The organism is Streptomyces sp. NPDC001858, from assembly GCF_053594615.1.
This window is the reverse complement of sequence record NZ_JBSFEV010000051.1, coordinates 1-54,488: the sequence shown is the minus strand read 5'-3', so window position 1 is coordinate 54,488 and position 54,488 is coordinate 1. Positions and strand designations below refer to the sequence as shown.

The 54,488-nt window shown below is 71.2% G+C and carries 43 protein-coding genes and 8 pseudogenes; 28 read left to right on the top strand and 23 right to left on the bottom strand.

What is annotated here, in order from left to right; all coding sequences use genetic code 11:
* Positions 1 to 96: 96 nt before the first annotated feature.
* Positions 97 to 387: pseudogene (locus ACWCPF_RS40795) on the bottom strand (DUF5994 family protein); the annotation flags it as partial.
* A 284-nt stretch (positions 388 to 671) separates the two neighbouring features.
* Here ACWCPF_RS40795 and ACWCPF_RS40790 point away from each other — a divergent pair.
* The 6 genes and pseudogenes from ACWCPF_RS40790 (at position 672) to ACWCPF_RS40765 (ending at position 3,073) form a co-directional block, all read left to right on the top strand.
* Positions 672 to 1,247, top strand: a complete 576-nt coding sequence (locus tag ACWCPF_RS40790; RefSeq protein WP_451050193.1) for a DUF5994 family protein — start codon at positions 672 to 674, stop codon at positions 1,245 to 1,247.
* Positions 1,248 to 1,252: 5 nt separating this feature from the next.
* Positions 1,253 to 1,438: a hypothetical protein gene (locus ACWCPF_RS40785; protein ID WP_451050192.1), complete on the top strand. Its 186-nt coding sequence runs from the start codon at positions 1,253 to 1,255 to the stop codon at positions 1,436 to 1,438.
* A 105-nt stretch (positions 1,439 to 1,543) separates the two neighbouring features.
* Positions 1,544 to 1,810 (top strand): hypothetical protein, encoded by a 267-nt coding sequence (locus ACWCPF_RS40780; RefSeq protein WP_451050191.1) that lies wholly within the window; start codon positions 1,544 to 1,546, stop codon positions 1,808 to 1,810.
* A gap of 22 nt (positions 1,811 to 1,832) precedes the next feature.
* Complete coding sequence (locus tag ACWCPF_RS40775) at positions 1,833 to 2,096, top strand: hypothetical protein (RefSeq protein ID WP_451050190.1); 264 nt, start codon at positions 1,833 to 1,835, stop codon at positions 2,094 to 2,096.
* A 108-nt stretch (positions 2,097 to 2,204) separates the two neighbouring features.
* Positions 2,205 to 2,312 (top strand): annotated as a pseudogene (locus tag ACWCPF_RS40770) (hypothetical protein); the annotation flags it as partial.
* 119 nt (positions 2,313 to 2,431) lie between these two features.
* Positions 2,432 to 3,073 (top strand): LuxR C-terminal-related transcriptional regulator, encoded by a 642-nt coding sequence (locus ACWCPF_RS40765; RefSeq protein ID WP_451050194.1) that lies wholly within the window; start codon positions 2,432 to 2,434, stop codon positions 3,071 to 3,073.
* Here ACWCPF_RS40765 and ACWCPF_RS40760 read toward each other — a convergent pair.
* Complete coding sequence (locus tag ACWCPF_RS40760) at positions 3,049 to 3,240, bottom strand: imine reductase family protein (RefSeq protein WP_451050189.1); 192 nt, start codon at positions 3,238 to 3,240, stop codon at positions 3,049 to 3,051. The genes ACWCPF_RS40765 and ACWCPF_RS40760 overlap by 25 nt on opposite strands.
* A 172-nt stretch (positions 3,241 to 3,412) precedes the next feature.
* Positions 3,413 to 3,697 (bottom strand): annotated as a pseudogene (locus ACWCPF_RS40755) (NAD(P)-dependent oxidoreductase); the annotation flags it as partial.
* Here ACWCPF_RS40755 and ACWCPF_RS40750 point away from each other — a divergent pair.
* The gene (locus ACWCPF_RS40750; protein ID WP_451050188.1) at positions 3,602 to 4,132 is read left to right on the top strand and encodes a MerR family DNA-binding protein; all 531 of its coding nucleotides are present in this window, start codon (positions 3,602 to 3,604) and stop codon (positions 4,130 to 4,132) included. The pseudogene ACWCPF_RS40755 and the gene ACWCPF_RS40750 sit on opposite strands and share 96 nt — an antisense overlap.
* On the opposite strand, the gene ACWCPF_RS40745 is transcribed toward ACWCPF_RS40750, so the two are convergent.
* Positions 4,092 to 4,769, bottom strand: a complete 678-nt coding sequence (locus ACWCPF_RS40745) for an ROK family protein (protein WP_451050187.1) — start codon at positions 4,767 to 4,769, stop codon at positions 4,092 to 4,094. The genes ACWCPF_RS40750 and ACWCPF_RS40745 overlap by 41 nt on opposite strands.
* A gap of 770 nt (positions 4,770 to 5,539) precedes the next feature.
* On the opposite strand from ACWCPF_RS40745, the gene ACWCPF_RS40740 reads away from it, so the two are divergent.
* Entirely contained in the window at positions 5,540 to 7,774 is a 2,235-nt protein-coding gene (locus ACWCPF_RS40740; RefSeq protein WP_451050186.1) for an MMPL family transporter, read from the top strand.
* A gap of 183 nt (positions 7,775 to 7,957) precedes the next feature.
* On the opposite strand, the pseudogene ACWCPF_RS40735 reads toward ACWCPF_RS40740, so the two are convergent.
* Together ACWCPF_RS40735 and ACWCPF_RS40730 are read right to left on the bottom strand one after the other, a co-directional pair.
* Positions 7,958 to 8,253 (bottom strand): annotated as a pseudogene (locus tag ACWCPF_RS40735) (MMPL family transporter); the annotation flags it as partial.
* Between the two features lie 736 nt (positions 8,254 to 8,989).
* Positions 8,990 to 9,538 (bottom strand): annotated as a pseudogene (locus tag ACWCPF_RS40730) (hypothetical protein); the annotation flags it as partial.
* A gap of 170 nt (positions 9,539 to 9,708) precedes the next feature.
* Between ACWCPF_RS40730 and ACWCPF_RS40725 the strand changes: the two are divergent.
* Positions 9,709 to 10,550: pseudogene (locus ACWCPF_RS40725) on the top strand (histidine kinase); the annotation flags it as partial.
* A gap of 101 nt (positions 10,551 to 10,651) precedes the next feature.
* Here ACWCPF_RS40725 and ACWCPF_RS40720 read toward each other — a convergent pair.
* Positions 10,652 to 11,602, bottom strand: coding sequence for an NADP-dependent oxidoreductase (locus tag ACWCPF_RS40720; RefSeq protein WP_451050185.1), 951 nt, complete (start codon positions 11,600 to 11,602; stop codon positions 10,652 to 10,654).
* Positions 11,603 to 11,732: 130 nt separating this feature from the next.
* Here ACWCPF_RS40720 and ACWCPF_RS40715 point away from each other — a divergent pair, with 130 nt between their 5' ends.
* Positions 11,733 to 12,596: a helix-turn-helix transcriptional regulator gene (locus ACWCPF_RS40715; RefSeq protein ID WP_451050184.1), complete on the top strand. Its 864-nt coding sequence runs from the start codon at positions 11,733 to 11,735 to the stop codon at positions 12,594 to 12,596.
* A 237-nt stretch (positions 12,597 to 12,833) separates the two neighbouring features.
* Here ACWCPF_RS40715 and ACWCPF_RS40710 read toward each other — a convergent pair whose 3' ends face one another.
* Complete coding sequence (locus ACWCPF_RS40710; RefSeq protein WP_451050183.1) at positions 12,834 to 14,528, bottom strand: carboxylesterase/lipase family protein; 1,695 nt, start codon at positions 14,526 to 14,528, stop codon at positions 12,834 to 12,836.
* A gap of 200 nt (positions 14,529 to 14,728) precedes the next feature.
* Between ACWCPF_RS40710 and ACWCPF_RS40705 the strand changes: the two genes are divergently transcribed.
* Both ACWCPF_RS40705 and ACWCPF_RS40700 read left to right on the top strand, forming a co-directional pair.
* A complete protein-coding gene (locus ACWCPF_RS40705; protein ID WP_451050182.1) occupies positions 14,729 to 16,165 on the top strand; it encodes a hypothetical protein in 1,437 nt (478 codons plus the stop codon).
* 57 nt (positions 16,166 to 16,222) lie between these two features.
* Positions 16,223 to 17,590 carry a peptidase M23 gene (locus tag ACWCPF_RS40700; protein WP_451050181.1) on the top strand — a complete coding sequence of 456 codons (1,368 nt, stop codon included), beginning with the start codon at positions 16,223 to 16,225 and terminating at the stop codon, positions 17,588 to 17,590.
* A gap of 73 nt (positions 17,591 to 17,663) precedes the next feature.
* Here ACWCPF_RS40700 and ACWCPF_RS40695 read toward each other — a convergent pair whose 3' ends face one another.
* Both ACWCPF_RS40695 and ACWCPF_RS40690 read right to left on the bottom strand, forming a co-directional pair.
* A complete protein-coding gene (locus tag ACWCPF_RS40695; protein WP_451050180.1) occupies positions 17,664 to 20,885 on the bottom strand; it encodes an AAA family ATPase in 3,222 nt (1,073 codons plus the stop codon).
* Between the two features lie 217 nt (positions 20,886 to 21,102).
* Positions 21,103 to 21,211 (bottom strand): annotated as a pseudogene (locus ACWCPF_RS40690) (chitinase); the annotation flags it as partial.
* Between the two features lie 172 nt (positions 21,212 to 21,383).
* Between ACWCPF_RS40690 and ACWCPF_RS40685 the strand changes: the two are divergent.
* The 3 genes from ACWCPF_RS40685 (at position 21,384) to ACWCPF_RS40675 (ending at position 24,558) form a co-directional block, all read left to right on the top strand.
* Positions 21,384 to 22,910, top strand: coding sequence for a glycoside hydrolase family 43 protein (locus ACWCPF_RS40685; RefSeq protein ID WP_451050179.1), 1,527 nt, complete (start codon positions 21,384 to 21,386; stop codon positions 22,908 to 22,910).
* 179 nt (positions 22,911 to 23,089) lie between these two features.
* Positions 23,090 to 23,653: a dihydrofolate reductase family protein gene (locus ACWCPF_RS40680; RefSeq protein ID WP_451050178.1), complete on the top strand. Its 564-nt coding sequence runs from the start codon at positions 23,090 to 23,092 to the stop codon at positions 23,651 to 23,653.
* A 53-nt stretch (positions 23,654 to 23,706) separates the two neighbouring features.
* Complete coding sequence (locus ACWCPF_RS40675) at positions 23,707 to 24,558, top strand: phosphotransferase enzyme family protein (protein WP_451050177.1); 852 nt, start codon at positions 23,707 to 23,709, stop codon at positions 24,556 to 24,558.
* Between the two features lie 21 nt (positions 24,559 to 24,579).
* Here the strand turns inward: ACWCPF_RS40675 and ACWCPF_RS40670 are convergent, their stop codons facing one another.
* From ACWCPF_RS40670 to ACWCPF_RS40660, 3 genes are all read right to left on the bottom strand, one after another.
* Positions 24,580 to 25,563, bottom strand: a complete 984-nt coding sequence (locus ACWCPF_RS40670) for a threonine ammonia-lyase (protein WP_451050176.1) — start codon at positions 25,561 to 25,563, stop codon at positions 24,580 to 24,582.
* Positions 25,564 to 25,569: 6 nt separating this feature from the next.
* Positions 25,570 to 26,385, bottom strand: a complete 816-nt coding sequence (locus tag ACWCPF_RS40665) for a hypothetical protein (RefSeq protein WP_451050175.1) — start codon at positions 26,383 to 26,385, stop codon at positions 25,570 to 25,572.
* 260 nt (positions 26,386 to 26,645) lie between these two features.
* Entirely contained in the window at positions 26,646 to 27,554 is a 909-nt protein-coding gene (locus tag ACWCPF_RS40660) for a LysR family transcriptional regulator (RefSeq protein WP_451050174.1), read from the bottom strand.
* 104 nt (positions 27,555 to 27,658) lie between these two features.
* On the opposite strand from ACWCPF_RS40660, the pseudogene ACWCPF_RS40655 reads away from it, so the two are divergent.
* The 9 genes and pseudogenes from ACWCPF_RS40655 to ACWCPF_RS40615 all read left to right on the top strand — a co-directional run bounded on the left by ACWCPF_RS40655 (position 27,659) and on the right by ACWCPF_RS40615 (position 37,544).
* Positions 27,659 to 28,023: pseudogene (locus ACWCPF_RS40655) on the top strand (YybH family protein).
* On the top strand, positions 27,983 to 28,126 hold the full coding sequence (locus ACWCPF_RS40650; RefSeq protein WP_451050195.1) for a hypothetical protein: 144 nt from the start codon (positions 27,983 to 27,985) through the stop codon (positions 28,124 to 28,126). The pseudogene ACWCPF_RS40655 and the gene ACWCPF_RS40650 overlap by 41 nt, the downstream one beginning before the upstream one ends.
* A 39-nt stretch (positions 28,127 to 28,165) precedes the next feature.
* A complete protein-coding gene (locus ACWCPF_RS40645; protein ID WP_451050173.1) occupies positions 28,166 to 29,716 on the top strand; it encodes a hypothetical protein in 1,551 nt (516 codons plus the stop codon).
* 107 nt (positions 29,717 to 29,823) lie between these two features.
* Complete coding sequence (locus tag ACWCPF_RS40640) at positions 29,824 to 30,693, top strand: NmrA/HSCARG family protein (protein WP_451050172.1); 870 nt, start codon at positions 29,824 to 29,826, stop codon at positions 30,691 to 30,693.
* 95 nt (positions 30,694 to 30,788) lie between these two features.
* The gene (locus tag ACWCPF_RS40635) at positions 30,789 to 32,171 is read left to right on the top strand and encodes an SMI1/KNR4 family protein (protein WP_451050171.1); all 1,383 of its coding nucleotides are present in this window, start codon (positions 30,789 to 30,791) and stop codon (positions 32,169 to 32,171) included.
* A 135-nt stretch (positions 32,172 to 32,306) separates the two neighbouring features.
* Positions 32,307 to 33,155 (top strand): ABC transporter ATP-binding protein, encoded by an 849-nt coding sequence (locus ACWCPF_RS40630; RefSeq protein WP_451050170.1) that lies wholly within the window; start codon positions 32,307 to 32,309, stop codon positions 33,153 to 33,155.
* A complete protein-coding gene (locus ACWCPF_RS40625; RefSeq protein WP_451050169.1) occupies positions 33,155 to 35,605 on the top strand; it encodes an ABC transporter permease in 2,451 nt (816 codons plus the stop codon). Before ACWCPF_RS40630 ends, ACWCPF_RS40625 begins: the two co-directional genes overlap by 1 nt.
* Before the next feature lie 52 nt (positions 35,606 to 35,657).
* Complete coding sequence (locus tag ACWCPF_RS40620; RefSeq protein ID WP_451050168.1) at positions 35,658 to 36,143, top strand: hypothetical protein; 486 nt, start codon at positions 35,658 to 35,660, stop codon at positions 36,141 to 36,143.
* A 129-nt stretch (positions 36,144 to 36,272) separates the two neighbouring features.
* Positions 36,273 to 37,544, top strand: a complete 1,272-nt coding sequence (locus ACWCPF_RS40615) for a hypothetical protein (protein ID WP_451050167.1) — start codon at positions 36,273 to 36,275, stop codon at positions 37,542 to 37,544.
* 2 nt (positions 37,545 to 37,546) lie between these two features.
* Here the strand turns inward: ACWCPF_RS40615 and ACWCPF_RS40610 are convergent, their stop codons facing one another.
* The 3 genes from ACWCPF_RS40610 to ACWCPF_RS40600 form a co-directional block, all read right to left on the bottom strand.
* On the bottom strand, positions 37,547 to 38,413 hold the full coding sequence (locus ACWCPF_RS40610; protein WP_451050166.1) for an effector binding domain-containing protein: 867 nt from the start codon (positions 38,411 to 38,413) through the stop codon (positions 37,547 to 37,549).
* 95 nt (positions 38,414 to 38,508) lie between these two features.
* Positions 38,509 to 39,573 carry a hypothetical protein gene (locus ACWCPF_RS40605; RefSeq protein WP_451050165.1) on the bottom strand — a complete coding sequence of 355 codons (1,065 nt, stop codon included), beginning with the start codon at positions 39,571 to 39,573 and terminating at the stop codon, positions 38,509 to 38,511.
* 70 nt (positions 39,574 to 39,643) lie between these two features.
* Positions 39,644 to 40,018, bottom strand: coding sequence for a winged helix-turn-helix transcriptional regulator (locus ACWCPF_RS40600; protein ID WP_451050164.1), 375 nt, complete (start codon positions 40,016 to 40,018; stop codon positions 39,644 to 39,646).
* A gap of 97 nt (positions 40,019 to 40,115) precedes the next feature.
* Between ACWCPF_RS40600 and ACWCPF_RS40595 the strand changes: the two genes are divergently transcribed.
* Positions 40,116 to 40,997, top strand: a complete 882-nt coding sequence (locus tag ACWCPF_RS40595; RefSeq protein WP_451050163.1) for an NAD(P)-dependent oxidoreductase — start codon at positions 40,116 to 40,118, stop codon at positions 40,995 to 40,997.
* Between the two features lie 88 nt (positions 40,998 to 41,085).
* On the opposite strand, the gene ACWCPF_RS40590 is transcribed toward ACWCPF_RS40595, so the two are convergent.
* Positions 41,086 to 41,535 (bottom strand): carboxymuconolactone decarboxylase family protein, encoded by a 450-nt coding sequence (locus tag ACWCPF_RS40590; RefSeq protein WP_451050162.1) that lies wholly within the window; start codon positions 41,533 to 41,535, stop codon positions 41,086 to 41,088.
* Positions 41,536 to 41,618: 83 nt separating this feature from the next.
* On the opposite strand from ACWCPF_RS40590, the gene ACWCPF_RS40585 reads away from it, so the two are divergent.
* Positions 41,619 to 42,497, top strand: coding sequence for a sigma-70 family RNA polymerase sigma factor (locus ACWCPF_RS40585; RefSeq protein ID WP_451050161.1), 879 nt, complete (start codon positions 41,619 to 41,621; stop codon positions 42,495 to 42,497).
* 28 nt (positions 42,498 to 42,525) lie between these two features.
* Here ACWCPF_RS40585 and ACWCPF_RS40580 read toward each other — a convergent pair whose 3' ends face one another.
* Complete coding sequence (locus ACWCPF_RS40580) at positions 42,526 to 43,305, bottom strand: SDR family oxidoreductase (RefSeq protein ID WP_451050160.1); 780 nt, start codon at positions 43,303 to 43,305, stop codon at positions 42,526 to 42,528.
* A 207-nt stretch (positions 43,306 to 43,512) separates the two neighbouring features.
* Between ACWCPF_RS40580 and ACWCPF_RS40575 the strand changes: the two genes are divergently transcribed.
* Positions 43,513 to 43,971 (top strand): MarR family winged helix-turn-helix transcriptional regulator, encoded by a 459-nt coding sequence (locus tag ACWCPF_RS40575; RefSeq protein WP_451050159.1) that lies wholly within the window; start codon positions 43,513 to 43,515, stop codon positions 43,969 to 43,971.
* Between the two features lie 3 nt (positions 43,972 to 43,974).
* Here the strand turns inward: ACWCPF_RS40575 and ACWCPF_RS40570 are convergent, their stop codons facing one another.
* From ACWCPF_RS40570 to ACWCPF_RS40550, 5 genes are all read right to left on the bottom strand, one after another.
* Complete coding sequence (locus ACWCPF_RS40570; RefSeq protein WP_451050158.1) at positions 43,975 to 45,714, bottom strand: amylo-alpha-1,6-glucosidase; 1,740 nt, start codon at positions 45,712 to 45,714, stop codon at positions 43,975 to 43,977.
* Between the two features lie 71 nt (positions 45,715 to 45,785).
* On the bottom strand, positions 45,786 to 46,607 hold the full coding sequence (locus tag ACWCPF_RS40565) for a carbohydrate ABC transporter permease (RefSeq protein ID WP_451050157.1): 822 nt from the start codon (positions 46,605 to 46,607) through the stop codon (positions 45,786 to 45,788).
* A complete protein-coding gene (locus ACWCPF_RS40560; protein WP_451050156.1) occupies positions 46,604 to 47,575 on the bottom strand; it encodes a carbohydrate ABC transporter permease in 972 nt (323 codons plus the stop codon). The genes ACWCPF_RS40565 and ACWCPF_RS40560 overlap by 4 nt, the downstream gene beginning before the upstream one ends.
* Positions 47,576 to 47,603: 28 nt before the next feature.
* Positions 47,604 to 48,851: a sugar ABC transporter substrate-binding protein gene (locus tag ACWCPF_RS40555; protein ID WP_451050155.1), complete on the bottom strand. Its 1,248-nt coding sequence runs from the start codon at positions 48,849 to 48,851 to the stop codon at positions 47,604 to 47,606.
* Between the two features lie 317 nt (positions 48,852 to 49,168).
* A complete protein-coding gene (locus tag ACWCPF_RS40550; RefSeq protein WP_451050154.1) occupies positions 49,169 to 50,215 on the bottom strand; it encodes a LacI family DNA-binding transcriptional regulator in 1,047 nt (348 codons plus the stop codon).
* Positions 50,216 to 50,626: 411 nt separating this feature from the next.
* Here ACWCPF_RS40550 and ACWCPF_RS40545 point away from each other — a divergent pair, with 411 nt between their 5' ends.
* Entirely contained in the window at positions 50,627 to 54,304 is a 3,678-nt protein-coding gene (locus ACWCPF_RS40545; RefSeq protein ID WP_451050153.1) for a LamG-like jellyroll fold domain-containing protein, read from the top strand.
* Positions 54,305 to 54,488: the final 184 nt, after the last annotated feature.

The window sequence follows — 54,488 nt, the reverse complement described above, 5'->3', positions numbered from 1 at the left end:
CGCGCTACGAGAAACGCGCCTACATCTACCTCGGAACCGTCACCCTCGCGGCCCTCATGACCTGGCTCCGCACATGATCCGAGAAACAGCGCCTAAGTCGAGGTGCACGACCTGGTCGTCGATGACCAGGCGGGTCGGGAGGCCGTTCCAGGCGGCCGCGTCCACGCCCACGCGAGTGATCGGCCCGAGATGCCCGGTCAACACGCTGATCAACGCGGGCAGTTCGGTCTCGATGCCGCGGGTGCGGGCCCACCACGCGCCGTCCAGGAACCCCTCCCGGGCCCGCGTGGTCTCCAGCCGCAGCAGGGCTGCACCCGGTTTGACCGCCTGGTGGATCGCATCCGGCAGCAGCAGTCGGGGCGTGTGCGGGAGGCCGGTGTCAGCCATGTGGGTCCGCCCGTCTACGGGGTGCGGCCGTGCGCCGTCGCAGTTCGCGGCCGACGCCGGTACCCGCCCGGCGACGTGCACGAGCCCGCCGTCGTTTCACGATACTCCCGCCGGCCGATGCGGCGTCCGCCGGAAAATACCTGGTCACGGCGGTCATAGTCCGTCGAACAGGCGTACAGTGAAAGCACCGGAGGTACTTCGCACACCGGCTTTCACGCGGGTGTCATTTCCGGCGAACACGAAAAACCGGGCTGTCGACGGGCAGCCCGGGGGCAGGTCGCACCATGACCACGACCCTCGACCGGACCGCGCCCCGCGACCTCGCCACAGAGCTTCCGGCACGCTTGTCCCTCACCCCGAAGACCACGCTCGCCGGCCAGCTGGACGGGGCCTGGTGGCCCTGCTCCCGCGACCTCGAAGCCGAGCTCCCACCGCTCGCCGCCGCCCTGGAAGAAACCTGGGGCCGCATCACACGCGTCACCGTGAACCCCTCCCGCTGGCCCGTCGTCCCGCACACGGTTGCCGTGGACGGGCGCATGCTGCACGTGGGCTGGTTCACAGAGCAGGACCCCGACAAGCTCATCCTGCTCTCCTACACCGTCGGGCGCTGGGACCTCCTCGTCGTCCCGCCCGAGACCGCACCCGCAGCAGCGGCCCGTCTGATGGCCGCCGCAGCGATCCCGGGCAGCGTCCTCACCGCGGGCGTCCTGATGAGCGACGAAGCCGTCATCGGGCGCGGCATCCGTGACGCCGTGCGCCGGGAAGCCACCTGGGAGAACGAAGGCGGGGCCTGCATGTCCCCCTTCGGGAACCCGATGAGACGAAGCGCCCGCCCGCTGCCCGGAAACGGCTGGAGGTGAGTTCCGTGGAGACCCTCGTCACCATCGCGGTGATCGTCCTCGCGATCGGCATCGGGATGCGCCTGATCCACCTGCTCAATGCCCAGCACGACGCACGGATCGCGGCCTACCACTTCAGCGACCCCCTGCCGAGACCTCCCGGCCTGCCGGACGACACCAATCGCCGCACCCACCGCACGAATGACCGGTGAGGAACGGAGAGGAACCGACCTTCCCCCGACCGAAGGCAGCGGGCGGGGCGCCACAGCGCCCCCACCCCGCCGGCTTCTCGCCCACTCCGAAGGGAACACGCCCACGTGAAGTACATCGAGACCCAGACACTGGCTTCGCTCGGGCACGCCGAGGTACGGATCATCGCGCACACGCCCCAAGCCGCCCGAGCGGTCGCGGAGGCGCTTCGCCACTGCTTCGCCGGAGCGGAACAGCGCAGCTATCCCGGCCTGGACGGCGCCACCCGCCTCCACCTCACCGTGGACACTGCAACACCCGCCGGCCCCGCCCGCTCCTGGCTGGCCGCCAGCCGAAGCCCTGTCGGCACCGGCGCCCACGCCGACGAGACCTGAGAGGTTCTGTCGTCGCCTGTTGGTGTGCCGCAACGACCTGCGGCGCGAAGTTGCAGACGCCCAGAGCCATCTGCAGGCGTCCCGTGCCCGTGCGGTACTCGATGCTGCCGCCTGGGTGCTCAGCGCCCGCACACTGCTCCCCGACGTCGAGTCACGACTCGCGGAAGCCCGCGCCACCGACCAAGGGCTGCGCGGGCAACTCGACACCAATAACAACGCCAAGGGGCTCGAGGAGGCCGAGAAGGCCGCAGCCATCGGCTGCAGCGTGCGCACCTGGCGCAGCTAAGTCGCCACGGCCGACGAACGAGCCGAGCGCGCCGAAGCGACCCTGGAGGCGGAGGCCCGCCGCCGGGTCGCCGAGGAACGCCTGCGCATCGCCCGCGAACTCCACGACGTGATCGCCCACCACATCGCGCTGATCAATGTCCAGGCCGGTGTCGCCGGCCACCTGGCGCGCACCCAGCCGGGCGAGGTCGAGATCGCCCTCGGCCACATCCACGAGGCAGGAGTTGCGGTCCTGGACGAACTGGCCCAACTCCTTTACGTGCTGCGCCAGTCCGAGGACGAGACCCTGCCGACCGAGCCACTCCCCGGCCTGTCCCGCCTCGGGCACCTGGTCGAATCGTTCACCGCGGCCGGTCTCGCCGTCCGGCAGCAGGTCGCCGGCGAGCCCCGGCCGCTGCCGGCCGCCACCGATCTGGCCGCCTACCGGATCCCTGGCCCGCGACACCCAGGGCAACCGCCCCCGATGTCGTCCTCATGGACATCCGCATGCCCGACATGGACGGCCTCGAAGCCACCCTGACCATCAGCGCCGACGCCGAACTCTCCGACGTCAAGGTGCTGATCCTCACCACCTTCGAGGCCGACGAGTACGTCTTCGAGGCGCTGCGCGGCGGCGCGAGCGGATTCCTCGGCAAGGGCGTACAGCCGGCCGCCCTGCTCGACGGGATCCGTACTGTGGCCCGCGGCGAGGAACTCCTGTCACCGAAGGCGACCAGGACGCTCATCGCCCACTATCTGACTGGGCCCGAGGCCGCACCGCGCCCGGCGCCGCCCGGGATGGACCGCCTCACCGAACGCGAACGCGAGGTACTCGCCCTGGTCGCCGCCGGCCTGTCCAACGACGGCATCGCGAAACGGCTCTACCTGTCGCCGTACACCGCCAAGACGCACGTCAACCGCACCATGGTCAAGCTGGGGGTGCGCGACCGAGCCCAACTCGTCGTCCTCGCCTATCAGACGGGCTTCACCGCCGTCTGAGGGCCCGGCGTCGGGATCGGTCGGTCATGGCGGGGTTTGCCGAACTCTTCGATCAGCACGGGATACTGCTCCCCACCGTGTCCGGCGGCGATCGCGCGGTCGGCCATCGACTCGAACAGCCTTGGCAGTTCGGCGTTGACACCCACCGCCTCGCTCTCCTCGATCAAGTGTGCCATCGCCCGCGCGTCGGTCTCCAGGGAGCCAGGCGTTCAGGACGCTCCACATCATGGCCAGGCCGGCTACGTCGTACAGGGACGCCAGCCCATGGTCCGCGCCAAGGTAGGTGACGGTGCCGAGCGCGTCGAGTGTCGACTTGTGCGCCTCGAAGTCCGGCTGTGACCCGCTGTGCAGAATCACCGCCTCTGCGGTGCCGATCGCCGAGGGAACGGCCATGATGGCGTCGTCCAGGTGATGGGCACCGCGCTGTTCGGCCCATCGAGCGGCCTCCCGGGCGTGGGCCGAGTCGCCCGAGGTCAGGTTGACCAACATCGTGCCGTCCAGTGCGATATCGCCGGCGACGAACAGCTCGTGCAGGGCCTGGTAGTCGGTGAGGCAGATGATCGTCAAGGAACCTGCGTTGAGCGCGACGTCAACCGTCGGTGCCGGCCGAGCGCCCTGGGCCACCAACTGCTCGGCCTTGGAGGCCGTACGGTTCCACACGGCGAATACGACGAGGACGCCGTGCTGCGGGTGAAGCAGATCCGGCACCTGCTTGGCGCCGGTCTGTCCTCCGAGGACATCGCGTACCTGCTGCCCTGCGCGGTCGGAGAGGCCCCGGAACTGCTCGGATGTCCCGAGTTGCTGGCCGCGATGCGGTCACGGCTGCAGCGGCTGGACGATCGGATGGACAGGCTCGCTCAATCTCGCGACGCTCTTGCCGACTACATCGATGCAGCCGAGCGAATGGGCAACGAGAACAATCCGGCGGAGCTGGCCCGGGGCGTCGTCGAATCGGCGCGGGACGGGGATCGGGTTGGCCCGCCACAGGCTCAGGGGGCGGAGCCGGCAACGGGGAGACTCAGGTCAAAGCTCTCGGTGAATCCCTCGCCGCGCGCATGAGCCCCGCGTGGGTCGCCTGCGGGAGCCACCGGCCGAGCAGGTCGGGGTGCGACAGTTCGTCCATGGCGAGCGTGGCCGCTCCGATGACTCCCTCGGAGCAGTCGGGCGACATGTCGGCGAAGACGAGTCGGTCCACGGCCAGCGGCAGGGACCGTCTCGCCACGACCTCCGCGACGGGGCCGCGGAAGACGTCGCCGGCCCTCGCCAGCGATCCGGCCAGGTAGACAGTCGACGGATTGAACCCACTGACAAGTGTTGCCAGTTGACCACCCACCAACTGGCCTGCCCTGGTGACGAGTTCAGTGCTCACCGGATCGCCGGCCTGGCAGCCGTCGAGCACGTCGGTGACGGCCAGGGCCGCGGTACGCGCGTCCCTGGCGGGAGCCCACCCGCCCGCGAACGCTTCGAGACAGCCGAACTTCCCGCACCGGCACCGGTGGCGGGACTCCTCGGCGACGATGGTGTGCCCGAGCTCGCCCGCGGCCCCCCGTGCTCCCCGTGCTCCCCGGTGGACGTTGTCGCCGGCGGATTCCGGCTGTACGGGGGCGCCGCGAGCGAAGTCGGCCGGACCCGGGAGTCCCGCACACCCACCCCGCAGACGGTCCCGCAGGTCCTGGGTCAGGAACTGAGCGGACACCTCGATCAGGGTGGCCAGGGATGCCTCAGGACCGCTCTCGTGTCCCATTCCACCCGGCCCCGTCGAGGTCGAGCACTGCGACCTGCAGCTGGCTGGCTCCGCACACCGCACCCAGGACGACACCGCGACCGGACGCGATCCGCAGGAAGCGCGACGGGCGCCCCCTCGACCACGAGCCTGGCCCTGATCGCATGGTCCACCCGCTGCGTGATGATCGTGCGGCCCAGCCCCGTCCGCCGACTGAGGTCGGGCCGGACCACCGCCGCTCCACTCCTGATCATGCTCAGGACCAACGAGAAGGTCTGCGTGTGGTCGGTCATACGGTGCTGTCTGCACCGGCCAGGCCGAGACGCCACCGGCCCCTGTCACGTTCAAGTGACATCGTGCCAGGTCGGCGCCTCCCGAGCGGATGACTCGGCAGGACGGGCCTACGGTCTGCGGACCGAAGGCCAACGCCGCCCGACTTCAGGTTGTTGAGTCGATGGGACTGGACGCAGCCGTCGGCGAATGTCGCCGGTCACGGTACCGGCATGCCCGTCGGCCACGCGGTGGCGATCGCACCCGTCGCGGAATCGTGGTGTAGCTGGCTACACCACGGCTTCGGGAGGTTGCTCCCTCGTGGCTGAGCCCGCCGGACGGGATCGTAGAGATCACTGAGGCACGCCGTCCCGCTCGCCGCCAGATCGCGGACGGAGCGAGCCTCCTCTTCTTCCGCTCATGTCTTGCACTGCTTTGTCCTGCACCGCCGATATGGAGGCTTCCTCACCGCCATGGCAACTTTCCTCTACCACGTGGGCCGTATCACCTTCAGGTGGCGATGGTTCGTCACCTTCCTGTGGATAGCCGTCCTCGGCAGCGTCGGTTTCGCCGCCACGAAGGCTCCCGCCGCTCCCGAAGACGGTTTCGCCATGCCGGGCATCGAGTCCCAGAAAGCGTTCGATCTCCTGGACGAGCGATTCCCGGGCTCGGCGGCTGACGGAGCCAGCGCCCGCATCGTGTTCATCGCGCCGAGCGGAGAGAAGGTCACCGCCGCCGAGAACAAGGCCGTGATCGAGGATCTGGTCGACGAGTCCGCCGCCGGCCCGCAGGTGGCCGCCGCGATGAACCCCTTCCAGGCGAAGGCAGTCAGCAAGGACGGCACCACGGCCTACGCCACCGTCTCCTTCAGGACGCCCGCCGACGACCTGACCGATGCGAGCAAGACCCACCTCGAGCGCGCCGTCGAGCAGGCCCGGGACGCTGGTCTGACCGTCGAGATCGGCGGCGACGCCCTGGCGACGAAGCCGGCTGCGGGCGGATCCGCCGAGGCGATCGGCATCGCGGTCGCGGCGGTGGTCCTGCTGATCACCTTCGGGTCGATGGCCGCCGCCGGTCTGCCGCTGCTGACCGCGATCATCGGCGTCGCCGTCAGCATGACCGCCATCATCGCCCTCGGCAGCACCTTCGGACTCTCCCTGACCAGCGGGACCCTGGCCTCCATGCTGGGCCTGGCCTGCGGCATCGACTACGCCCTGTTCGTCGTCTCCCGCTACCGCGAGGAGCGCGGAAAGGGCCGGGCGCCGAGGGAGGCCGCGGGAATGGCCGTCGGCACGGCCGGGTCCGCAGTCGTCTTCGCCGGTCTGACGGTCGTCATCGCGCTGGCCGGACTGTCCGTGGTGGGCATTCCGATGCTCACCAAGATGGGCCTCACCGCGGCCGGCGCCGTTCTCGTCGCCGTCCTCATCTGCCTGACCCTGGTGCCCGCTCTTCTCGGCTTCTGGCCCAACGCCGTGCTCGCCCGCCGCGTCCGCAAGGGCAAGAAGCCCCGCCGCACCATGAAGGACGCCGCCGGAAACGTGGAGAACGGCGGCAGCCGTTGGGCACGCCTGGTGATCCGTCACCCCCTGCCCGTGCTGCTGCTCGGCGTCGTGGGCCTGGGCGCACTCGCGGTCCCCGCCGCCGACCTCCAGCTGGGCATGCCCGGCGACGAGGCCAAGCCCACCTCCACCACCGAACGCCGCGCCTACGACGCCCTCGCCGACGGCTTCGGCCCCGGCTTCAACGGGCCCCTGACCATCGTCGTAGACGCCAGGGGCGCGGCCGACCCCAAGGAGGCCGTCTCCAAGGTCAGCCAGCGGATCAGCGACACCAAGGGAGTCGTCTCCGTCTCCCCGGCACGGTTCAACCAGTCCGGCGACACCGCCGTGCTCTCCGCCACCCCGTCCACCAGCCCGACCGACGCCAGGACGATCGACCTGGTGAAGACCATCCGCGCCGAGCGTTCCGGCATCGAGAAGCAGGCCGACGCCACCTACGAAGTCACCGGCAGCACCGCGATGAACATCGACGTCGCGAAGCGGTTCCAGGACACGCTGGTGCCCTACCTCATCGTCGTCGTCGGCCTGGCCATCGTGCTCCTGCTGCTGGTCTTCCGGTCCCTCCTGGTACCGCTCAAGGCCGCCCTGGGCTACCTGCTCTCCGTACTGGCCTCGCTCGGCGTGGTCGTCACGGTGTTCCAGCACGGCCACGGCGCCGAACTGCTCGGGGTCGAGACAACCGGCCCGATCATGAGCATGATGCCGATCTTCCTGGTGGGCATCGTGTTCGGCCTTGCCATGGACTACGAGGTCTTCCTGGTCTCCCGTATCCGCGAGGCCTACGTCCACGGTGACCGGCCCGGGCAGGCGATCGTCTCCGGGTTCCGCACCAGCGCCCGAGTGGTCGTCGCCGCCGCGCTGATCATGATGGCGGTCTTCGCCGGCTTCGTCGGCGCCAGCGAGTCCATGATCAAAATGATCGGGTTCGGGCTGGCGACCGCTGTCCTCTTCGACGCGTTCGTCGTCCGGATGGCCATCGTGCCCGCCGTCCTCGCCCTCCTCGGCGACCGCGCCTGGCGCCTGCCGCGCTGGCTCGACCGACTGCTGCCCAGCATCGACGTCGAGGGAGAGGCGATCACCCGCAAACACCCCGCTCCTACCGCACCGGTCGTCGACCAGCACGATCCCGAACTCGTGCACAGCCGCTAGATCCCCGCACCACCCGGTGGCCGCCCCCTACGGGCGGCCGCCCCGAGACCGGGGCCGCCATGGCGGTATCGGCCCCGCACTCGCCGCGCCCGTGGGGACGGGGGACGGCGAGCACCCCAGCCCGGCGGCGAGCACCTGCTCGCCGCCGGGCATACTGACGTTTCCCCTGTTCAGCCGGGGCACCCTGGCCGGATCGGGGGACTCGTCCGGATCCGGGTGAGTGGAGTGCCGTCGGCTGAGCACCTCGCCGCCCATGTCGATGCGGGGCAGGCTCAGCTCCAGCCAGGAAGCCGCCGGACCCTGTCGCCGAGGAGGGCGAGGACGGCGGGCACGATGGCCGTCCGGACGACGAACGCGTCGAACAGGACGGCGATGGCGAGTCCGAAGCCGATCATCTTGATCACCGATTCACCCACGGTGATGAAGCCGGCGAACACAGCGATCATGATGAGTGCAGCCGTCGTCACAACACGGGCGCTGCAGCCGGACCGGGCGTTCGCCCCGTCGGCCTGCGCTCGCTGGACTCGACGCTCGGTGTGGAGAACGCGCTGTGGGGGGCGGAGGGAGCGGTGACGGCGCCGGCACCCAGGCCGATCCGCAACCGCCCGCAGCAGGGTTACGTACCAGCGTCGCCGGAAGACCAGACGACCCGGACGCTAGAGGAAAGCGGCCACGGCAGGCCTTCTCGTCGGAAGGCGGTTCCCCAGACGCTCCGACCATGGGCCACCCGTCCTTCACCCGCCCTCCGGGACAGTGATGGCGCACATCTGCCACCAAGCACGGCCGCGCGCCAAGGCCCCTATCGTCGTGAGGCGCACGAGACCGTCTTACCGACGAGCCGCCCCCACCTCATGCCTGGTTGGCCATGGCAACGAGGTCGCCGGCCTTCGGACCTGGCATACCGTCGCGGCGGGCCGACCGAGATCGGGTTCGGGCCCCGGCATATCCCGGCTCCTTGCGCGGCGCCCCGGTGCCCCGCTCACTCGCGGAAGGCAGGTGACAGGCTTCCGGCCGACCGAGCTCCTCCGCCGGTGCACCCGGGTTCCCGGCTCCGGCTGAAGCCGATCGGCGCGCTTGCCGGTGACCGGTCGCCATACGACGCCCGACAGTCCGGCATCCAGAGCTACCTCGAAAGGCCGACGCCGCGCTGTCCGCCGTCGCGATCGGCAGCAGCAGCTCCCCTGCCAAGGCCGGGGCGGGGATTGACGCGGACCCCGTCGCGATCGTCGTCCGAAGCGGTGCCGGGCTCTTCGTCGGCTCCGTCGCCTTGTTCCGGCCGACGGCGAAGACGTACAGGCGCAGCACCAGGAAACGTCCTGTGCCGGCGAGCGCGGAGGCGCTGAGGTAGACGGCTTGCTCGGTCGGCATCCCGGCCGACGGCTGCACCATGTGCAGTATCAGCATCGCGGCAGTCGTCGCCGCGTAGGCGGCCGAGGCCGACCCGGCCGACTGCGCATGCTGACGCCATCCGGCACGCCGCCCGCTCCCGAAGGTGAAACGTGCGTGGAGCTCCGTGCACAGGATGGTGGAGGCGACGGTGATCAGCGCGTTCGCCAGCGCCCAGGGCATCAGCCCGCCGAGCAGGGCGACGGCGGCGCTGGAGGCGATCCCAACGCCGCCGCCGAGCAGGACAAACCGGGCGAAGGAGGCGAGTGGGCCGGGGCAGGCCGGGGCCTGGCGTGCGTCGTCCCGTTCGGTCTCCGTCCGCTCCACGTGCCGCGCCCCACAATCCGTTCCCGGATTCGACGAGAGGAGCGACTTCATGGCGATTTCCTTCCGGACGGGGAGCTGTGAACAGCTGGGATCAACGATGCCGCCGCCCGCTCGCCAGCACGATGAGGTGGGCTCCCGAACTCCTGGTGTAGCCAGCTACACCAGGAGCAGGGGGCCCGCTCCCCCGGGCCCGGGTAACGCGGGTCAGTAGCCTGATCGACATGCGAGCAACAGGGCGTCAGGCAGCTCGGGCCACAGTGCAGTTGGTGGGAGCCCTGGCGCTGGGCTTCTGCTCCTATGTGTTCATCACCGTGCTGCTGGTCGCGGCCACCGTCACGCTCATGCTGGTCGGTGCCGGGCTGCTGCCGGAGACGGTGTTTTTGGTACGCAGACTGGCGGGGGCCAAGCGACGCCGGGTGGTGAGGTGGACCGAGAGGGAGATCCCCGAGGCGTACCCGGCCTTGACGGGCCCGCTCCGAAAGAGGCTGCGTACGGCGGCCCGTGCCCCCGGTACGCACACCGATCTGCGATGGATGGCTGCCTACTACGCCTACGGCTTGCTGGCCGTGCTGGCGGTGCCGCTGTGGGGGGGTGGGACTGCCCGTCGACGGCGTTCGGTGCGGACTGCTACGCCGCAAGGCAGTCGTCCTGCCGCTGATCAGCCATCTCGCGAACCTCGACGCCACGTGGTCGGCCGCCCTGCTCAAGCCCTCGCCGAAGGCACGGCTCGCCGAGCGCGTCGAGGAGTTGACCGCCACCAGAGCCGGCGCGATCGCCGCACATGGTGCCGAACTGCGGCGGATCGAGCGGGACTTGCACGACGGCACGCAGGCGCGGCTGGTGTCGCTGTCCATGCGGATCGGCCTGGCGCAACGCGCGCCAGGACCTCGATCCGGAGACCGCGCGCAAACTGCTCGCCGACGCCCAGGACCAAGCACAAGAAGCGCTGACCGAGCTGAGGCACGTCGTACGGGGCATCCACCCGCCGATCCTCACCGACCGCGGTCTCGCCGGAGCAGCAAGGGTGTGGCTCGCCCAAACCCCCACAGGGCTGCGGGTGCGGTATTCCCCCGACAAGATCATTCGTCGGCTTCACGAGTCACCCGATCGACCGTCAAACCGGATGCTCACGAGTGCTCACGAGTGCTCACGACAACGACGGAGCTACGCGGACACCGCGACGACCTGTTTGCCCACGACGCCGCCGCGCTCGAACGCCTCGTGCGCGGCGGCGATGTCTGCCAGCGGGTAAACGCTGTGGACCACCGGGCGCAGCGCACCCGAGGTGACGCGGTCGGCCACGTCGCTCAGCACCGTGGTGTCCGGGTCGGCGCTGAAGGTACGGATGCGGCGGGACCCGTACACGCTGGACGCGGCGATGGCGGCCAGGGCGCCGGCCGACAGGCCGACGGTGACCATCCGGCCGCCCTTGGCCAACCGGCCTCGATAGCAGTGCAGTTCCGAGCCGACGGTGTCGACGATGACGTCGAACGTTCCGATCTGGTCCGAGGTGGTGGAGCCGTAGTCGAGGACTACGTCGGCACCGAGGTCGGTGAGCAGTCGTGCGTGGCGGTCGCGGGCCAGCGCGGTGACGTGGCCGCCCAGCGCGTGTGCCAGTTGCACGGCGGCGGTGCCGACTCCGCCGGCCGCGCCCCGCACCAGGACCCGCTCCCCGCCCACGAGGTGCACACTGTCGCGCAGCGCGATCAGCGCCGTGGCGCCCGCCACGACCAGGGAGGCCGCGTCGACCGGCGAGATGCCCGCCGGGGCGGGCGCGATCCGGTCCGCGGGGACCACGACGTACTCGGCCGCCCCCGCGGTGGTGTGCCGCTGACGGGGATGCACCATGCCCCACACCCGGTCCCCGACCCGGTAGCCCTCGACGTCGGCGCCGGCCTCGGCGACGACACCCGCGAAGTCCAGCCCCGCACCGATCGGGAAGCGGCGCCCCGACACCATCTTCAACTCCCCGGCGCGGACGATCACGTCGTGTCCGTTCACGCTGGACGCCTCGACCGACACCAGGACCTCGCCGGCAGCGGGGGCGGGGCGGTCGACATCGTTGATCCGCAGAACGTCCGGTGCACCGTAACTCGCGATCTGAGCGGCCTTCATGTCGCTGTCCTTCCGTGGTCGGCTGGTGTGGATCCGATACTGGTCCCTGCTCGCGGCATCACGGTCGTTCGCCCTTTCCTGGGACTGGCAGACCCACCCTCCCCAGCGGCCACCGAGGCATAATGGCGCCGTGACCGACGCCCCCATCGCGTTGACCGACGATCCCCGACGCGAACTCGCCGAATTCCTACGGACCCGCCGGACCCGGCTGCGGCCGGAGGACGTCGGCCTCGAACCCGGCCCGAGGCGGCGTGTCGCCGGGCTGCGGCGTGAGGAACTGGCCCTGCTGGCGGGGGTGAGTTCGGACTACTACCAGCGCATGGAGCAGGGACGCGACGTCCGGCCTTCCGAACAGGTCCTTGACGCCCTCGCGCGCGCCCTCGACTTCACCGCCGAGGAGTGCCGGCACCTGCACAGCCTCGCCGCCGCCACGCGCACACCCGCCCGCGCCCCGCGCCGGTACGAACCTGAGCAAGTACCGCAGACCACACAGCGGTTGCTGCGCACAATGCCCTCGCCGGGGCTGGTCGTGGGCCGCTACCTGGACGTGCTGGCCTGGAGCCCGCTGGCCGGCGCACTGCTGGGCGAGTTCACCGGACTCCCGGTGACGGAGCGGAACCTGCTCAAGCTTCTGCTGCACCCCGAGGCCGGCCAGACCTGCCCGGAGCGGGCCGCCACCGTCGCCGAGCTGACCGCGATGCTGCGCGCACAGGTCGCCGCCGATCCGGGGCACCCGCGCGCCGTGGAACTGGTCGGCGAACTCGCGGTGCGCAGCGACGAGTTCGCAACGCTGTGGGCCCGCCACGACGTGGGGGAAACGACGCGCGGCCGGATGCGCGTCAACCACCCTCTGGTCGGCGAGCTGAACCTGGACTGGGACGCCTACCCGTTGCCGGGCGCTCCCGGCCCGATGATGATCGTCTGCACCGCCGTCGAGGGCGGCCCCGACGCCGAGCGGCTCCACCTGCTCGCGAGCCTGCTCAACGCCCGCTAATCCAGGGCGGGCAGTCCTTGTGGGCGAAGATCAGCTCGGGCCGGTTGCCGTTGGCGCGCGCCAAGTCGCCGACCCGGCCACGCACGCAGCCAGGCCGGCCGACCGGGACGGCGCCACAGCCCCACTTCAGGCAGACCCGGCTCGGGCGGTGGAGTCAGGGGCGATGCCGCCGAAACCGCCCGGGTCCGCGAAGAGCGGCATGGCGTCAGGGCGTCAGGGCGTCAGGGCGTCAGGGCGTCAGGGCAGACGGCTCCAGAACCCGAGGTTGTGTTCGCGGTGGTAGTCGACGGGACCGATCCGCTCCGGTGACAGCGACTGTGTGTACGGACGGCCGTTTGCCGCCGGTCCATGGGGGAGCCAGGGCGGCAGGCCCGCGCCGCGGGGCTCGCCGGTTCGCGCGAACGCCGCCCAGTATCCCGCCATCGTGTCCGACAGGCGGCGCTGCGCCGGGGTGAACAGCGGCTCGGCCGCCTCGTCCTCGAACAGGTACGGGGTGTCGCCCGCGTGGAACGCGCCGAAGTCGAAGTCGCCCGGCAGCGGCAGGAACATCGGTGCGTCGCGGTCGGCGAACTCGTAGGCGTACAGCGGCACATGCCGTGCCAGCGCGGTGTGCTGGGCCTGTGTGCCGCGTGCCCACATCCGGTCGGTGATCACGGTCGCCCACGCCAGGCCGGGAGAGGGGAACGCGGTCGACGGATACTCGGCCCGCACGCGCGCCGCCCGGCTCGCCCCGAACGCGGTGCGCAGCGCGTCGTCGTAGTCCGCCTCGGTGAACGGTTCGCCCACCGCGTCGTACGTCATCCCGACGAACACGCGGTGCTCGTCGCGCGTCGCGCCGGACAGGACCGGAACGCGGTGGAAGCGCCCTGCGCGCAGTGCCGTGGGCGGCAGTTCGGGCAGGGTGGCGTTGCCGTATCCGAACGCCTGGAAGGCGTTCATGATGTACGGCACCTTGAGGATCGTCTTCACGGGCAGGGCGCGCAGGCAGGCGAGAGTGCGTTCGGGACGGTCGCTGCGGCAGCCGAGGGACGAGGTCATCTCGGTGGTGATGTCCTCCATCTCGCGGCCCGTCCGCCAGACGTACCAGGGGTATCCCGGTACGCCCGGGCCCATGGCGCCGGCCGGCATGTCCATCACGGCCTCACCGCTCGCCATGACGGCGCGGTGGAACAGGCCTCTGGAACCGGGCGAGGTCAGATGCCCGGCGACCGCTGACGCGCCGAACGACACCCCGGCCACCGTGACGTTGCCGGGATCACCGCCGAAGGCCCGCGCGTTGTTCCTTACCCAGGCCAGCGCCGCCTGCTGGTCCTGGAGGCCGAAGGCGCCGGCCCCCTCCAGACCCGGCAGGGCGAGGCCGCCGAAGACGCCGAGACGGTAGTTGACGGTGACGACCACCAGACCCCGTTCGGCCAGCCGGCGACCGTCGAAAAGGGCGCCGCCACCCACGGATCCGTCCCCGTGGATCCACACCAGCACGGGCGCGGGCGCGGCCTGCCGCAGGGCCGAAGGGGGCGGTGTCGTGACGTTCAGGACCAGGCAGTCCTCCTCCGTGCTGGACACCTGCGCGTACGGCGAAGGCACCTGCGGGCACAGCGGCCCCGGCTTGGTGGCGTCCCTGACCGCCTTCCACAGCCGTACCGGCCGGGGTGGCGCCCACCGGTGCCGTCCCGTCGGGGCGCCCGCGTAGGGGATGCCGTGGAAGATCCGGTACGCGCCCGACCGGGTGCCGCGGACCGGCCCCGCGTCCGTGCGTACCGTGTCACCGGCGACGACGACGGCGGCGCGCCGGGTCCCCGTGGCTGCCCGCCCGGCATCGGTGTCCGCGGTGGTGCTCAGCCCGATCAGCCCGATCAGCACGAGCGCGGTGAGCGCCAGGGCGATGACCGTCGTCAACACGGCCGCCCGGCGAGGAATTCTGAGGTGCGTCACAGCGCGAGCCTTCCTCGTGGTCGTCGGCACCGGTGCGTGGACGCACCGGAGGCGGCCCGATCGGACGCACCTTCGGGCACGGAGGGCCCTGCCGCAAGGAAGGCGCGTGATCGCATCCGGCGGTGGCCAGTTCCGATCACGCGCACTTACGGGTACAGCACCCTCGCATCGGGCGGGGGGACAGACTGAAGGAGCCCGGTATGGCGCCCACCGCACCCGATTTCGGTCCGGACATCGACCCCTACGCGCTCTACGATCCGCAGCAAGGCTGCGATCCCGCCGCCAAACCCGGCCTGCTCGGCTTCCGTGACCTGGTGCTCGCGGCGTATCCCGAGACGACCAGCCTGGGGATCAGCCGGGAATGCGGCAGCGGAGGCCAGAGCGAGCACAAGGAAGGCCGCGCCTGGGACTGGGGCGTGAACGTCCAGGGCCAGGGCCATCTGGCGGACGACCTGATCGACTGGCTCCACGCCACCGACCGGCACGGCAACACCCATGCCCTGGCCCGCCGATTCGGCATCATGTACATGATCTGGAACCGGCGTATCTGGATGGCCAACCGGCACAGCGCCGGCTGGCAGCCCTACCGGGGCGCCAACCCCCACACCAACCACATCCACTTCAGCTTCTCCTGGGCGGGAGCCCGCCAGGAGACAAGCTGGTGGAACGCCCCCGTGGTGCCGGACCGGCGGCAACGACTGGCGGTGGGGATGTCCGGGGACGGCCGACTGGAGATCTTCCACGGGGCGATCGACCAGATCTACCACACCTACCAGCACCAGGCCGGCGGGGCCTGGTCCGGATGGCAGGCGTTCGGCGGACCGGGCAACGCGACGGTCACGTTGTCGGCGTCGCCGGACGGGCGGCTGGAACTGTTCGCGATGAACGGCGAGACCTTCATGCACCGGTACCAGGTCAAGGTCTCCGCCGACTGGAGCGACTGGAACACCTCCGGCGGAGGCGGCGATCACCTGGCCGTCGCCAGGAACCACGACGGACGTCTGGAGGTCTTCGCCAGCAACGCCGCCGGAGTGCATCACCGCTGGCATGACACCCCCGGCGGCACGTGGCACGACTGGCGGCCGTTGGGCGGTCCGCCGAGTGCCCGGCTGGCGGCCGCCCCCGCGTCGGACGGACGGATCGAGCTGTTCGCCCTGACCGACGACGTCTTCCGCCACACCTGCCAGACCGACCTGAGCGGCACATGGCGCCAGTGGGTCGACTTCGGCGCCGGGGGCGGACACCTCGCCGTCGCGCACAATCGCGACGGCCGGCTGGAGGCGTTCGCCACGAACTCCACCGGCGTGCACCACCGCTGGCAGCACACCCCCGGCGGCGACTGGCACGACTGGCAGCCCCTCGGCGGCCCGGCAGACGCACGACTCGCCACAGTGGAGTCGCACGACGACCGGATCGAGATCTTCGCCCTGACCGACCAGGCCCTCCAGCACAACTACCAGGTCGACACGACCGGCGCCTGGCGGGCGTGGCAAGACTTCGGCGGCGGAGGCTACTTCGTCCAGGCCCTCCGCAACCGCGACGGACGGCTGGAGATCTTCGCCAACAACCCCGGCGGCGTCCACCACCGCTGGCAGCACCGGCCCGGCAGCGACTGGCACGACTGGCAACCCCTGTGAAGCAGCCCGGCTCCGCCCTACCTCTTTCCCCCTCACGCACAGAACAGGAGCAGTTCCATGGCGCCCTGCCGCATTCCACCTGACCGAGACCTCGACGTCACGAAGAGCGTCTACACCGTCGGCCGCGATCTCGGCGTTTCGGAGAAGGTGATGCTCGCCGGCTTCGAAGCGGGCTGGGTCGAGTCACACATGAACAACCTCGACTGCGGTGACCGCGACTCACTGGGCGTCTTCCAGCAGCGCCCCAGCCAGGGGTGGGGAACCCCGCAACAGATCCGGCATGTGCCGTATGCCGCCGAGCAGTTCTTCACGCGCGCGATCCGGGTCGAGGAACAGCAGCCGAACCTGAGCGCCGGTCAGACAGCGCAAAAGGTGCAGCGCTCCGCGTTCCCCGACCGCTACGACCAGGCCGAGGGCAAAGCCCGGGCGCTGCTGGCCGAAGCGAGCGCAGCGGTCGGTCCTGTGGTGCCGGATCGGCGGCAACGGCTGGCGGTGGGGATGTCCGGGGACGGCCGACTGGAGATCTTCCACGGGGCGATCGACCAGATCTACCACACCTACCAGCACCAGGCCGGCGGGGCCTGGTCCGGATGGCAGGCGTTCGGCGGACCGGGCAACGCGACGGTCACGTTGTCGGCGTCGCCGGACGGGCGGCTGGAACTGTTCGCGATGAACGGCGAGACCTTCATGCACCGGTATCAGGTGAAGGTGTCGGCGGAGTGGGCCGACTGGTACGGCTTCGGCGACGGCGGCGATCATCTGGCGGTGGCCAGGAACCGGGACGGTCGTCTGGAGGTGTTCGCGAGCAATCCGGGCGGAGTACATCACCGGTGGCACGACACACCGGGCGGCACGTGGCACGACTGGCGGCCGTTGGGCGGTCCGCCGAGTGCCCGGCTGGCGGCCGCCCCCGCGTCGGACGGACGGATCGAGCTGTTCGCCCTGACCGACGACGTCTTCCGCCACACCTGTCAGACGGATGCGGACGGCGCCTGGCGGCAGTGGGTGGATTTCGGGCTGGGCGGCGAACAGTTGGCCGTGGCCAGGAACCACGACGCACGTCTGGAGGTCTTCGCCACGAACTCCACCGGCGTGCACCATCGCTGGCAGCACACCCCCGGCGGCGACTGGCACGACTGGCAGCCCCTCGGCGGCCCGGCAGACGCACGACTCGCCACAGTGGAATCGCACGACGACCGGATCGAGATCTTCGCCCTGACCGACCAGGTCCTCCAGCACAACTACCAGGTCGACACGACCGGCGCCTGGCGCACATGGCAGGACCTCGGCGGCGGAGGCTACTTCGTCCAGGCCCTGCGCAACCGTGACGGACGGCTGGAGATCTTCGCCAACAACCCCGGCGGCGTCCACCACCGCTGGCAGCACCGGCCCGGCAGCGACTGGCACGACTGGCAACCCCTGTGATCCGTCCGCACGACTCGGGCTTCGCGGTCGCCGTCATGCGGTGGCCGCGGGGGCCGGGGGTTCACCCACCAGGTCACACATGCCAGCGGATGTCCTGGTCGGGTGTGTAGCGGCACATCGTCCCGGTGGACACGGTGCGCCGCAGATGGGCTGCCAGTTCGGGGTGCTGCTCGTCCAGCCGGCGCAGGGTGTCGCGGATGCGGGCCGTGACGTTCTTACGGGCGCGTTCGCGCGGATCGCCCAGCCTGCGGGCCCGGCCGCCCAGGCCCGCGTACCGGCGCAGTTCCTCCAGCAGAGCGGCGCGCTCCTGGTCGTAGGCCGCCGCGCGCCGGTCGTCCCCCTGCTCGACGGCCCGGTCGATCTCCGTCTCCAGCCGCTCCAGATGTAGGCGATACCGCCGGCGTGCTTCGTCGTCCAGCACCTCGTCGGCCCCCATGGCGTGCGCAGTCGCCACGGCGTCGTCCTGCGGGTTCAGCAGCCGGACGGACGGGACGTCGCGGCCGGGTTCGCTCAGCAGGCAGTGCAGGTCCCGCAGCCCCTTCGCGTCGGGCATGTGCGTGGTGCGGCCCCCGTACGTCAGCCGCCACACCTCGCCGTTGCGGCGGAACTCGTACAGGGGGGCCGGCTCGTCCCGCACGGGCCGCGGGCCGAGGTGCGCGATGCGGGCCAGCAGGTGCGTCATCCCGAGTTGGTGGGCTTGCGTCGCCGTCTCGTCGAGCAGCGTGTTGAGGGTCTGCTCGCCACCCGTTCCCTGCGCCGCCAGCGCGAGGGCCAGCTCGACGCGGGCGCGCAGTGACCATGGCAGCGCGTGCAGCCGGTCGGCCGATCGGCGGGCTTCGGTGAGGTGGCGCACCGCCGACTCCCAGCGGCGCTGACCGGCATCCAGGATGCCCAGCCAGAGGGACGCCGGGCCGCTGATGTCCCATCCGAAGAGGGAGACCAGCCACTGGCCCGCGTACGGGGACAGCGCGGCGCGGGCGTTGTCGCACCACGCAGGGTCGCCCGAGGCGGCGGCCGCCTGCGCCTGGTAGCGCAGCCACAGAGGGGTGACACTGCGGTGCAGCACTGTGTCGCCGCCGCCGGCGCCCGGCCGGGGGACGGGCACGCGCGGGCTCTCGCCGGCTTCCAGTTCCGTGAGCGCCGCCACGAGATCGACGTACGGGTGCTGCTGACGCCGCAGTTCGCCCCGCAGCTCCCTCGCCTCGGTGAACCTGCCCTGCATGAGGAGCAGTGTCCAGCGGTGGTGGGAGATGAAGTACTGGTAGTAGTTGGGGCCCGGCGCACTCATGGAGACGGAAGCGTCGAGCAGGTTCGCCGCCTCGGTGAACCCGCCCGTCATGGCGTGGACGACGCTGCGGTCGATGATCGCGGTCAGCCGCAAGCGGGGTGAGCCGTCGGCGGCGGCCACCGACAGCATGGCGTGGAAGTCTTCCAGGAACCGAGGCTCGTCGGATTCGAGTGCCGCGACCCACCGCATGGACATCGCGACGTGCTCCGTCCATCGGTCGCCCCGGTTGCGGGACAGCGCGATGAGTTCCGACGCCAGGGCGTGCCGGCCTGCGGCCGTCCGCGGCCCCCACTCGGCCTGCAACTTCGCCCACAGACCGATGTGCAGGCTGTCGTCATCGCCTGCCGCACGGGCGCCGACGATCACCGCCGTCGCGACGCGCCGGGCCAGGTGGGACTGCGAGAGCGGCAGATCGTCGTCGACCGTGTCCGCTGTCGCGCAGGATCCGGTGGTCGCGTCGTATCCGGTTGTCGCGCCGGATCCGGTGCGTTGGCCGAGCGCCCAGCGCAGGGCGCGCTGTTTCAGCAGGGCGGTGTCACCCTGCCCGTCGGCCCCGTAGAGGGTCAGTGCCGTCCGCCCCATCAGCAGAGGGTCGCCCAGGTCCCTGGCCAGAGCGGCGGCGTCGCCGAAGACGCTCCAGGAACGCTCGTGCGCACCGGACAGCTGGAGCGCCAGCCCCAGGTCGAGCCCGAGCAGCACACGCCGCCGAGGGGCCGCCCGGCCGAGACGGTCCAGGGCGCGGCCGTAATGTCCCGCGGCCTCCTCATGGGCCATGCGGGTCTCCGCATGGCGTGCCGCGGACAGCATCAGGTCCACCGCCACGTCGCGGTCCAGTTCCTCGAAGGAGAAGTAGGCGTGGCGCGCCAGCTCGACCGGGAGGGTCATGTCCCGTGCCGCCGCCGTATTCCGCAGCGCACCCGCGGCGGCGGCGTGCAGTCGGCGCGCGCGGGGTGCGTCCAGGTCGCCGTACAGCGTCTCGCGTACGAGGTCATGCTTGAAGACGACCTCTCCGGACCGGTCGTGCTCCACCAGTTGGGCGTCCGCGGCCTGGGCCAGCCACCGCCTCACCTGGGTCGGCGACTCTCCGAGGACGCCCGCCAGCGTGTCGGCGTGGAAACGGCGTCCCAGCACGGACGCGGCGCCGAGACACTCCGCCACCGCGTCGTCCAGCAGCCCCAACCGCTGTTGGAGGGAGGCGTGCAGGCCCGGCGAGATCGCGGTCACGTCATGACCGCCCGCCCACAGGCGGGCGGTCTCCTGGACGAAGAAGGGGTTGCCGCCCGTCCGCCGCAGGACCTCGCCGACGACTCCCTCGTCCGGTGTCCTCCCCGCCGTACGACGCATCAGCTCCGTCACGTCCGCGGTCCCGAGCCCGGTCAGCGCCAGCGTCGTGGCCCGGGTCATCAGCGACCGCAACGGGTCGCGCAAGGGGTGGTCCGGCCGCTCGATCTCCACATCCCTGAACGTGGCGACGATCAACACCCGTTCCAGTGACATGTGCTGGGCCGCGAACTCCAGCAGGGCGACCGACGCCGCGTCCGCCCAGTGCACGTCCTCCAGCACCACCAGCACCGGCTGCTGTTGCGAGGCGGTGACCAGTACGGTCGTGACCGCGTCGAACAACTGGAACCGGTCCACCTCCGCCGTCTTGGAGCCGCTGCCCAGCAGAACCTGGCACGCCGCGCCGGCAGCGTCCGACACGGCCTCCCACGCCTCTGCCTGAACGGCGCTCCGCAGGCCCCGGACGACCTGTGACCAGGGCCAGTACCCGGGAGTGCCGTCGGCGTCCCAGCACGACCCGCGCAGCACGGCCATGTCCTGGTGCTTCGCCTCTTGGACCGCGCAACCGGCCAGAGACGTCTTGCCGATGCCCGCCTCGCCGATGATCAGTAACAGCCCGCCGTGGCCGGCGCGCGCCCGTTCGGTGTGGGCGTGTACGGCGCGCAGGAGGTCGTTGCGCCCCAGCAGTGAGGGCTGCTCCGCCGCGCCGGACCGTGGCTTGGTCACGGTCGGCACCAGCCGTGCCGGAGGTACCCGGTCCACATCACGCCTTCCCCCGAGGTGTCCGTGCCGGCCACAGCCGTTGTCCCGTCCGGCAGCGTAAAGGCTGTTCGAAAAGTGGATCAAATCGAGCAATTGCCACTGGACCGCACGGCGCCGTCCGGCACGACCGCCCAGGATCAAAGCAGCGTGTGAACGGCTCGAAGGCGTGGCTGAAGTCTCAGGTCTCCGGGCTGATCCCGGAACAGGAGTCGGAGCCTCCGGTCGATGCTCCCGACGCAGCCGCCGTTGTCGCGCTGGAGCGCCCAGAAGGACAGGGTGTCGATGCCTTGCGTCGAAGCGCATCGACAGCACTCGCCCAGCCTGACATCCCGTCAATAGGTGTCAATGCAGCAGGCCAGCGAAACTTTTCTTCAACCCTTCCTATTGTTTCGCAGGAAAGGTGTCAGTAGCGTCCCCCGATAGGTGAAGCGCTTCGACTCCCCCGACGAAAGGACGCAAGGGATGCTCCACGAGCACCGGGCGGACGACACCCTCGCCAACCCCGTGATCCCCGGTTTCCACCCCGATCCCAGCGTCTGCCGCGTCGGCGACGACTACTACCTCGCGTGCTCCAGCTTCGAGTACTTCCCCGGCGTCCCCCTCTTCCACAGCCGCGACCTGGTGCACTGGACGCAGATCGGCAACGCCCTGGACCGGCCGAGCCAACTGCGGCTGCCCGTCGGCATGCCGTCCTCCGGCGGGATCTACGCGCCCACCCTGCGCCACCACGACGGCCGTTTCTGGCTGATCGTCACCAATGTGAGCGAAGGCGGCGGCAACCTGCTCGTCACCGCCACCGACCCCGCCGGCCCCTGGTCGGATCCACTCCCGCTGCCCGACGTCCCCGGCATCGACCCGGACCTCGCCTGGGACGAGGACGGCACCTGCTGGTGCACGTTCGCGGGGGTCGGACAGATCCGCATCGACCCCCGCACCGGCGAGACGTACGGCCCGCCGACGCGCCTTTGGTCGGGCGGCCCCGGCGCCAAGGCTCCGGAGGCGCCGCATCTGTACCGGATCGGCGACCACTGGTATCTGCTCATCGCCGAAGGCGGCACCGAGCGCGGCCACGGCGTCTCCATCGCCCGCGGCAACGCGCCCACCGGCCCGTTCGAGCCGTGCCCGGCCAACCCGATCCTCACCCACCGCGGCACCGATCACCCCGTCCAGAACACCGGCCACGCCGATCTGGTGCAGGGCCCCGACGGTTCCTGGTGGATGCTGCTGCTCGGCGTACGGCCGGGCGGCGGCACGCCGGGCTGGCACGTGCTCGGCCGTGAGACGTTCCTGACCCCCGTGACCTGGGTGGACGGCTGGCCCGTCGTCGGCGAGGTGACACTGCAACTGCCCACTCCCCCATGGCCACTTGCTCCCCACCACGCTGAGGCGCCCCGGGACGACTTCGAGCTCGACGAACTACGGCCGTCCTGGATCTCGCTGCGTGACCGACCCGCCGAGCACTGCACCACCGAGGAGCGCTCCGGATGGCTGACCCTCCGCGCGCGGGGCGGTTCCCTGGACGAGCCCGACGTCGTCTTCGTCGGCCGGCGTCAGCAGCACCTGGCGTGCCGGGCGCGTGCGCTCGTCGACCCGGCGGAGGGACGCGGCGGTCTCGCCGTCCGCCTGGACGAGCAGCACCACTACGAGATCGAGGCGTCCGCGACGGAGGTACGGGTGATCGCACGCGTCGGCCCGCTGCGCACGGTCGTGGCCGAACGGACCGTGCCCGCCGGGCCGCTGGTCCTCGGCATCACGATCGGCGCTCCGCCGGCTCCGCACGACGCGCGCACCGGACCCGACGTCGTCTCCCTCGGGGTCGAGGAGCCCGACGGCACGTTCACCGTGCTCGCGACACTCGACGGCCGCTATCTGTCGACCGAGGTGGCGGGCGGCTTCACCGGTCGCGTCATCGGCCTGTACGCCGCCGAAGGCACGCTCCACTTCGACTGGTTCGAGTACGAACGACGAGACGCGCCTGCGCCGAGCTGAACATGACCGGCATGGTGAGGGAGCGTGTGCCGCTGTCCTTGAAGGCGTTGCCCGCAGGCTCTCGCGCACGGATGAAATGATTTCGTGACGTATTCCCGCTCGGGGGTCCCGCGAGCCGTGATGGGTTCCGTGGCGGCTGGGGGTCGTAGTGTCGAAGCCGCTACCGAGGAGGAGTTCTGATGCGCAGGGTGACCTATTCGATGGGCGTCTCGCTCGACGGCTACATCGTCGGACCGGACGGCGGCTTCGACTGGACGGAGCCCGACGAGGAGGTCTTTCGGTTCTGGATCGACGAGATTCGAGACGTCGGCGTCCATCTGTTGGGACGACGGCTTTACGAGACGATGCTGTACTGGGAGACCGCCGAGCAGGACCCGTCGCTCGGCGAAGCCGAACTCGAATGGGCCGCGCTCTGGAATCCGCTGCCGAAGGTGGTGTTCTCCACCACTCTGTCGGCGGTCGAGGGCAATGCCCGCCTGGCCTCCGGTGGTGTGGCGGAGGAGATCGAGCGGTTGCGCGCCGAGCCGGGCGAGGGCGACATCGCGATCGGCGGTGCGACTCTCGCCGCCGAGGCGGCCGCGGCGGGGCTGATCGACGAGTACCAGGCCGTGGTCCACCCGGTGCTGGTCGGCGGTGGCATTCCGTTCTTTCCGCGAGACGAGCGCCGGGTGGATCTCGAACTCGTCGAGACCCGCACCTTCAGCTCGAAATTCGTCTACCTCCGCTACCGCGTGCCGCGTTAGGCTCGCCGCTCGGAGATTTGTGGCAGCGCTCAAGGGACAGGGGCCGGGCGACGATGCAGGCGTCGGAGTTTTCGCGTGCGGTGGCCGCGGCCATGTCGACCGGCGCATCGCTCGGCCTGGCGGTCGACGACGCGATCGTGCTCCATGACTCGAACAGGCTCACTCTGCGGCTGCTGCCTTGTGACGTCCTGGCCCGGGTGGCACCCGTCGCGCATCAGTTCGCACAGTTCGAGGTCGAGCTGGCTCAGCGGCTCGCCGAGTCCGGGTGCCCTGTGGCTGCGCTCGAACCTCGGGTGGAGCCTCGCGTGTATGAGCGTGATGGGTTCGTGGTCACGCTGTGGACCTACTACGCATCCGGGACCCCCGAAGAAGTCTCACCGGGCGACTACGCCCGTGCGCTGGAGCGGCTGCATGCCGGCATGCGCACGCTCGACGTCCCGACGCCGCACTTCACGGATCGAGTCGAGCAGGCACAGCAGCTCGTGGCGGACCGCAACCGCACTCCGGCACTCGCCGACGCGGACCGGGAACTGCTCGGCGACACCTTGCGAAACCTGAGACGAGTGATCGGCGAGCGCGGCGGCGCCGAGCAGTTGCTGCATGGCGAGCCGCATCCGGGCAACGTGCTCACCACGAAGACCGGACTGCTGTTCATCGACCTTGAGACGTGTTGCCGTGGGCCGGTCGAATTCGACCTCGCCCACGCGCCGGAAGAAGTCGGCGCGCACTATCCGGGTGTCGATCAGGACTTGCTGCGCGCGTGCCGGATCCTCGTGCTGGCGATCATCACCACCTGGCGCTGGGATCGCGACGACCAACTCCCGGACGGTCGCCGACTGGGCGCAGAGTGGCTCAGCCAGATCCGAGCGGCTCGCGGTCGCAACGGCCTGGATGTCCCTGGCTGATCGCCCGCCCTTCGAGGTCCGTCAAGACCGGTGGCGGGGCGCCGCGCCGATCCAGCGGTGATAGGCGTCCAGGTCGACGTTGCTGCCGCACACGATGGTGACCACGTGTCGGCCGGCGAAGCGGTCGCGGTCTTCGAGGATCGCGGCGATGCCGAGCGCGGCCGACGGTTCGACCACGAGGCCGGCGTGGTCGAGGAGCATCCGCATGCCGGCGATGATCGACGCCTCCCGCACCAGGACGGCGTCGTCGGCGACCAGCAGGAGGTCGTCCAGGACGGCCGGGATGGGACGTCGGCCGGCGACGCCGTCGGCGATGGTGTCGGTCGAGTCGGTCGTGACGACACGTCGTTGACGCCATGAGTGGGTCAACGCCGGTGCGCCGAGCGGCTGGACGCAGATCACCTCCACTTCGGGTGCCAGCGCCTTCAGCACCTGGCCCACGCCGGTGGCCAGCGCCCCGCCGCCGAGAGCGATCAGGACGGTGTCGAACGACGGCGCGGCGTCGTCCACCAGTTCCAGGCCGATGGTCGCCGCGCCCTCACACGTCTCGATGTCCAGGCTGTCTTCGACCAGCCGGATGCCTTCGTGCCGCGCGATGGCCGCCGCCCGCTCGCGAGCCAGCTCGTGGTCGCCGTCCACCAGCTCCAACCTGGCGCCCAACGCGCGGATGCGGTCCAGCTTGGCCACCGTCGCGAAGCGGGACGCCACGACGCTCACCTCAAGGCCTCGGCCGCGACCGGACCAGGCGAGGGCCTGGCCGAGATTGCCCGCGCTGGCGCACACCGCGGCTCGCGAGCCGTCGTCGGCCAACAGGTTCGCGACCACCTCGGTGCCGCGGCCCTTGAAGCTGCGCACCGGGTTCGCCGTTTCGAGCTTGATGCTCAGCGCACACCCGAGTTCGGGCTCCAACGCCTCGCAGCGGTACAGCGGGCTGTCGAGGAAGACCGGGTCGATCACGCGGCGAGCCGCCCGGATCCGGGCGATGTCGAGGCGAGTCTGCTGCACGACGTGCTACTGCGGGAAGCCGTTGGCGGCGAGACGGGCGCTCATCCCCGCGTGGGCGAGTTGTGAGTGGGCGTTGGCCGGGTCGTGGATGAGTCGGAGGTAGTCGTAGAGGACCTGCACGCACTTGTCCCGGCTGGGGTAGGCGGCGTCGGAGGCCAGTTCGAGGTTCTTGGTGACCTCCATCAACCTTCCGTCGGCAGCGGCGTACACCGGGTGCCAGATGAGCTGCACCGCCGGGTTGAGCGCCATGACCACGCGGAGCTGCGGGACTTCCTGCGCGATGAGGACGCTGTCCGGGTTGTAGGCCCGCAGAAAGATGTGGACGGGGCCGCGGGCGCGACTCACGAACGCCTTGGACAGGACGTTCCACATCGGCGTCTTGAGCATCCAGTCCGAGGTCAGGGTCAGCTTGTCGACCACACCGCCGAAGGGGCTGGCCTCCAGCGGGGTGTGGCCCTTGGACCGGGCGTAGTCGCTGACCGCCCTGCCGCCCGACCAGAGTGCCAGCGTCGGCGTGTCGATCGCCATGTAGTCGCCGATGAGCTTCACCAGCTCCTGGTACCAGCTGTTCGACGCGCGGTGGTCGCGTTGTCGCTGGCGTTCGCTGAACTTGGCCATGGCCTCGTCGTTGAGCTGTCCCTGTTCGGCGATGCCGCCGAGGATGAGTTGCCAGGCGATGTCCGTGACGTCGTCGGGGAAGCCGGCCCGGGCCATCAGGGCGCGGAAGGTGCCCCACTCCCCGTGCACGGTGGGGTCGGCGGCGTGCCGCTGCGCGTCCTGCCTGACCTCGGGGTTCTCCTGGCGCTGCAGCCAGCGCGTCACAGCGGCGTTGCCTGCCGTCCGCTGCAGGACAGCAAGTCCGTCAGGGTGCGCCGGCTGCCCAGCGGTTCGCTCCGGGGCCGTGCCCTGTGCCCGCTTCCTCGGCCCCGCCGCAAGGGTGGGCAGCACCGAGGGTGTCACTGTCTCTCGCACGCTCAGCGGTCCTCCAGGTCTCCTTCGGGCACCCGAAGGTTCGACACTAGGGCCCGGGGCACGGCCCCCGCCAGGGCCGGAGGGGCACTCCTGGGACAGTCAGGAGGCAGTCAGGGGGCACTCAGCGGGCACTCGGGTCCAGGCTTGGCGAACGCCTGCCGGCTGTGCTTGAGCAACTCGCGCACGGCCGGGCTGTGCGTGCTCTTCCAGATCAGGGCGAGCAGCGCCGGTGCTTCGACGTCATCGATGACGCGGGCGGTGAGCCGGTCGCGGTAGCCGACGGCCATGGAGTTGCTGAGGACGGCGACGCCGAGTCCGCGGGTCGCGAGGTCGGCGATGGCATCCGCGGCGCTGGCCTGCAACGCGATCGTGGGTCGGAGGTTCTGTGCGGCGCAGGCCCGGTCGAACACCGTGCGCAGGCCGGTGCCGGGTGGCATGCAGACGATGGGGTGGGCGGTCAGGTCGCGCAGAGCGACCCGCCGTCGTCTCGCCAAGGGGTGTTCGGCCGGAACCGCTGCGACGAGGCGCTCGCTGACGATGGTCAGCGCGTCGAGTCCGTCGGGGGTGGCGGTCGCGGTACCGACGAGAGCCAGGTCGATCGCGCCGGCGCGTACCTCGTCGACGAGCCGGTCGGAGTTGTCCTCCAGGAGGGCGATCTCGACGCCGGGATGCGCCCGGTGGAACGCGGCCAGGGCGTCGAACAGCGGGGTGAGGGTGCAGCCGATGACCATCCCGACCGTGAGCCGACCCCGGATCAGATCGGTCACCTGCCCCACGGCCTGGCCGACCGCCGCAGCCGCGGCGAGTGCGGCGCGGGCGTGTTCGAGCGCGGCCTTTCCCGCGACGGTGAGGGTGGCGGTGCGCGCCGACCGGTCGAACAGCTCGGCGCCGAGTTCCCGCTCCAGCTGGCGGATCTGGGCGCTGACGCCGGACTGACTGATGTGCACCCGCTCGGCCGCCCGGGTGAAGTTCCGCTCTTCGGCGACTGCGACGAAGTATTCGAGCTGCCTCAACTCCATGACTGTGGATTCTAGCTACCAGTACAACCATCTGTTGGACTTCTGAGTGGTGACTGACCAGGCTGGGAAGCACGAGCAGCGAAGCCAGACGCCAGGAGGAACCCATGCCGGAGTACGAGAAGGCCCTGCGGCCCGAGGACGTCACCCGCTTGTTCGTCGAGCGGTCCAACGCCGGTGACGCGGCCGGGGTCGCCGCGCTGTACGAGGAGGACGCGGTGATGGCCTACCCGCCTGGGGAGTTGACGGTGGGGCGGGAGGCGATCCGTGCGCTGTGGGAGAAGGTGCTGGCCAACCGCCCTCGTTTCGAACCCGACAACCGCTGCCGACGCTGATCAGCGGCGGCATCGCCCTCACTTCGACCCCGCCGAAGGACGGGGCCGGCGCCCGGGCGCAGGTCGTCCGACGCCAGCCCGACGGAAGCTGGCTGCGTGTGCTCGACCAGCCCGAGTTCGTCGCGCCGCCCCGCTGAGCCGGCCGGGGGGGGCGTCGGCGTCGGCGTCGGCGTCGGCGTCGGCGTCGGCGTCGGCGTCGGCGTCGGCGTCGGCGTCGGCGTCGGCGTCGGCGTCGAATAATTCCGAACTCGTCCTTCGCGCTCCCGGCAGGATGCCTGTATGCATCACATCCTGTGCGGGCTCGCCGCCAATCCAGCCCTGCCGTCCGCGTTGGTCGACCGGCTGATATCCCTCGCGGACGACGACCTCGCCGCGGACCTCGCCGACCGCCCGGACCTCAGCCGCGCACAGGCGGTCGCGTTGGCCGACCGTGTCGAAGAGAGCGCGGTGCACCTCGCGCACGAGCGTCGGCTGACCGCCGCCGACATCGATCCCTCGGTCCGGCCGGATGCCGCTCTCGCTCTGCTCGACCAAGGCCTCGGCCGCCCCGAGTGGGCGCGTCTCCTCGCGGCGGACCCGCTGTGTGAGCACCGGGAGAAGTTGGCAGCCTGCCCCGGACTCCCCACCGACGTGGTGGAGACGCTCGCCGCGGACCCGGACGTGCGGGTCGTGGCCGAGCTGGCGTTGTGGACCACCCCGGACGTGGCCGAGAGGCTCGCCGCGCATCCGCACGCCGAAGTCCGCCGCGCGGTGGCCTGGAACGAGGCGACGCCTCCGGCCGCGCTGGCGGCGCTGGTGACCGGGGAGGGGCTGCCTGCGGCGCGACGCTGTCTGGTCTGTGACCACGAGGAGCCCCCCTTCGTCCACGATCCGCAGTGCATGCGGCTCGACTGCGATCTGCCGCCGGGCGCGTCCTGCGACGGTTCCCACGAGTCCACCGTCGACGCCATGCTGGAGGCGGCGCTCCGTAACCCCGGCACCCCGGTCGAGGCCGTCGTCGGCTTCGTGGACCATCCGTCGATGCTGTTGCGCTGGACGCTCGCCGCCCGCCAGGACCTGCCCCGGGAGGCGTGCGAACGGCTCGCCTCGGACCCCATTCCCGGTGTCCGCGCCGACCTTGCCGAGAATCCCGCGCTCGACGAGGCCCTGATCCGTGCGCTGGCCGACGACCCCTACCCCGACGTGCGCCGCAGGCTCGCCCACCATCCGCGCGTGCCGCTCGATGTGCTGTCCCGCCTGGCCCGAACGGCCAAGATCGGCGCCACTCTGCTGCCGCGTATCACCGCCTGCACTCCCGCCGAGGTCGCCGAGCTGGCCAAGTCGCCGGACCCGGCTGCCCGCATGCTCGTGGCCCAACGACGCGATCTGCCGCCCGCGCTGCGCGACCGGCTCGCCGAGGACCCCGACGCGAAGGTGGTCAAGGCCCTCGCCCCGCACCCCGGTCTCGCCGAAGCGCAGTTGCGCGCCATGGTCGACCGGCACGGCGTCCGTGTCCTGGCCAAGGTGGCGACGAACCCGGATGCGTCCCCGGCGCTGCTGGAGGACCTGGTCCGGCACGAACCACCGGTGCAGAAGGTCTTCCGCGAGGTGGCCCGGCATCGCGGGGCGACGGCCTCGGCGCTGCTCGTCTGCCTGGCGGAGGGGCAGGCGCGACCCATCGCCGCCGGACACCCTGCGCTCCCGCCGCCGGTCGTCGTGGAGCTGCTCGCCGACGCGGACCAGCAGGTGGCGGAAGCAGCGGCGGCCAACCCGTCGCTGCCGCCTGCCGTGATGTCGGAACTGCTGTCCGGCCCGATGTCGGGCCTGGCAACAGGATCCTGCGTGAGTTGAACCGCTCAATCACTGTGCGGCGCAGCGATATTCCCTGGCAGTTGCTGCGTTACGCAGTTAATGTGCCATGCAGTGAAGGAAGTGACATCACCCAGTCTGGAGAATCCATGCTCACCGTCGCCGTCACCGGAGCCACCGGAGTCCAGGGCGGAGCCACCGCTCGCGCTCTGCTGGCCGCCGGCCATCATGTGCGCGCACTCACCCGCCGCCTCGACTCGCCCGCCGCCGAGGCCTTGCGCCGCCTGGGAGCCGATGTGCGGCACGCCGACTTCGACGACCGCGCCTCCCTCGACGCCGCCCTCGCCGGGTCGGACTCGCTCTTCGCGGTCACCACCCCGTTCGGCGCCGACACCGCCGCCGAGACGCGGCAAGGCAAGGACCTCGTCGATGCCGCGGCGGCGGCCGGGCTCGGGCACATCGTGCTCACCTCCGCCGCCCACGCCGACCGCGGGACGAAAGTCCCGCACTACGAGAGCAAGCAGCTGGTCGAGCGGCACCTTCGCGGGGCCGGTGTGCCCTGGACCGTGATCGCCCCTGCGGCCTTCATGGACAACTACGCCGGCGGCTGGACCCTCGACGGGCTGCGCGACGACACGTTCGCCTGGCCCATGCCCGCCGACCGGCCGCTCACGCTCATCCCCGCCGCCGACATCGGCGCGTTCGCGGCGCTGGCGCTCCAGCACCGCGACGAGTTCACCGGCCGCCGCATCGACATCGCCTCCGACGAGTGCACCCCCGGCCAGATCGCGGAGGCCCTGGCGGCGACCGCCGGCCGGCCGATCAGACACCGAGAGGTCCCGCTGACTCAGGTCCGGGCCCACTCCGCCGATCTGGCGGCCATGTTCGAATACTTCACCACCGTCGGGCTCGACGTCGACGTCGCCGGCCTGCGACGCGACTATCCCGAAGTCGGCTGGCACAGCTTCGCCGAATGGGCCGCCGCCCAGGACTGGCCCATGCTCCTGTCCTCCCGATGAGCGGCCGTGTCGGTCCCTGACGGTGTGCGGGCCCGGCGAGTTCGGCTGTCAGTGGCGGCACGTACGGTCTGCGCATGGTTGATCAGAAGCCCCTCGTGGCATCGATACGTGACTTCGCGACCTGGGAGCCCGTGCTGCGGCTCCTGTTGGCCGACCACCCGCATACGCAGGCCGCCGGGGCCGTCCGGGTGATGGGGCGTATCGGCCGGCACAGCTGGAGTCTGGCGCTGAAGCGGCGGCGGCCCGCTCCGGGCCGAGCCGCCCAGGTGGAGGACATCCAGGAGGAGCTCGACGCGGTGCAGCGCGTACAGGCCGCGCTCGCGGACGCCGGAGTGGACGACGTCTCGTTCACGGCGGAGATCCGACCGGCCGGGAAGACCGTGCTCCGCCTGCTGGGGCCCAGCCCGGCCGTGGAACCCGGGATCGGCAACCCCCATCCGGGGGCGCTCATCCTGGTCGACGGCTCGCTGCCGGAGCCCTGGCACCGGCTGCCCGATCCGGTGTCCGGGGCGGTTCCGGCCCCTTCGGCGGATGCGGAGCTGCTGGAGCGGACGCTGCGCGAGCGGTTGCCGCACGCCGTCGGCGCGACGCAGGAGGAGATCGCCGCCGCCGAGGCGCGTCTCGGCGTCACGCTGCCCGACGAGCTCAAGGCGCTCTACCGGGTGGTCCGGGCCCGGTGGGAGGACGTGAGCGACGACCACGAGGCGGATCAACGGCAAGGCGAAGCGGTCGGCTGCGAGCTGTTCGACCTCGACGGCCTGTACGTCGCCGACGCGGCGTCGCGCCACTGTCGCTGGGAGTTCGCGGCGATGGCGGCGGTCGTCACCCCGCCCGACGCCATGGTGCAGGGGCTCGTCGGCTCCCCCGGCTGGATCGTCTTCGGCGACAACGGCGGCGGAGACCGGCTCGCCGTCGATCTGACACCCGGCCCCCGTGGGCACCTGGGGCAGATCATCATGCTCTCCCACGAGGAGAAGACCGGCGCCGATCTCGTCGCCGACTCCCTCACCGACCTGGTGCTGGGCCGGCTCGGCGCGGAGTCCGGCAGTCCTCACGGGCGACAGCCGCCGGTCGTGGCCCGGGTCAACGTCGCAAGCCTCAAGAGCGTCGACGCCGCCGCGCACCCCGATCTGGAAGTCCTGGCGATCGGCGCGTGGGACGGCGCGCCGTTCGGTCTCGCCCCCGTGGCCGGGCTGCCGCGGCTGCGCACCCTCGTCGCCTACCCCGGCACGCTGGCCGACCCCTTGGAGATCGCCGGGCTCACCGGGCTGGAGTTCCTGGAGCTCGGCCCGCAGGAATGGCGCGTCCTCCTCGCCGCGGGAGCCGTCCCGCGCAGTCTGTCGGCAGCCGCGATCGTGGTGCACGGCGTCCAGGACCCGCTGCCCATCGTGGAGATCGCGAACGAGATCCTGGCCCTCTGGGACCGGCCGCAGATCGTCCAGACCGTCCTCGAAGGAGACCTCACGCCCCTCGCGTAGCCGGCGAACCCGGGTACCCGGGGGTTATCCCCACCATCGATCCGGCAGCCGCCGTCATGGTCCCCGCACCGCTCCGGACCGTACGTTCGAGACACCCCGAAAACGGACGTATCGGCGAAAGGAACGGACCCCGCCATGGGCCTGCGGAGGAAGCAGAAAAAGGACGGCGACACCTCGCGGATCGGCGCGGAGCCGGCGGAGAACTGGGCCGTCGAGCTGCGGGGCGTGCGCAGGCGGTACGGTCGCGGAAACTCGGCCGTGCACGCCCTGCGCGGTATCGATCTCGCGCTCGGGCGCGGCGGGTTCACGGCGGTGATGGGCCCCTCCGGCTCCGGCAAGTCCACGTTCCTGCAGTGCGCGGCGGGCCTGGACCGCCCGAGCGCCGGCACGGTCCGTCTGGGCGGCACGGAGATCACCGGCCTGAGCGAGAACAAGCTGACCGCGCTGCGCCGCACCCGGCTCGGTTTCGTCTTCCAGGCCTTCAACCTGCTGCCGTCCCTGACCGTCGAGCAGAACGTGCTGCTGCCGATGCGCCTGGCCGGCCACCGCGCCGACCGACGCCACGCCGCCGAGGTCCTCGCCCAGGTCGGTCTGGACGGGCTGGCCCGGCGCCGGCCCGGCCAGCTCTCCGGCGGACAGCAGCAGCGCGTCGCCATCGCCCGCGCGCTGGTGACCCGGCCCGACGTCGTCTTCGCGGACGAGCCGACCGGAGCGCTCGACACCACCACGGCCACCGAGATCCTCGGTCTGCTGCGCCGCGCGGTGGACGTCCCCCAATTCGGTCTTCGCCCAGGTCACAGCGCCCCCACCGGCGCCACGGTCGTCATGGTCACGCACGACCCGGCGGCAGCAGCATGGGCCGACCGGGTGCTGTTCCTGGCCGACGGTTCGATCGTCGACCGTCTGGAGGGGGCCTCGGCCCAGCAGATCGCGGACCGTATGACGGCGCTCACCAGGCCGTCCCGGCTGGGAGCGGCAGCCTGATGTTCGTGCCCAACGGCCTGGCCCGCGCCGCCGTCCGCTTCAAGCCCGCCGCGTTCGTGGGCACCTTCGTCGCACTGGCGATGGCCGCGGCGATCGTGTCCGCGTGCGGCATCCTCCTGGAGACCGGGCTGCGCGCCTTCGTCCCGCCGCAGCGCTACGCGCACGCTCCCGTGGTCGCCGCCGCCGACCAGCGCGCCCACTGGATCACCGGCCACGGCGAGGATCGCGAGGACGACGCCACGCCGGTCCCCGACACCGCCCGCCTCGACGACTCCCTGGTGGCGAAGGCCGCTTCGGTCCCCGGCGCCCGCGCGGCCGTAGCGGACGTGACGTTCCCGGTCCAGCTGCGCAAGAGCGGCCTCACGGCGCACGGCTGGGGCTCCACGGCCTTCACGGGCGAGCAGCCGACCGCGGGGCGGGCGCCGCGCACCGGCGAGGTCGTCCTCACCGAGGGCGTCGCCGACGTCGGCGACCGCCTCGCCATCACCACCGCCGACGGCCCGCGTGACTTCCGCGTCTCCGGCGTCACGGCCTCCGCCGGACGGCAGCCGACGGCCTGGTTCACGGACGCCGAGGCCGTACGGCTGTCCGGCCGTCCGGGCCGGATCGACGCCATCGCCGTACTCCCCGAGCAAGGGGTGTCCGCGGCCGCGCTCAAGTCGCGGGTGGCGCACGCCCTCGGCGACCGGGCCCTGGTGTACACGGGCGACGAGCGCGGGGCGGCGGAGGACACCTCGCTGGCCGAGGCGAAGGAACTGCTCGTCGCGCTCGGCGGCTCCTTCGGCGGCGTCGCCACGATGGTCGCGGTGTTCACGGCGGCCGGCACGGTCGCGCTCTCCGTGGGCCAGCGTGCCCGGGAGTTCGCCCTGCTGAGGGCGATCGGCGCCACCCCGCGCCAGATCCGCCGCACCATCGCCACGGAGACGCTGCTGGTGGCCCCGCTCGCGGGCGCCCTCGGCTGTCTGCCCGGCATCGCCCTGGCCCGCTGGTGGTTCGGGCAGCTCCAGGACCGGGGGGCCGTCCCGCAGGAGGTGTCTCTCTCGGTGTCCGGGATCCCGCTCGGCTCCGCGGTCGGCGCCGTCCTGCTGACCGCGCTGCTCGCCGGATACACGGCGGCCCGCCGCCCGGCCCGGATCAAGCCCGGCCGGGCGTTGGCCGAAGCCTCGGTGGAACGGCTGCGCTTCGGCTGGATCCGCACTCCGCTGGGCATCGCCGCGGCGGTCGGCGGCTTCGTCTGCGCGGGTCTGGCCACCTCGCTCAGCGGCGAGGACGCAGCCAACACGGCGCTCGGCATCGTGTTCCTCTTCATGCTCGCGGTGGCCCTGCTCGGCCCGCTGGTGGCCCGGGCCTGCGCCGCGCTGCTCGGCCTCCCGCTGCGCGGAGCCGGCGCATCCGCCTCGCTGGCGGCGGCCAACTCCCGGACCAACGCCCGCCGGCTGGCATCGGCGATCACGCCCATCGTGCTGGCCATGGCGTTCTCCTGCACGCTCGTCTTCATGCACACCAGCGAGGAGCGGGCCACCGCGTCCCAGCAGCAGGCGGGCATCGTCGCCGACCACATCGTCACCTCCCCGGCGGGGCTGGCCCCGGACGCGGTGGACAGGGCCGCCCGCACACCCGGCGTCACCGCCGCCGTCGGCCTGTTGCGGACCTCCGTGCTCGTCCCGGCCTCGGGCTCCCTGGAGTCGGTCTCCGCGCAGGGCGTCACCGGCTCCCCGCACGCGCTCGCCCGGGTCCAGGACCTCGACGTCCGCACCGGCGCGCTGTCCGTGCGGCCGGGGCAGGTCGCGCTCGACGCCGCAGTGGCCGACACCGCCCATGTGCGGGTCGGCGACCGGCTCCCGCTGCGCCTGCCCGACGGCGCGGAGGCGGCGCCGACGGTCGTGGCGACGTACGGACGGGGGCTGGGCCTGTCCCAGGTGACGCTGAACCGCTCCGACCTGGCGGCCCACGTCACCTCGGCCTTCGACACCGAAGTCTGGACGAAGGGCGGCACCGCCGAGGCCCTCACCCCGCTCGGCACGGTCCTCGACCCGGGCGACTACACCGCCGCGCGGTCCCTGGACCGGGAGCTCAACGCGTGGGCGAACACGGTGATGGCAGCGGTGCTGGGCGGCTTCGCGGCCGTGGCCGCCGTCAACACCCTGGTCATGACCGTCCTCGACCGCCGCCGCGAACTCGCCACCCTGCGCCTCATCGGCACCACGCGCCGCCAGGCTCTGCGGATGATCCGCTGGGAAGCGCTGGTGGTCACGCTCACCGGGATCGGGCTCGGCACCGCGATCGCCCTGGCCACTCTCGTACCGATGATGAAGGGGCTGACGGGCGAAGCGCCTTACATTCCCCCGCTGTTGTACGGCTCCTTCGCGGCGGCGATCGTGGCTCTGGGGATGACGGCGACGGCGCTCCCGGCCCGAGCAGCCCTGAGCGACCGCGTTCGTCGGCGTTGACCACGGCAGCGTGGCCTGCTATCCACGCAGGAACACCAGAGGGGGAGCCACGTTGTCGACGCTGCCGAGGAAGTACCGGATCCCGCCCAGCCTGATCAGGTACACGATCTTCGCGGCGGTCGTGTTCTTCGGGGTGATGTTCGCGATCCCCTGGAGCATCGGCTTACCCGGCTCGACAACGGCCCTGCTCGCGCTCGCGGCTCTGGCGGTCATCCTCATCGTCGTCGTCCGGATTCTGCGGCTGGGCACGGTCGTGTCCGCGGAGGGCGTCACACGCCGGGGCTTTCTGACGGACCGACACCACCCGTGGGCGGACGTCCACGCGTTCGAGCTGGTCGACCGGCAGGTCGTCCACATGGCGTACGGCTTCCAGGTCAGCTCGCGCTTTGTGGTGACCGTCGCCGTCGGTCAGCGGCGCCGGCGCAAGACCCTGCTGTTCCTCGACGAGCGCGGCTTCACCACCGCCGGCCAGTTCCGCGCGGAACTCGACACCGTCGCCGCCATGTGGGATCAAGGGCGCGGCGCAAAGCATCAATGACGGCGGCGATGTGATGAGCCGTCACGCATCGCCACGAAGGGGCGGTCCAGGGGGAGTTCGCCCGTGACGTGTGATCGTTTCACGGTTGTGGCATCCCCTCGCGGCTCCCTATCTTTGCGCGTGATGACCATGACGCGCAGAACGATCCTCACGGCGATCGCCGCCGCACCAGTCGCCGCCGCCGGAGGCGTGCTCGCCCCGGCCACCGCCCACGCGGCCACGCTCGACGCCGGTCAGTTCGCCCTCGCCGCCCGGTCCTCCAACCGGTACGGCTCGTTCGCCGATCTGACGGCAGGTCTGGCGACGCGACTGACCGAGGTCGACGCGTCCACCGCCCTGGCCGACGCCACCCGCAGCGCCGTGCCCCTCACGAGCGCCCCCGGCACGGCTGAGGCGTTCCAGACGGGCTTCGCCTGGGACAGCGCCGACCAGGCGGTCGACTACTGGATTCCGCAGGGCGTCACCACCAGCGCCGACGCCTACGGCAGCGGGCTCTACCCGGCGGGCGGAAGCAACAAGGTCGTCCTCGTCTCCTGGTTCTTCGAGACCGACCCCGACGCCGACGGCGTCGACGACCACACCCTCGACAAGGGCATGCGCCTGACCTTCGTCGACTGCAACGACGCCTCCGCACCCCGCTACCGGCACGTCCTGCTGGTCGAACCCGTCACGACCGGCACGGGCGAACACTCCTTCACGCCCGTGCGCAAACACGCCGGCGGCATCATGTGGTACGGCGACCTCCTCTACGTCGTCGACACCTACAAGGGGCTGCGGGTGTTCGACCTGCGCACCCTGTTCAAGGTCGCCACGGCGGAGAAGAACGTGTGCGGTCTGCACACCGACGGCCAGTACTACGGCTACGGCTACCAGTACGTCCTGCCGCAGAGTCACGCCTACGACAACGCCGGAACCTACCTGCGCTACACGACGATCGGGCTCGACCGCGCCAGCAGCCCCGACAGCCTCGTGATCAGCGAGTACTCCTCCGCCGGCACCGTCAGCTACACGGACGGCGCCTTCCTCGGCACCGGCCCGGGCAGCGTCACCACGCCCAAGGTGGTCCGCTGGAACCTCGACTACACCGACCGCCACCTGGCTGCGCCCAGCGCCGTCGAAGCCGTCAGCGTCGGCCAGCAGAAGATCCAGGGCGTGATCTCCCGCCGCGCCGAGCACTACCTCTCGGTGAGCAACGGCCCTTCCGGCACAGGCGCGTTGCGCACCTTCACCTCCGGCGCCCCGGCCGCGAGCACCGTCTGCGACCTGGCGGTCGGCTGCGAGGACCTGAGCTACCACAGCAACGAGGCGTCCGGCTGGGCCTACCCCGAGTCCGTGATCTGGAACGTCAGCGAATACCCCGGCAAGCGCTACGTCTACGCCGTCCGCGCCGACGGCTCATAGCGTCAGCCCTGTTCTCGCTCCACGGGAAGCCACAGCTCGGCATCGGCTTCCGTCTTGTCCGGGGACAGGCGGGTGTGCAGGATCTCCGGGCCGGGGCGGCTGCGGTAGGGGTTGGACGGGAACCACTGGGTGAACACGTCCCGCCACAGGTTCTGGATGGCGTGCGGCACCGGCCCGGAGACGGTGAAGACCGCCCAGGAACCCGCCGGGACGGCCAGGACGGTCGTGCCGTCAGGGGCCTCCGCCGACGTGATCACCCCCTGGTAGTAGTCGAGTTCGGTGCCTTCGGCGCGGCTCGGGTCCAGGTCGTCGCAGACCGCGACGATGCCCCGTGGCTCCTGGTCCGACAGCTTCTCCAGGCGCTCCAGGGTCTGCGGTCCGATCCCGCGGACGAAGTCGATGATCGCCTGGTTCGGACCCGCGTGCACCAGTGGCACCCGGGCCTTGAGGCCGACGACGGTGAAGGCCGGCCTGTCCACAACGCGATATCGCATGCTGCTGCTCCCTTCGACGGTGAGGCGGAAGGTCAACCGGGGCTGGGAGACGAGCGCGGCGCCGGTGCGCCGGGCCTCGCCCGGACCGACGCCGTGCATGGCACGGAACGCGCGGGCGAACGCCTCGCCCGAGCCGTAGCCGTAGCGCACCGCGATCTCCAGCAACGGCTCGCGGGCCGCGAGCACTTCGGCGCCCGCGACGGTGAGCCGCCGGCGTCGGACGTACTCCGACAGCGGCGTGCCCGCCAGCGCCGAGAACATCCGGCGCAGGTGGTACTCCGAGGTGGCCGCGATGCGCGCCAGCTCCGCCACGTCGATGGTCTCGTCGAGGTGGGCCTCGATGTGATCCATGGCCTGGTTGAGCCGCTCCAGCATTCCGGGTCCCCTTCCTTTGTGACCACCACGTTAGGCAGCCGGTCCGCCGCCCGGCCCGACATCCTGTGCCCGATCAAGTCGGGTGGCCGCGGTGCTCATCGCGCTGCTTCGCTCCAGCTGCTGAGCGTCTCGCTGGTGCCGTCGTAGGTGAGCCAGGTTCCGTCGCCGAGCGGGCGCACATAGCTGTCGACCCGGCCGGTGGGATACGCGACCGGCCCACGTATTCCCAGGGTGTGGGCGTCGAGCAGCCAGTGGTGGGCCTGTTCGGGGTCCTCGTCGGATTCGAGCGTCGAGGCGATGACGGTGTCGGCGTCGACGAAACCGCAGCCGTCGTCCCAGTAGGGCGGGTACTCGTACGCCCACTCGGGCTCCCCGTGCGCGAGCACGATGCCGTCCAGGTCGTGGAGTTGCAGGTCCGCTCCGTCCTGCTCGACCGTCAGGAAGCCCGCATGTCCCGTGTGGACGTCCGTCAGGATGCGGTTGCGGTCGATCGTCTCGTCGAGGTCCAGGGCGGTCAGCTCCGCGCCGTCCCAGCGGGCCCAGCGCAGCAGGACGCCGTCCTGGCCCATGCCGATGCACAGCCCCATGTGGACGCCGTCGGGGTGGGAGAGGTGGAACGAACCGGAGGCCGCGCTGTCCAGCGGCAGCCGGGCCAGCTCCTGCCCGTACCGGGCGTCCAGGACGACCCAGCACTCCTGCCCGCCGCGCTCCTGCGGCTCGACCACATGCGCCCAGACGAAGCGCCCGTCGTCGGAGACCCGGCAGGAACCGTGTTCGAGGCCCCTGCACACCTCCTGGTCGTCCCCCGTGTGCGGGTGCCCGAGCTGCGGCCCCCAGCAGCCGTGCCGGTACTCCCACAGCGTCCCTCCGCCGCTGCGCACGGCCCGCACCGCGCGCTGACCCGAGAACACCGCGACCAGGCCGTCGGGGCTCACCGAGTCGACGCCTCGGTCCCAGCCGGGCCAGGGCAGCGGGAAGACGGCAGCCGGGGCGCGCTCCCCCGCGAAGACCTCGTGCAGGTCGTAGACCTCCAGTTCGTGTCCGTTACGAAGCAGGGCGCGGCGCGACACCTCCCCACGGCTCTCGAAGGCGAAGCCGTTGACCAGCGCGTGTCCTCCCGGCAGCCTGACCGATTCGTGCAGTTGTGCGGTGATCGACATGGCCCGAAGGTAAACGACCCCACTGACATCGGGAACCGGCGCAGACCGACATGCCGCGGCCGGCGCCCGCTCATCGAACGCGCGGGCCCGCCGTCGCCTGCGTCCGCCCGGCCGTCGGCCGCTCGCGTCCCCAGGCGGCCAGCGGCTGGAGTGCGTCGTTGAGGCGCGTGCCGTCCTCGGTCAGCGAGTACTCGACGCGGGGCGGCACCTCGTCGTAGGAGACGCGGTGCACGACGCCGTCCGCCTCCATCTCGCGCAGGTGCGAGGCCAGCACCTTCTCGGTGATCCCGGGGAGCAGTCGGCGCAGCTCGCCGAAGCGGCGGCAGGGGTGCTCGTGCAGCGCCCAGAGGATCAGCACCTTCCACTTGCCGCCGATCACCTCCATCGCGGCGTCGATCCCGCAGGCGTGTCCCTCCGGTGCGCCCGGCCGGTTCAGCGTCGTCATGCCCCCACCCTTCCGACGTGCTCGCTCACCTCAGGGTAACCACCCACTGCGAAGTACGTACTTGATCACTTTCGCGGCTGCGACCAGCCTGATCTGCATGACACACAACAATGTTGAGAAGACCCCCGTCACACTGCTGGGCCTCGGCGCGATGGGCGGCGCGATGGCGCGCGCCTGGCTCGCCGCGGGCCACCCGCTCACCGTCTGGAACCGCACTACGGCCCGCGCCGCCGCCCTCGCCGCCGAGGGTGCGAGCGTCGCGGACAGCGCCGCCGAGGCGGTCGCGGCCAACACGCTGATCGTCGTCTGTCTGCTGGACGACGCCTCGGTCGACGAGGTGCTGGACGGCGTCGACCTCGCCGGGAAGGACCTGGTCAACCTCACCACCAGCACCCCGGCCGAGGCCCGCGCCCGCGCCCGACTGGCCCACGGGCGCGGGGCGCGGTACCTGGACGGCGGGATCATGGCCGTCCCTCCGACGATCGGCGTCCCGCAAGCCGGCGGCTACGTCTTCTACAGCGGCTCGCGGGAGCTGTTCGAACGGCACCGGGACACGCTGAACGTCCCGGCCGGCACCGCCTACGTCGGCGTGGACGCGGGCTTCGCGGCCCTGCACGACGTGGCCCTGCTCAGCGCCATGTACGGGATGTTCGCCGGCGCCGCGCACGCCTTCGCCCTGATCCGCAAGGAGGACATCGACCCCGGGTCGCTCGCCCCGCTCCTCGCCGACTGGCTCGTCGCGATGGCCCCGGCGGTTCACCAGACCGCCGCCCACCTGCGCTGCGGCGACTACACGAAGGACGTCGTCTCCAGCCTGGCCATGCAGGTGGCCGGAACGCCGACCTTCCTGAACACCGCCGAGGAGCAGGGCGTCAATGCGGAACTGCTCCGTCCCTACTTCGACCTGATGCGCCGTCGCCTGGCCGAGGGCAGCGGCGCGGAGGGTCTGACCGGGGTCGTCGACCTGCTCGTACGCTGACCGGTCGTGCCGGTCGGCCGGTCGATCGGCCGGGCGTGGCGTCCAGGCGGATGACGCCCCGTCCGGCTCACGACTCACGACTCACGACTCACCAGGCCTTGCCGGCCTGTTCGCGGACGGTGTGGTTGATGCGGTTGAAGAAGTTGGTGATCGAGATGTTCAGGATGATCGCGGACAACTGCTTCTCGTCGAAGTGGTCGGCGGCGGCGTCCCAGATCTCGTCGGTCACGCCCGGCGCGCCGTCCTGGATCCGGGTGGCGGCCTCGGCCAGCGCCAGCGCCGCCCGCTCCTCCTCCGTGAAGAACGGCGTCTCGCGCCAGGCGGCCACGCTGTGGAGCCGCTCATCGGTCTCTCCGTGCTTCTTCGCCGACCGGGTCCCGGCGTACACGCACGGGGCGCAGCCGTTGATCTGGCTGGCCCGCAGGTGGACCAGTTCGAGCACGAGCGGGTCGACGCCCGCGGCTTGAATCGCCTTGACGATCTGCTGGATCGCCGCGATCACCTGGGGATCTCCCGGGCTCTTCATACGAGTTTCCATCGGTGCTGCTCCTTCGTCGGTTACCTGGAGTGGTTCGGGCCCGTCATCACCCATGACGGAGCAGCGCCGAGGAAGGTAACAACATGTCCGACAGCAGCCCCACGAACCCGATGGCCCAGGCCTTCGACGCCCAGCGCGACCGGCTGTGCGCGGTCGCCTACCGCATGCTCGGATCACACGCCGACGCCGAGGACGTGGTCCAGGAGGCCTGGCTGCGGCTGTCCCGCCAGGACACGGCCGGCATCCACAACCTCGCCGGCTGGCTGACCACGGTGGTCGGCCGGATCAGTCTGGACGTGCTGCGCTCGCGCCAGTCCCGCCCCGAGGCGTCCTACGACGCGCGGCTGCCCGAGCTCGTCGTGGCGGTCGACGACGGCCCCGCGCCGGAGGACGACGTGGCGCTCGCCGACTCGGTCGGGCTCGCGCTCCTGGTCGTCCTGGAGTCGCTGGGGCCGAGCGAGCGGCTCGCGTTCGTGCTGCACGACCTGTTCGCGGTGCCGTTCGACGAGATCGGCCAGATCCTCGGCAAGTCCACCAACGCGACCAAGATGCTCGCCAGCCGGGCCCGCAGGAAGGTGCAGGCGACCGGCCGGCCGACGGCCGCCGGGCAGGAGCAGCGCGAGGTCGTCGAGGCGTTCCTGGCGGCCGCCCGGTGCGGCGACTTCGACGGGCTGCTGCGTGTGCTCGACCCCGAGGTGAAGCTGACCGCCGACACTCCCGACGGCGTGGTCGTCACCATCGGCGCGACCCGGGTCGCGGCCGGGGCACGGTTGGCCGGCCGCGCCGCCACGCGGGCGCGGGCGGTGCTCGTCGGCGGCCGTCCCGGGGTGGTGTCGTGGCATGAGGACGGCACCCCGCTCTCGGTGCTCGCCTTCACCGTCGTCGACGGCCGGATCACCGGCATCACGGCCGTGACCGACCCGGCGCGGCTCGCGTCGATGGAGCTGCCCGACGAGGGTTAGGGTCGCCCGGCGCGGGTGCTGTGGTCGCTCAGATGATGCCGCCGTTGGCGCGGACGACCTGGCCGTTGACCCAGTGACCGGCCGGAGAGGCGAGGAAGGCGACGACTTCGGCGATGTCGGCGGGGGTGCCGAGCCGTTCCAGCGGGGGCTGCGCGGCCAACCGGGCGATGGTCTGCTCGTCCTTGCCTTCGAGGAACAGGTCGGTGGCGGTGGGGCCGGGGGCGACGGCGTTGACGGAGACGTCCCGGCCGCGCAGCTCGCGGGCGAGGATCATCGTGAGCGCTTCGACGGCGCCCTTGCTGGCGCTGTAGGCGCCGTAGCCGGGAAACGCCAGGCCCACCACGGACGTGGAGAACATGATCACCGCCCCGCCGCGGCGGAGCCTGCGGGCGGCCTGCTGGGCGACGACGAAGCTGCCGCGGATGTTGGTGCGGTGCATCGTGTCCAGCTCGGCCAGGTCCAGGTCGACGATCGGGGAGAGGTGCATCCGCCCTGCCGCGTGGACGATGACGTCGACGCCGCCGAACTTCGACTCGGCCGTGTCGAACAGTACGGCCGTCTGCTGCTCGTCCGCGACGTCCGCCTGGACGGCGACCGCGCGGCCCCCGCCTGCGGCGATGTCCGCCACGGCGGCGTCGGCCAGCTCACGGTTGCCCGCGTAGCCCACGACCACGGCGAACCCGTCGGCGGCCAGCCGGCTCACCACCTCCCGGCCGATGCCGCGGGAACCACCGGTGACGACGGCGACGCGCGGCTGTGCGGGGTGGTCGGGTGCGGCGCGATCCGCCGCGGTGTCCTGCTGTGACATGGGGACTCCTGCGAGTAGTTCGGCGATGCGGGGGCCACGAGGGGTGGCGGCTGTCTGTCTTCATCGTGAGCCGCTGTTCCCGTCTCCGCCCTGTGGGACACGCACGACGTCGCCCTGCGATGGACGCAGGGCCTTGACCTCAAGTCGGGTTGAGTTTCTACGCTCGGTCCCGGCGAACCGGCGCAGGCGACGACAGAGGGACTGGCCATGGAGTACTCGCACAGCGACACCGACCTGCTCCAGCAGCCCATCGGCTACTGGAGTTGGGCCGCTTCCAAGGCGGTCGTCACCCGCATCCGGGCCTCCCTCGCCGACATCGGCACCACCCAGCCGCAGTGGTGGGTCCTCGCGCAGGTCGCCCGCGCGGACACCGTCAAAACCCGCGACGAGGTGTCCGGGCTGCTTCAGAACTATCTCGACGAGGGCTCGGAGAGCATCGAGTCCGAGATCGACCGGACCATCGCCCAGGGCTGGATCACGGAGGACGCCGAGGGACGTCTGGGCATGACGGCCGAGGGCAGGGCGTTCTACGCCAAGGCGGCGGCCCTCCAGGACGAGCTGGGCGCCGAGCGGCACGCGGGCATCTCGGACGAGGAGTACCTGATCACGCTCAAAGTGCTGCAGCGCTTCATCCACAACAGCGGTGGGCGGGCCTGGCACCACTGACGGTCACTGACCGCCGCCTCGGCGCGTGTGTGCCTCGGCAAGGAGGAGGTAGCCGGCGGCGGTCCAGGTGTAGGCGCGGTCGCGCAGGCCGCGGCCGGTGAGGGCGTCGAAGTTCTCGGCGAAGCCGTGGGTCTCGCACAGGGCGCGGAAGCGGGCGCTGACGTCGTCCGCCAGCCGCTGGTGGCCGGCGCGGCGCAGGCCGTCCTCGACGAGAACGGTGGCGGGGGCCCAGATGGGGCCGCGCCAGTAGCCGTCGGCGAGGTAGTGCGGAGAGGTGGGCAGCTCGGTGGCCAGTCCGTGCGGGGTCAGGTGGGCTTCGATGCGGGCGGCCAGTGTGCTGCTGACCTCGTCCGGCAGGTGCTGTCCGAGTGCGATGGGCATCAGGTCGAGCAGGCCGGCGCTGTGCCAGGTGTCGCCGGTGTCGACTCCTCTGGCGACGAACCGGTCGCCGGTCCAGAGCTGGTCGAGCAGTGCCGTCTGGGTCTCCTCGGCCGTCCGGGTCCACCGGCTCGCCTCGATCGGTCTGTCCAACTGCGTGGCGAGGGCGGCGAGTTCATGGAGCTGGAGGATGAGGAAGGCGGCCAGGTCGGCGGTGACGACGACGCGGGCGGGGTCGAAGGCGGTGGCGTTGTCCCAGCCGCTGTCGTTGCCGTGCTGGTAGTGGGGCAGAGCGGCCCCCGGCGCTCGGCGCTCGGTGAGCCAGAACTCGGTCCAGCGTCGCAACCGGTCGTAGGTCTCGGCGAGTTCCTCCGGCCCGGGAGGTGTGGGCAGGAGTCGGCGCAGGTGGCCGAAGGCCCAGCCGTGGATGGGCGGTTTGACGAAGTTGTGCAGGACCTCGGAGTGGGTGACCGAGTCGGGCAGGGCGCCGGTCTCGTCCTGGTGGTCGAACGGCAGGTGGTACTGGTCCCAGGCCAGTTCGGGGCGGCCCGGCGCGAGGGCCAGGGCGTTGAAGCAGTGGTCCCAGCTCCAGACCTTGTCCATCCAGTGTTTGGACATCAGCACGGCGGGCCGGGTGACCAGGCCCGTCGGCCGTACGGTCGCGGACCACAGGACGTAGGCGGCTAGTTCGGCGGCCGGGGTGGCGGACGAACGCCAGGGGGCCACCGTGTCGACGAAGTCCGCGAAGGAGTTCTGGACGGCTTCAACGATCTTGTCGAAGGCCGCGGTCGGCGTGTACGGCGGGCGGGCGGTGTCGAGCTCCTCGACGGCGATCTCCCAGTCCGCGCCGTCCGCGGCGAAGAGCGTGAGGCCGCGGTCGGCCTCGCCCAGCGCCTGGCTGCCGAACAGGTCGGACACCGTGCCGGAGAGGACGGTGACGCGGTAGCGGCGGCCCGTCTCGTACGACGTGAACACGTGGGCGTCGACGGCCGGGTCGTGGAAGAAGTAGGTGCCGCTGAACGGGGTCAGGTTCCGGGCGGCCGCGCGGACGCGCAGCGGTGTCCCCGTGCCGCGCAGGCGTACGGTGTCGGGCGACTCGTAGGCGAGGTCGACGCGGCCGTCCGGGCCGATCCAGCTCAGCAGGCCCGGGGTGGCCTCCACGCGGGTCTCGGCGCGCTCGCCGGTCCGGGCGTCGAGCGGCGTCAGGCTCAGGACGGCGTGCATCCCGTTCTGGTGGGAGACGAGGTGGAGGTCCTCGGCGTACGTCTTCTCCGCCAGCACGGGGGAGATGCCGAACCATGATCCGTAGGTGCTGAACGGGATGTCCTGGACGGAGAAGGCCGGGCCGGGTCGGGCGGCGGTCATGAGGAACGACTCGTTTCTTGGGCAGGGGTGGCCGACGGTGAACCCGGCCGGAACCTGAGCAGGGGGTGCGGTCAGTCCTTGACCGCGCCGGCGGTCACACCGGCGGCGACATAGCGCTGGGCGAGGACGAGGATGACCGCGGCCGGCAGCGAGGCCACGACGGCGGTGGCCATGATGGCGTTCCACTCCTGGTTGTTGTTGCCGATGTAGTGGTAGATCCCGAGCGTGATCGGCTCGTGGGCACCGCCGTTGACGAGGGTGCTGGCGAAGACGAAGTCGGACCAGGACCACAGGAACGCGAACAGCGAGACGGTGACGACGGCGTTGCGGCTCACCGGCAGCACGATCGACCAGAACGTGCGCAGGGGTCCGGCGCCGTCCGTCTTCGCGGCCTGGAGCAGTTCGCCGGGGATGCCGGACATGAACGCGGTGAAGATGAGCACCGCGAAGGGGACGGCCAGGGTGGAGTCGGCGACGATCAGGCCGGGGACGGACTGGAGCAGGCCCAGGTTGAGGTAGATGGCGTAGAAGCCCATCGCCATGATGATGCCGGGGATCATCTGGGCGGCCAGGAGGAGGAAGCTGAGCAGTCCGCCGCCGCGTGGGCGGAGTTTGGCCAGTGCGTAGCCGGCGGGTGCGGCCAGGGCCACGGTCAGGACGACGGTGCCCAGGGCCACCACGAGACTGGTGCCGAGGTAGGGCAACTGCTCGTCGAGGACGGTGCGGTAGCCGGCCAGGGTGCCGTGGGTGGGGAAGAGGTCCGGCGGGCTCTTGCGCATGTCCTGTTGGCGGGTGAGGGAGACGTTGAGCATCCAGTAGACCGGGAAGAGCATGATCGCGGTCAGCAGGACGCCGACGGCCGTCTTCCACCACGTACGGCTACGGAGGTTCATGACAGCGCCTGCTTTCGCTGGACCCGGACGTAGACCAGACCGAAGACCAGGGCGGCGACGACCAGCAGGTTGCCGACGGCCGCGCCGGGGCCGAAGGCGGGCAGGAGGTTGCCGAAGCCGAGCTGGTAGGACCAGGTGGCGAAGGTCGTGGACGAGTCCGCCGGACCGCCCTTGGTCATGATCCAGATGATGTCGAACACCTTGAGCGTGTAGACGAGGCCCAGCAGCAGGGTGATCGCGGACACCGGGCGCAGCAGCGGGAAGGTGATGCGCCAGAAGCGCTGCCGGGCGTTCGCCCCGTCGAGGGCAGCCGCCTCGTACAGGCTCGTGGGGATGGACTGCAGGCCGCTGTGCAGGACGACCAGGTTGAAGGGGACGCCGATCCAGATGTTGGCGATGATCACCGAGGCCAGCGACCAGGACGGCGAGGTGAGCCAGTTCACCGGGTCGACGCCGACGGCGTGCAGCAGGGCGTTGACGATGCCGGAGTCGCTGTTGAGCATCCAGGACCAGGTGGAGGCCGACACGATCAGCGGCAGCAGCCAGGGGACGAGGAACAGGGCCCGCAGGGTGGCCGACAGCCGGAAGTGCTGGTTGAAGAAGACGGCGAGCGCCAGGCCGATGGCGTACTGGAAGACCAGGCACACGGCGGTGAACACCACGGTGTGGAGCAGGGCCGGGGCGAAGGTCGGGTCGTCGAGGACGGTCCGGTAGTTCTTCAGGCCGGTGAAGGGCGCGTCGCCCTGGACGAAGGAGCGCACGGTGTAGTGGCGCAGGCTCAGGTCGAGGTTGCGGTAGAGCGGATAGGCGTAGAAGAGGGCGAGGTAGAGGGTGACCGGGGCGAGGAAGGCCCAGGCGGCCCACTGCGGGGAGCGGGGGCGGCGGCCCGGGGGCGGTGGTGCGGCGGGGGCCGCGTCGCTCTCGTCGGGCGCGGGCCGACGGCGGGGTGCTTGCGTCGTGTGACTCATCGGGAGACCGAATGACCCTGGGGCCGCGTCACTTGACGGCGGACTGGGCCGCGTTCAGGGCGTCCTTCGCGGACTTGGAGCCGCTGAGGGCGGACTGGACGGCCTTCCACAACTGCTCGGAGATCTTGGGGTACTTGGTGCCCAGGTCGTCGCTGGTGCGGCCCTTGGCCGTCTTGACCGCGTCCACCCATGGCTTCAGGTCGGGGTCGGCCGCCACCTGCTTGTCCTGGACCTCGGCGGTGGGGGCGACGTAGGAGAGCGTGGTGTCGGTGTCGTACAGGTTCTGGGTGCTGGTCAGGCAGGTCGTCAGCTTCTGGGTGGTGGCGTAGCGGCCGGTGTCGTCCTGGACGGGGAGGGTGACGAACTCGCCGCCGGTCGGGGCGGGGGCGTTGCCTCCCGAGGCGGCCGGGACGGGCAGGACGCCGAACTCGAAGCCCGCCTTCTTGGCGCCGGCGAGCTGCCAGGTGCCGTTCTCGGCGAACGCGTAGTCACCGCTGGAGAACTCCTGCCAGCTGGTCGTCTGGGTGTTGTTGAGCACCGAGTTCGGGGCGTAGCCCTTGTCCACCCAGGTCTTCCACAGCGACAGCGCGGAGACGGCCGGGTCGGAGTCGAGCGCGGTGAGTTCCGCGCCCGCGCCCCAGAACCACGGCAGGAACTGGAAGCTGCCCTCCTCGGTGCCGATCGCGGAGAAGGTGATGCCCTTCTTGCCCGCCTTCTCGACCTTCTCCAGCGCCGCCGTCAGCGACGGCCAGTCCTTGACGGAGGCGATGTCGACCCCGGCCTCCTTCAGGACCGCCTTGTTGTAGTACAGGGCGAGGGTGTTGGCGCCGATCGGGGTGCCGTACGTCTTCCCGCCGGACTGGCCGGCGGCAAGCAGGTTGGGGTCCACCTTCGAGGTGTCCAGCTTGTTCTCGTCGGTCGTGGTGAGCACGCCCGCCTCCGCCAGGGTGGACACGACCGGGTTGTCGACGATCAGGACGTCCGGGGAGTTGCCCTGCTGCGCGGCCAGCAGTGCCTTGTTGGCCAGGTCGCCGGTGTCGAAGCCGGTCCGCTTGATCTGCACGCCGGCCTCGGTGCCGCACTTGTCCAGCAGCTTCGTCCAGGCGGAGTCCTTGGCGAACTGCGGGTAGGGGTCCCAGACGGTGTAGGCGGCGCTGTCCGCGCCCTTGGCGTCGGTGCCTCCCGCACCGGATCCGCAGGCGGTGACGCCGGCGGCGACGGCCAGGGCGGTCAGGGCTGCGGCGGCCGGACGACGCCGTCTGGAGGAGCTGTTCATCATGGGTTCCTTTGTTTTTGGCATGCGGGTGCCGAGGGCGGGAGGCCGCCGGGCGGGCGGGGCGGGGGTTGGGGGCGGGTGTGTGGAACGAGGGCCGGGGGCCTGAATCAGGTCGGGCGAAGTCGGCTGCGGTTCGGCAGCGCCCTGAAGGGGCGCGGGGCGCTGACATATGCGGCTCCGCCGCGATGGGGGTCCCCCCGCTCGAGCGCAGCCGAGAGTGGGGGGACGGTCGGCCACGATGGCGCCGCAGCGGAACGACGGCACCTCGCGGCACTTCCAGCGAAGCGCTCAGAGCTTGGGCATCGGGCGGGGCGTGGTCAGGGCGTCGGGTCGGCTGCGGGGTCCGTGGTGGGTGTGGCGCCTGCGGGGCCGGTGCTGGCCCGCAGGGAGATCGGCGGCGCGAGCAGGTGGTGGCGGGGCGGGGCGTCGGGATGGTCGAGCCGCTCGACGAGCAGGTCGACGGCGCGGCGGCCCATCTCCTCGGCCGGCACGTCCGCCGCGGTGAGCTGCGGGGTCACCGTCTCCGCCCACCGGCTCGCGACCACCCCGGTGACGGAGAAGTCGCGCGGCACATGGCGGCCCGCCTGCGCCAGCCCCCGGTAGAGGCCGCCCAGTGCGGCCTCGTTCAGCGTGACCAGGGCCGTGGTGGCCGGGTCGTCCTGGAGGATCCGCTCCACGCAGGCCTGGCCGGACGCCGCGTCGTCCCCGCAGCAGTACGTGCGTACCGTCAGTCCGCGCCCGGCCGCCGCCTTGGTGAAGCCGTCGAGTCCCCGGTGCGCGGACTCGTACCCGGAGCGCAGCAGTTGCTCGGGGCGGTTAACGAAGGCGACCCGGCGGTGGCCGAGGTCCGCGAGGTGGTGGACGCAGCGCTCCACCAGCGTGGTGTGGTCCAGGCTGACCCACCAGTCGCCCTCGGGGCGCGCGGTCCGGCCGATGGTGACGGAGGGGAAGTCCAGAGCCGCCAGGTGATCGACCCGGTCGTCCTCCAGCCTGATCTCCATCAGGATCGCGCCGTCGACCCGCCGCTCCCCCAGCAGCCGCTGGAAGGAGCGATCGCTGTCCACGCCGCTCGGGGACAGCAGCACGTCGTAGTCGTAGGTCGCGGCGGCCTCCACCACGCTGCCGATGAAGTCCAGCTGCATGCCGGTGTAGTGGTTCCCGGCCGGCGGGAACACCAGGCCGATCGTGCTGGTGCGGCCGTTGGCCAGGGCCCGGGCGCTGGCGCTGGGCCGGTAGCCCAGTTCGTCGACGACCTGCTGGATTCTGCGGCGGGTGTCCTCCGAGACCGGGCGCTTGCCGCTCAGCGCGTAGGACACGGTGCTCCGCGAAACACCGGCCCGCCGGGCGATCTCACCGATGTTCACGAGGGACTCCTTGCTCGAACCGGTTCGCCCGCCCCGGAGGAGCGAGCGCGGGCCGGCCGTGAGAGTGGGGTGGGACCGAGGGGCGAGGGCCGGTCGTCGAACCGGTTCGCGTGAAGCGAAGGTAGGAACTGCCCGAACCCCTGTCAATCCCCCGGGCGGCAAGTCCCTGGTTCCGATCGTATGCCGGTACTTCCTCGTGTCGAAGGGATTGATGGCCGGGATCCCCGGTGCTAGCTTCGCCGAACCGGTTCGATGAAGCGATCCCTTCGGACACCATGGGCTCGTCGCGTGCATCCCGGGGCGAGCGGAGCCGCCGCCCCCCTTCACCTCGAAGAATTCCCGACCCTCCGGACGCCAGGCGATCGAACCGGTTCGATGCTTTGGACCCCTGAAGGATTGAGGACGCAATCCATGCCATCCGCTGACAGATCCGCCCGGCGCCGATTCCCGGCCGCCGTCGCGGTGGCTCTCGGCGCGGGCCTGCTGACCGCACCCGCCGTTCCCGCACAGGCGGCCGACACGCCCCCGCCCGTCGCCCGCTACACCTTCGACCAGGACGACCCCGCCTCCGGCACCATCACCGACAGCTCCGGCAACGGCCTGACGGCGAGCCTGGTCAACGGCTCGACCGCCCGGTCCGTCGCGGGGACGGACGGAGGCCTGGCGCTGGCCCTGCCCGGCGGGGCGCCCACCTCCGACGGCGCGTACGTCCGGCTGCCCCGCGAAGTGATCGGCGACGCGAACGACCTGACCGTCTCCGCCCGGGTGAAGTGGGGCGACGACAAGTCGTCCTGGCAGCGGATCTTCGATCTGGGCACCGACACCACCCGATACCTCTTCACCACCCCCGCCCACAACGGCGGGCTGCTGCGCACCGCCGTGACCACCGGCGGCGGGGGCGCCGAGGCCCAGGTCACCGGCTACGCGCCGCTCCCCGCCGACCGGTGGCGGACCGTCACCGTCACCCTGGACACCTTCGCCGGCCGGGTCACCACCTACCTCGACGGCGTGGCGGTCTCCTCCGCCGCGACGGACGTCAAGGCGAAGGAGCTGCTGGCCGGTTCGGCCACGGCCGCCGGTTACATCGGCAAGTCCTTCTGGCCGGACCCGCTGCTGGAGGGCGCGATCGACGACTTCACCGTGTGGCACTCGGCGCTCGACGCCGCTCAGGTGGCCGCTACGGTCGGGACCGTGCCCACCCTCGACGAACTCTCACAGACGTCCTTCGAGGCCCGTACGACGACCGGAACCGCCCCGTCGCTCCCGGCCGCCGTCCGTTCCTCCTTCTCCGACGGCTACGACCGCGACGCTCCGATCGCCTGGGACGCGGTGCCGGCCGAGGAGTACGCCCGGCCGGGGACCTTCACGGTGGCGGGAACGGCAGCCGGACGGGCCGTGACGGCAACCGTCACCGTGGTCCGCGAAGGGCAGCTCACCGTGGACCTGGGCTCGGACACCGGCGCGTTCCACGGCGGCGCCTCCGGCACCCTGTACGGCGTGTACGGGCCGGACGTGCCGACCAACAACCTCATCGCGGGCATGGGCCTGCGGACAATCTCCACCAAGGCCCAGGACGGCCCGCAGCACCCCGGCGCCGACGCGCTGGAGGTGGTGAAGCCGCTGGCCGACTCCACCGACGGTGATGTGTACATCTACATGACCGACATCCACCGTGGCTTCCCCTACCAGTGGCCGGGCGACACTCCCACGGAAAAGCTCGCGCTCTACAAGGAGAAGATCGCCCAGCAGGTCGACCAGGTCCTGAAGCTGCCGAAGCAGTACCAGGACAACATCGTCTTCGTGCCGTTCAACGAGCCCGAGGGCAACATGTTCGGCACCGGTGAGTGGAGCTACGACAAGGTCAGCTGGCTCGACGACCCGGACGACTACTTCGCCGCCTGGGACGACGCCTACCGGCTCATCAAGGGCAGGATGCCGGCCGCCCGTATCGCCGGCCCCAACACCAGCATCCTGTACGACCAGGTGAAGGGCTTCCTCACGCACGCCCTGGCCGCCGGCACCCTTCCCGACGTCATCACCTGGCACGAGCTCAGCCACCCGGAGGCGGTGCGTGAGAGCGTCGCCAAGTACCGGGCTTGGGAGAAGGCGCTGTTCAAGGGGACCGACCGGGAGGGCGCCCAACTCCCCGTCAACATCAACGAGTACGCCTTCAACTACCACACCTCGGTCCCCGGCCAGATGATCCAGTGGGTGTCCGCGATCGAGGAGTCCAAGGTGGACGCCGACATCGCGTACTGGAACATCGACGGCAACCTCTCCGACTCCGCGGTGCAGTCCAACCGCGCCAACGGCCAGTGGTGGCTGCTGAATTCATACGCTTCGATGAGCGGGCACACCGTGCAGGTGAGCCCGCCGTTCCCCGGCCGGAACTACACCATGCAGGGCGTCGCCACGCTCGACGAGAAGAAGAAGCAGTCCCGGCTGATCTTCGGCGGCTCCACCGGCAAGGGCCACATCACCTTCGCGGACGTCCCGAAAAAGGTCTTCGGCAGCCGGGTGCACGCCTGGGTGCGCGAGATCGAGTGGAGCGGGCAGGTCGGCGACAGCTCCGGCCCGAAGCTCCTCGCGGAGAAGGACCTGAAGGTCGGCGCCGACGGCACGGTCGTCGTCGACTTCGGCGAGAACGGGCTGCCGGCGCTGAAGGAGTCCTCGGCGTACGAGATCGTCCTCAGCCCGGCCGGGAAGGCGAAGAGCACGCAGTCGCCGCCCGTGCGCTGGCAGGGCTCGTACGAGGCGGAGGACGCCGCCCACACCGGGTCCGGCTACTCGAAGAACGGCCCCGAGGGCTCGCCGCGCGACGTGTCGAAGTTCTACACCTCCGGCGGCTACGACGTCGGCGGCCTGCGCACCGGCTCGGACGTCACGCTCGACTTCACCGTGGACGTGCCCGAGGACGGCGCCTACGACCTCAGCGTCTTCGCCAACTCCCTGAACACCTACAGCCTGGTGAAGGACCAGGGCCCCACCAACGTCTTCCTGCGCGTGGACGGCAAGGCGGACACCGAGCAGGAGCTGTACCTGCCGCTGGGCTACAAGTGGGTGGTGTGGGACCACACGGACACGAAGGTCCGGCTCACCAAGGGCAAGCACACCCTGACGCTCGCCGCGAAGAGCGCCGACGGCAAGCGCGCCACCCAGGGTGACGCCATCGTCGACCGCCTCACCCTCACGCTGCCCGCCGCGTCGGCCACCACCCAGGTGTACGAGGGCGAACTGGCCTGGCTGGGCGGCGGGGCCAAGCCCGTCTACGACCTGCCGCAGCAGACCGCGGCCAAGGCCCCGGCCGGCGGCTCCGGCGCGGTCCGGCTGAAGAAGGGCCAGACGGCCACGTTCTGGGTCTACTCCCCCGCCGACCGCGAGGCCACCCTCAGGGTCGACACCCTCGGCGGCTCGGGAGCCCGGCTCGCCGTCAACGACCACGACGTCCTGCGCCTGGCCAAGGGCGGCAGCGGCGTGGCGGTCTCCCTCTCGGGCGGCATCAACAAGGTGACGGTGACCGGAGGTTCGTCCACCACCCTCGTCGACCGACTCACCGTCACACCGACCCAGGGCGCGCTCCCGGCGCGCACCTACGAGGCACCGGACGCCGAGCTCGCGGGCTCGGCCGCGCTCACCCCGCTCTCCCTGGCCACCGGCGGCACCGCGATCGGCGGCATCGGCGGCGCGCCCGGCAACGGCAACACCGCCACGTTCACCGTCACCGCCGACCGAGCCGGGCTCCACGCCCTGCGCATCCGCTACGCCAACCCCGAGCAGGCCGAGGCCACCCACTACAACCCGGACCCGCTCGCCCGCCACGCCGACCTCACCGTCAACGGCGGCAAGGTGCAACGCGTCGGCTTCCCGCACAGCTTCCACCAGAACAACTTCTGGGAGCTGACGGTCCCGGTCCAGCTGAAGAAGGGGCGGAACACGATCGTCTTCCGCGCGGAGGAACTGCCCGACTTCGACGGCGTCACCTACGCCTCGGACACCTTCCCCGGAGTGCCGCTCCGCTCCCGCTACGCGCCGCTGATCGACCGGATCACCGTCGCGCCGTACGCGCGGGAGGCGCGGCAGGCGCACTGAGGTGATCGCCAGCGCGCCCGGGTCCGGCCCGACCGGCCGACCCGGGCGCCCTGCTGTTCCCGCACGAGCAGGCGGTACCGAAGACGGCTGCCAATCACCGTGCCCGGCAGCCGGCCGCAGGCCGCTGGCCGCTGGCCGCTGGCCGCTGGCCGCTGGCCGCTGGCCGCTGGCCGCTGGCCGCTGG

Excerpts from the sequence above, each read along its gene's own strand:
- ACWCPF_RS40790 (WP_451050193.1), top strand. The coding sequence starts at position 672 with ATGACCACGACCCTCGACCGGACCGCGCCCCGCGACCTCGCCACAGAG.
- ACWCPF_RS40740 (WP_451050186.1), top strand. The coding sequence starts at position 5,540 with ATGGCAACTTTCCTCTACCACGTGGGCCGTATCACCTTCAGGTGGCGA.
- ACWCPF_RS40720 (WP_451050185.1), bottom strand. The coding sequence starts at position 11,602 with ATGAAGGCCGCTCAGATCGCGAGTTACGGTGCACCGGACGTTCTGCGG.
- ACWCPF_RS40705 (WP_451050182.1), top strand. The coding sequence starts at position 14,729 with ATGGCGCCCACCGCACCCGATTTCGGTCCGGACATCGACCCCTACGCG.
- ACWCPF_RS40700 (WP_451050181.1), top strand. The coding sequence starts at position 16,223 with ATGGCGCCCTGCCGCATTCCACCTGACCGAGACCTCGACGTCACGAAG.
- ACWCPF_RS40685 (WP_451050179.1), top strand. The coding sequence starts at position 21,384 with ATGCTCCACGAGCACCGGGCGGACGACACCCTCGCCAACCCCGTGATC.
- ACWCPF_RS40680 (WP_451050178.1), top strand. The coding sequence starts at position 23,090 with ATGCGCAGGGTGACCTATTCGATGGGCGTCTCGCTCGACGGCTACATC.
- ACWCPF_RS40675 (WP_451050177.1), top strand. The coding sequence starts at position 23,707 with ATGCAGGCGTCGGAGTTTTCGCGTGCGGTGGCCGCGGCCATGTCGACC.
- ACWCPF_RS40660 (WP_451050174.1), bottom strand. The coding sequence starts at position 27,554 with ATGGAGTTGAGGCAGCTCGAATACTTCGTCGCAGTCGCCGAAGAGCGG.
- ACWCPF_RS40645 (WP_451050173.1), top strand. The coding sequence starts at position 28,166 with ATGCATCACATCCTGTGCGGGCTCGCCGCCAATCCAGCCCTGCCGTCC.
- ACWCPF_RS40640 (WP_451050172.1), top strand. The coding sequence starts at position 29,824 with ATGCTCACCGTCGCCGTCACCGGAGCCACCGGAGTCCAGGGCGGAGCC.
- ACWCPF_RS40630 (WP_451050170.1), top strand. The coding sequence starts at position 32,307 with ATGGGCCTGCGGAGGAAGCAGAAAAAGGACGGCGACACCTCGCGGATC.
- ACWCPF_RS40625 (WP_451050169.1), top strand. The coding sequence starts at position 33,155 with ATGTTCGTGCCCAACGGCCTGGCCCGCGCCGCCGTCCGCTTCAAGCCC.
- ACWCPF_RS40615 (WP_451050167.1), top strand. The coding sequence starts at position 36,273 with ATGACGCGCAGAACGATCCTCACGGCGATCGCCGCCGCACCAGTCGCC.
- ACWCPF_RS40610 (WP_451050166.1), bottom strand. The coding sequence starts at position 38,413 with ATGCTGGAGCGGCTCAACCAGGCCATGGATCACATCGAGGCCCACCTC.
- ACWCPF_RS40605 (WP_451050165.1), bottom strand. The coding sequence starts at position 39,573 with ATGTCGATCACCGCACAACTGCACGAATCGGTCAGGCTGCCGGGAGGA.
- ACWCPF_RS40600 (WP_451050164.1), bottom strand. The coding sequence starts at position 40,018 with ATGACGACGCTGAACCGGCCGGGCGCACCGGAGGGACACGCCTGCGGG.
- ACWCPF_RS40595 (WP_451050163.1), top strand. The coding sequence starts at position 40,116 with ATGACACACAACAATGTTGAGAAGACCCCCGTCACACTGCTGGGCCTC.
- ACWCPF_RS40590 (WP_451050162.1), bottom strand. The coding sequence starts at position 41,535 with ATGGAAACTCGTATGAAGAGCCCGGGAGATCCCCAGGTGATCGCGGCG.
- ACWCPF_RS40585 (WP_451050161.1), top strand. The coding sequence starts at position 41,619 with ATGTCCGACAGCAGCCCCACGAACCCGATGGCCCAGGCCTTCGACGCC.
- ACWCPF_RS40580 (WP_451050160.1), bottom strand. The coding sequence starts at position 43,305 with ATGTCACAGCAGGACACCGCGGCGGATCGCGCCGCACCCGACCACCCC.
- ACWCPF_RS40575 (WP_451050159.1), top strand. The coding sequence starts at position 43,513 with ATGGAGTACTCGCACAGCGACACCGACCTGCTCCAGCAGCCCATCGGC.
- ACWCPF_RS40570 (WP_451050158.1), bottom strand. The coding sequence starts at position 45,714 with ATGACCGCCGCCCGACCCGGCCCGGCCTTCTCCGTCCAGGACATCCCG.
- ACWCPF_RS40565 (WP_451050157.1), bottom strand. The coding sequence starts at position 46,607 with ATGAACCTCCGTAGCCGTACGTGGTGGAAGACGGCCGTCGGCGTCCTG.
- ACWCPF_RS40560 (WP_451050156.1), bottom strand. The coding sequence starts at position 47,575 with ATGAGTCACACGACGCAAGCACCCCGCCGTCGGCCCGCGCCCGACGAG.
- ACWCPF_RS40555 (WP_451050155.1), bottom strand. The coding sequence starts at position 48,851 with ATGAACAGCTCCTCCAGACGGCGTCGTCCGGCCGCCGCAGCCCTGACC.
- ACWCPF_RS40545 (WP_451050153.1), top strand. The coding sequence starts at position 50,627 with ATGCCATCCGCTGACAGATCCGCCCGGCGCCGATTCCCGGCCGCCGTC.